The 55995-nt window shown below is 62.5% G+C and carries 59 protein-coding genes (2 of these 59 cut by a window edge); 31 read left to right on the top strand and 28 right to left on the bottom strand.

From position 1 onward, the window contains the following. A protein-coding gene (locus tag HY067_21065) for a HAMP domain-containing histidine kinase (GenBank protein MBI3530444.1) crosses the window boundary here: on the top strand, positions 1–939 show its 3' portion. The gene continues 315 nt to the left of window position 1, outside the view; 939 of the gene's 1254 nt are visible here — the last part of the coding sequence; its start codon lies off the left edge, out of view; the stop codon is at positions 937–939. Between the two features lie 127 nt (positions 940–1066). Here the strand turns inward: HY067_21065 and HY067_21070 are convergent, their stop codons facing one another. Further along, complete coding sequence (locus tag HY067_21070) at positions 1067–1366, bottom strand: HigA family addiction module antidote protein (GenBank protein MBI3530445.1); 300 nt, start codon at positions 1364–1366, stop codon at positions 1067–1069. A gap of 310 nt (positions 1367–1676) precedes the next feature. Here HY067_21070 and HY067_21075 point away from each other — a divergent pair, with 310 nt between their 5' ends. Beyond that, positions 1677–2357 carry a TetR/AcrR family transcriptional regulator gene (locus HY067_21075; protein MBI3530446.1) on the top strand — a complete coding sequence of 227 codons (681 nt, stop codon included), beginning with the start codon at positions 1677–1679 and terminating at the stop codon, positions 2355–2357. Positions 2358–2531: 174 nt separating this feature from the next. Here the strand turns inward: HY067_21075 and soxR are convergent, their stop codons facing one another. After that, complete coding sequence (soxR, locus tag HY067_21080) at positions 2532–2993, bottom strand: redox-sensitive transcriptional activator SoxR (protein ID MBI3530447.1); 462 nt, start codon at positions 2991–2993, stop codon at positions 2532–2534. Between the two features lie 132 nt (positions 2994–3125). Here soxR and HY067_21085 point away from each other — a divergent pair, with 132 nt between their 5' ends. The 15 genes from HY067_21085 (at position 3126) to HY067_21155 (ending at position 16509) form a co-directional block, all read left to right on the top strand. After that, positions 3126–3509, top strand: a complete 384-nt coding sequence (locus HY067_21085; GenBank protein MBI3530448.1) for a VOC family protein — start codon at positions 3126–3128, stop codon at positions 3507–3509. A gap of 50 nt (positions 3510–3559) precedes the next feature. Then, positions 3560–4120, top strand: coding sequence for an ester cyclase (locus HY067_21090; protein ID MBI3530449.1), 561 nt, complete (start codon positions 3560–3562; stop codon positions 4118–4120). Between the two features lie 331 nt (positions 4121–4451). Further along, positions 4452–5108, top strand: coding sequence for a hypothetical protein (locus HY067_21095; protein MBI3530450.1), 657 nt, complete (start codon positions 4452–4454; stop codon positions 5106–5108). Then, entirely contained in the window at positions 5105–5800 is a 696-nt protein-coding gene (locus HY067_21100) for an ABC transporter ATP-binding protein (GenBank protein MBI3530451.1), read from the top strand. The genes HY067_21095 and HY067_21100 overlap by 4 nt, the downstream gene beginning before the upstream one ends. Further along, positions 5797–7017, top strand: coding sequence for an ABC transporter permease (locus HY067_21105; GenBank protein ID MBI3530452.1), 1221 nt, complete (start codon positions 5797–5799; stop codon positions 7015–7017). The genes HY067_21100 and HY067_21105 overlap by 4 nt, the downstream gene beginning before the upstream one ends. Continuing rightward, positions 7010–7741 (top strand): outer membrane lipoprotein-sorting protein, encoded by a 732-nt coding sequence (locus HY067_21110; protein MBI3530453.1) that lies wholly within the window; start codon positions 7010–7012, stop codon positions 7739–7741. Before HY067_21105 ends, HY067_21110 begins: the two co-directional genes overlap by 8 nt. Then, positions 7738–8970 (top strand): hypothetical protein, encoded by a 1233-nt coding sequence (locus tag HY067_21115; GenBank protein ID MBI3530454.1) that lies wholly within the window; start codon positions 7738–7740, stop codon positions 8968–8970. Before HY067_21110 ends, HY067_21115 begins: the two co-directional genes overlap by 4 nt. 30 nt (positions 8971–9000) lie before the next feature. Next, on the top strand, positions 9001–10107 hold the full coding sequence (locus tag HY067_21120; protein ID MBI3530455.1) for a sensor histidine kinase: 1107 nt from the start codon (positions 9001–9003) through the stop codon (positions 10105–10107). A 3-nt stretch (positions 10108–10110) separates the two neighbouring features. Continuing rightward, a complete protein-coding gene (locus HY067_21125; protein MBI3530456.1) occupies positions 10111–10857 on the top strand; it encodes a response regulator transcription factor in 747 nt (248 codons plus the stop codon). Between the two features lie 200 nt (positions 10858–11057). Then, positions 11058–11624, top strand: coding sequence for an OsmC family protein (locus tag HY067_21130; protein ID MBI3530457.1), 567 nt, complete (start codon positions 11058–11060; stop codon positions 11622–11624). A 31-nt stretch (positions 11625–11655) separates the two neighbouring features. Beyond that, entirely contained in the window at positions 11656–12930 is a 1275-nt protein-coding gene (locus HY067_21135; GenBank protein MBI3530458.1) for an NAD(P)-binding domain-containing protein, read from the top strand. 395 nt (positions 12931–13325) lie between these two features. Continuing rightward, entirely contained in the window at positions 13326–13655 is a 330-nt protein-coding gene (locus HY067_21140) for a MerR family DNA-binding transcriptional regulator (protein ID MBI3530459.1), read from the top strand. Continuing rightward, the gene (locus HY067_21145; protein MBI3530460.1) at positions 13622–13807 is read left to right on the top strand and encodes a hypothetical protein; all 186 of its coding nucleotides are present in this window, start codon (positions 13622–13624) and stop codon (positions 13805–13807) included. Before HY067_21140 ends, HY067_21145 begins: the two co-directional genes overlap by 34 nt. A 98-nt stretch (positions 13808–13905) precedes the next feature. Continuing rightward, complete coding sequence (locus HY067_21150; GenBank protein MBI3530461.1) at positions 13906–14364, top strand: (2Fe-2S)-binding protein; 459 nt, start codon at positions 13906–13908, stop codon at positions 14362–14364. Positions 14365–14376: 12 nt separating this feature from the next. Continuing rightward, on the top strand, positions 14377–16509 hold the full coding sequence (locus HY067_21155; GenBank protein ID MBI3530462.1) for a xanthine dehydrogenase family protein molybdopterin-binding subunit: 2133 nt from the start codon (positions 14377–14379) through the stop codon (positions 16507–16509). Between the two features lie 149 nt (positions 16510–16658). Here the strand turns inward: HY067_21155 and HY067_21160 are convergent, their stop codons facing one another. Continuing rightward, positions 16659–17165, bottom strand: a complete 507-nt coding sequence (locus tag HY067_21160; protein ID MBI3530463.1) for an OmpA family protein — start codon at positions 17163–17165, stop codon at positions 16659–16661. 302 nt (positions 17166–17467) lie between these two features. Here HY067_21160 and HY067_21165 point away from each other — a divergent pair, with 302 nt between their 5' ends. Beyond that, positions 17468–18145, top strand: a complete 678-nt coding sequence (locus HY067_21165) for a protein-L-isoaspartate(D-aspartate) O-methyltransferase (protein ID MBI3530464.1) — start codon at positions 17468–17470, stop codon at positions 18143–18145. Positions 18146–18479: 334 nt separating this feature from the next. On the opposite strand, the gene HY067_21170 is transcribed toward HY067_21165, so the two are convergent. Next, a complete protein-coding gene (locus tag HY067_21170) occupies positions 18480–19094 on the bottom strand; it encodes an NAD(P)H-dependent oxidoreductase (GenBank protein ID MBI3530465.1) in 615 nt (204 codons plus the stop codon). A 139-nt stretch (positions 19095–19233) separates the two neighbouring features. Here HY067_21170 and HY067_21175 point away from each other — a divergent pair, with 139 nt between their 5' ends. Beyond that, entirely contained in the window at positions 19234–20163 is a 930-nt protein-coding gene (locus HY067_21175; GenBank protein ID MBI3530466.1) for a LysR family transcriptional regulator, read from the top strand. On the opposite strand, the gene HY067_21180 is transcribed toward HY067_21175, so the two are convergent. Continuing rightward, on the bottom strand, positions 20057–21076 hold the full coding sequence (locus HY067_21180; GenBank protein MBI3530467.1) for a tRNA-dihydrouridine synthase: 1020 nt from the start codon (positions 21074–21076) through the stop codon (positions 20057–20059). The two genes, HY067_21175 and HY067_21180, sit on opposite strands and share 107 nt — an antisense overlap. A 212-nt stretch (positions 21077–21288) precedes the next feature. Here HY067_21180 and HY067_21185 point away from each other — a divergent pair, with 212 nt between their 5' ends. Next, the gene (locus HY067_21185; GenBank protein MBI3530468.1) at positions 21289–22620 is read left to right on the top strand and encodes a HAMP domain-containing histidine kinase; all 1332 of its coding nucleotides are present in this window, start codon (positions 21289–21291) and stop codon (positions 22618–22620) included. Then, complete coding sequence (locus HY067_21190; GenBank protein ID MBI3530469.1) at positions 22617–23639, top strand: response regulator; 1023 nt, start codon at positions 22617–22619, stop codon at positions 23637–23639. Before HY067_21185 ends, HY067_21190 begins: the two co-directional genes overlap by 4 nt. A 45-nt stretch (positions 23640–23684) precedes the next feature. On the opposite strand, the gene cqsA is transcribed toward HY067_21190, so the two are convergent. After that, positions 23685–24962, bottom strand: a complete 1278-nt coding sequence (cqsA, locus tag HY067_21195) for a quorum-sensing autoinducer CAI-1 synthase (protein ID MBI3530470.1) — start codon at positions 24960–24962, stop codon at positions 23685–23687. A gap of 354 nt (positions 24963–25316) precedes the next feature. Continuing rightward, positions 25317–26564 (bottom strand): DNA polymerase IV, encoded by a 1248-nt coding sequence (gene dinB, locus HY067_21200; protein MBI3530471.1) that lies wholly within the window; start codon positions 26562–26564, stop codon positions 25317–25319. A gap of 96 nt (positions 26565–26660) precedes the next feature. Here dinB and HY067_21205 point away from each other — a divergent pair, with 96 nt between their 5' ends. After that, positions 26661–26909, top strand: a complete 249-nt coding sequence (locus tag HY067_21205; protein ID MBI3530472.1) for a hypothetical protein — start codon at positions 26661–26663, stop codon at positions 26907–26909. A gap of 135 nt (positions 26910–27044) precedes the next feature. On the opposite strand, the gene HY067_21210 is transcribed toward HY067_21205, so the two are convergent. The 8 genes from HY067_21210 to HY067_21245 all read right to left on the bottom strand — a co-directional run bounded on the left by HY067_21210 (position 27045) and on the right by HY067_21245 (position 34330). Then, on the bottom strand, positions 27045–27770 hold the full coding sequence (locus HY067_21210; protein MBI3530473.1) for an enoyl-CoA hydratase/isomerase family protein: 726 nt from the start codon (positions 27768–27770) through the stop codon (positions 27045–27047). A 28-nt stretch (positions 27771–27798) separates the two neighbouring features. Further along, entirely contained in the window at positions 27799–28668 is an 870-nt protein-coding gene (locus HY067_21215) for an isocitrate lyase/PEP mutase family protein (GenBank protein ID MBI3530474.1), read from the bottom strand. 271 nt (positions 28669–28939) lie between these two features. Beyond that, entirely contained in the window at positions 28940–29263 is a 324-nt protein-coding gene (locus tag HY067_21220; GenBank protein MBI3530475.1) for an NIPSNAP family protein, read from the bottom strand. A gap of 93 nt (positions 29264–29356) precedes the next feature. Continuing rightward, positions 29357–30589 carry an RNA polymerase sigma factor gene (locus HY067_21225; protein MBI3530476.1) on the bottom strand — a complete coding sequence of 411 codons (1233 nt, stop codon included), beginning with the start codon at positions 30587–30589 and terminating at the stop codon, positions 29357–29359. A gap of 6 nt (positions 30590–30595) precedes the next feature. Beyond that, on the bottom strand, positions 30596–30949 hold the full coding sequence (locus HY067_21230) for a YciI family protein (protein ID MBI3530477.1): 354 nt from the start codon (positions 30947–30949) through the stop codon (positions 30596–30598). Between the two features lie 114 nt (positions 30950–31063). Next, positions 31064–32071, bottom strand: coding sequence for a transketolase family protein (locus tag HY067_21235; GenBank protein ID MBI3530478.1), 1008 nt, complete (start codon positions 32069–32071; stop codon positions 31064–31066). Next, positions 32068–32916 carry a transketolase gene (locus HY067_21240; protein MBI3530479.1) on the bottom strand — a complete coding sequence of 283 codons (849 nt, stop codon included), beginning with the start codon at positions 32914–32916 and terminating at the stop codon, positions 32068–32070. Before HY067_21240 ends, HY067_21235 begins: the two co-directional genes overlap by 4 nt. 148 nt (positions 32917–33064) lie before the next feature. Beyond that, complete coding sequence (locus HY067_21245; GenBank protein MBI3530480.1) at positions 33065–34330, bottom strand: protein kinase; 1266 nt, start codon at positions 34328–34330, stop codon at positions 33065–33067. A gap of 183 nt (positions 34331–34513) precedes the next feature. Here HY067_21245 and HY067_21250 point away from each other — a divergent pair, with 183 nt between their 5' ends. Then, positions 34514–36103 carry a radical SAM protein gene (locus HY067_21250; protein MBI3530481.1) on the top strand — a complete coding sequence of 530 codons (1590 nt, stop codon included), beginning with the start codon at positions 34514–34516 and terminating at the stop codon, positions 36101–36103. A 120-nt stretch (positions 36104–36223) separates the two neighbouring features. Then, positions 36224–37333, top strand: coding sequence for a GNAT family N-acetyltransferase (locus tag HY067_21255; protein MBI3530482.1), 1110 nt, complete (start codon positions 36224–36226; stop codon positions 37331–37333). A gap of 123 nt (positions 37334–37456) precedes the next feature. Here the strand turns inward: HY067_21255 and HY067_21260 are convergent, their stop codons facing one another. After that, complete coding sequence (locus tag HY067_21260) at positions 37457–37732, bottom strand: hypothetical protein (GenBank protein MBI3530483.1); 276 nt, start codon at positions 37730–37732, stop codon at positions 37457–37459. Between the two features lie 230 nt (positions 37733–37962). Here HY067_21260 and HY067_21265 point away from each other — a divergent pair, with 230 nt between their 5' ends. Beyond that, positions 37963–38187: a dodecin domain-containing protein gene (locus HY067_21265; GenBank protein ID MBI3530484.1), complete on the top strand. Its 225-nt coding sequence runs from the start codon at positions 37963–37965 to the stop codon at positions 38185–38187. Positions 38188–38387: 200 nt separating this feature from the next. Here the strand turns inward: HY067_21265 and HY067_21270 are convergent, their stop codons facing one another. Further along, on the bottom strand, positions 38388–39758 hold the full coding sequence (locus HY067_21270) for a diguanylate cyclase (protein MBI3530485.1): 1371 nt from the start codon (positions 39756–39758) through the stop codon (positions 38388–38390). 123 nt (positions 39759–39881) lie between these two features. Between HY067_21270 and HY067_21275 the strand changes: the two genes are divergently transcribed. After that, positions 39882–41132, top strand: coding sequence for a hypothetical protein (locus tag HY067_21275; protein MBI3530486.1), 1251 nt, complete (start codon positions 39882–39884; stop codon positions 41130–41132). A gap of 83 nt (positions 41133–41215) precedes the next feature. Here the strand turns inward: HY067_21275 and HY067_21280 are convergent, their stop codons facing one another. After that, complete coding sequence (locus HY067_21280; GenBank protein MBI3530487.1) at positions 41216–41611, bottom strand: cytochrome c; 396 nt, start codon at positions 41609–41611, stop codon at positions 41216–41218. A gap of 262 nt (positions 41612–41873) precedes the next feature. On the opposite strand from HY067_21280, the gene HY067_21285 reads away from it, so the two are divergent. The 5 genes from HY067_21285 (at position 41874) to HY067_21305 (ending at position 45608) form a co-directional block, all read left to right on the top strand. Next, complete coding sequence (locus tag HY067_21285) at positions 41874–42617, top strand: trypsin-like peptidase domain-containing protein (protein ID MBI3530488.1); 744 nt, start codon at positions 41874–41876, stop codon at positions 42615–42617. A 57-nt stretch (positions 42618–42674) separates the two neighbouring features. Next, a complete protein-coding gene (locus HY067_21290; protein ID MBI3530489.1) occupies positions 42675–43508 on the top strand; it encodes an aldo/keto reductase in 834 nt (277 codons plus the stop codon). A 57-nt stretch (positions 43509–43565) separates the two neighbouring features. Beyond that, a complete protein-coding gene (locus HY067_21295) occupies positions 43566–44342 on the top strand; it encodes a MipA/OmpV family protein (GenBank protein ID MBI3530490.1) in 777 nt (258 codons plus the stop codon). Between the two features lie 113 nt (positions 44343–44455). After that, on the top strand, positions 44456–44971 hold the full coding sequence (locus tag HY067_21300; GenBank protein MBI3530491.1) for a phosphonopyruvate decarboxylase: 516 nt from the start codon (positions 44456–44458) through the stop codon (positions 44969–44971). A gap of 19 nt (positions 44972–44990) precedes the next feature. Further along, on the top strand, positions 44991–45608 hold the full coding sequence (locus tag HY067_21305) for an aldehyde dehydrogenase (GenBank protein ID MBI3530492.1): 618 nt from the start codon (positions 44991–44993) through the stop codon (positions 45606–45608). 191 nt (positions 45609–45799) lie between these two features. On the opposite strand, the gene HY067_21310 is transcribed toward HY067_21305, so the two are convergent. The 10 genes from HY067_21310 to dctP form a co-directional block, all read right to left on the bottom strand. Then, a complete protein-coding gene (locus HY067_21310) occupies positions 45800–46108 on the bottom strand; it encodes a hypothetical protein (protein MBI3530493.1) in 309 nt (102 codons plus the stop codon). A 119-nt stretch (positions 46109–46227) separates the two neighbouring features. Further along, on the bottom strand, positions 46228–46488 hold the full coding sequence (locus HY067_21315; protein MBI3530494.1) for a MoaD/ThiS family protein: 261 nt from the start codon (positions 46486–46488) through the stop codon (positions 46228–46230). After that, entirely contained in the window at positions 46488–47603 is a 1116-nt protein-coding gene (locus HY067_21320) for a glycosyl hydrolase (protein MBI3530495.1), read from the bottom strand. Before HY067_21320 ends, HY067_21315 begins: the two co-directional genes overlap by 1 nt. 40 nt (positions 47604–47643) lie before the next feature. Next, the gene (locus HY067_21325; GenBank protein ID MBI3530496.1) at positions 47644–48384 is read right to left on the bottom strand and encodes a protocatechuate 3,4-dioxygenase; all 741 of its coding nucleotides are present in this window, start codon (positions 48382–48384) and stop codon (positions 47644–47646) included. 59 nt (positions 48385–48443) lie between these two features. Next, positions 48444–49361, bottom strand: a complete 918-nt coding sequence (locus HY067_21330; protein MBI3530497.1) for a cupin domain-containing protein — start codon at positions 49359–49361, stop codon at positions 48444–48446. A gap of 142 nt (positions 49362–49503) precedes the next feature. Beyond that, entirely contained in the window at positions 49504–50235 is a 732-nt protein-coding gene (locus HY067_21335) for a hypothetical protein (GenBank protein ID MBI3530498.1), read from the bottom strand. Between the two features lie 339 nt (positions 50236–50574). Further along, positions 50575–52017, bottom strand: coding sequence for an amidase (locus HY067_21340; GenBank protein ID MBI3530499.1), 1443 nt, complete (start codon positions 52015–52017; stop codon positions 50575–50577). Positions 52018–52126: 109 nt separating this feature from the next. Next, positions 52127–54589, bottom strand: coding sequence for a xanthine dehydrogenase family protein molybdopterin-binding subunit (locus tag HY067_21345; GenBank protein ID MBI3530500.1), 2463 nt, complete (start codon positions 54587–54589; stop codon positions 52127–52129). Then, positions 54582–55055 carry a (2Fe-2S)-binding protein gene (locus HY067_21350; GenBank protein MBI3530501.1) on the bottom strand — a complete coding sequence of 158 codons (474 nt, stop codon included), beginning with the start codon at positions 55053–55055 and terminating at the stop codon, positions 54582–54584. The genes HY067_21345 and HY067_21350 overlap by 8 nt, the downstream gene beginning before the upstream one ends. Before the next feature lie 266 nt (positions 55056–55321). Next, positions 55322–55995, bottom strand: the 3' portion of a protein-coding gene (dctP, locus tag HY067_21355; protein ID MBI3530502.1) for a TRAP transporter substrate-binding protein DctP. It continues 424 nt past the right edge of the window; the window shows 674 of its 1098 coding nt (coding positions 425–1098); its start codon lies off the right edge, out of view; the stop codon is at positions 55322–55324.

The following is a 55995-nucleotide window of genomic DNA, read 5'->3' on the forward strand; positions in this document are numbered from 1 at the left end:
GCTCCGCACATGAGAGGCCACCCGGCGGGGACGGTTCGGCTTCCGGACGGGCGCTGGCTGGTCGCGCGCCGGGAAGCGACAGACCGCCCGTTCCGACATGGTCCGGGGCTGGCTCTTGTCGTCGCCCTGGTGCTGCTGTTCATCGTGGTCGCGATCGCCGCGCACCCGGTCGTGCGCCGCCTCACGCGCCGTCTGGAACGCCTGCAGGACGGGGTGGAAACGCTCGGGCGCGGCGATCTTTCGGCGCGCGTGAAAGTCGAGGGGCACGACGAAGTCGCGCGACTGGCCATGAGCTTCAACCGCGCCGCCGCGCGCATCGAAGAACTGCTCAGCGCGCACAGGATGCTGCTGGCCAATGCCTCGCACGAGCTGCGCACCCCGCTCACGCGCATTCGCCTGGGCGTGGAGCTGCTCAAGGAGGACGCCAACCCCAGGCGCAAAGCCGAGCTGGAGCGCGACATTGCGGAGATCGACGAGTTGATCGAAGGCATCCTGCTCAGCAGCCGGCTCGACGCGCTCAGCGAGCCGGAATTAAAAGAAGAGGTGGACCTGCTCGCGCTCGCCGCGGAGGAAGGTGCGCGCTACGAAGGCTGCAGCGTGGGCGGCGAGCCGGTGATCGTGAGCGGCAACCCCGCGCTGCTGCGGCGCCTGCTGCGCAACCTGGTGGAGAATGCGCTGCGCCACGGCAAGCCACCGGTGAGCGTATCGGTGAGCCGGGAAGGCGGGCGCGCCGCGCTGCGCGTGAGCGACCAGGGCCCAGGCATCGCGGCGACAGAGATCGAAACGGTGTTCGAACCCTTCCGCCGCGCGCGGCACGCGGACGCGACCGGCACCGGCCTGGGGTTGTCGCTGGTGCGTAAGATTGCGCGGCACCATGGCGGCGATGCGCGAATCGAGCAGAACAGGCCCGGGGGGCTGACCGTTCTCGTGATGCTGTAGCGACGGCGCGCCAGCGCTACAACGCGCCTGTCCGGAACGAATGAGAGCGGCGAATTTTCCGGCGAACTGATATGCCCGCACGAAGCCGGAGAGTCAGGCCCATACCTTCGAGTCGGCCGCCGAGACCTCACGCATGAGCAAGAGGCCGCACCCCACGCAACCGGCCTTTCATGCCGCGCTCGGCAGTCTTGAGATCGTAGGCCGCCTGGAGATTCAGCCAGTACTGCGGCGACTGCCCGAATGCCCTGCCGAACAGCAGGGCGAGTTCCGCAGTGACCGGCCGTGTGCCCTTGACGACATGAGAGATTCGCATTGACGAGACCCCGATTGTGCGGGCGAACTTCGCCTGCGAGGTGCCGAGTTCTTCCAGCATCTCCTTGAGAAACTCCCCCGGATGCACCGCGGGCAAGCCGTTTTTGATAGCCATAACTCTTCCACCTCAGTGGTAATCGACGATTTCGACGTCGAAGGCGTCACCGCTTTCGAATCGAAAACAGACTCGCCGCCGCGACTTTCCAGTTGCGAAGAAGCGTTCGGCCTCCGAAGATGCAAACGAACGAATCACGAACGTAATCGTAAACATATAGTTTACGATCGTCAAGAGACGAAAGCGGGTCTCGATGGGGCCCGTTTGCTTTCCGTTGCATATTGCATAAAGGGTGACCCACCTGGTTCCCGCAAGCCCGCCCCCCCTGATTCCCCGAATTGGGGGAAAATCATCCCAATGGAGGTGTGCCATGGCAACCAAAGTCAACGTGCGGGACCGGATCGTGGACACCGCAATCGAGCTGGCCGAACGCAACTCATGGGAAGCGGTGCGGCTGCACGATGTCGCGGCGCAGTTGGAAATCACCCTCGACGAAGTGCGCCACCACTTCCGCGAAAAGGAAGACGTGGTCGACGCCTGGTTTGACCGCGCCGACAGCGCCATGCTTAAGGCGGCCGAAGCGGCCGACTTCCTCGAGCTGACGCCCCGCCGTCGCCTGCACCGGCTGATCATGGCCTGGCTGGGCGCGCTTGCGCCGCACCGCAAAGCGACCCGGCAGATGATCTACGGCAAGCTGGAACCGGGTCACATCCAAATCCAGATACCCGGGCTGATGCGAGTCAGCCGTACGGTGCAGTGGATGCGCGAAGCCGCTCGCCGCGACGCCACTTACCTGCGGCGTGCGCTGGAAGAGACCGGACTGACCACGATTTACCTGACGACAGTCTTTTGCTGGATGCGGGACGACTCGCCGGAATCCGCCCGTACCAGCCGGCTTCTCGACAACTGTCTTGCCGCCGCCGAGAGGCTGGACCACGCGGTTTTTTCCCGCCGGACCGGCACGCGAAAGAAAACGAACGAGAAAAGTTCGCCGCAAGGCGCTGCCGCCCGGAGCACCCCGGAGCGGAGCGCCGACGCATCCGCCGGCTAGCCTGTCGGAAGTTTAGATCGCGACCGCCTCGTTCGAATCAACAATGTCCGCAGTGTCGGCAAATGTCGTTGAAGTCCGTACACCGGGATCAACGGCCATGATCGACTACCTCGGGCGCTTGCCGGCCGCGCGATCCGCGATGAGGGCTGCATGTTGTTCCATCCGGGCCATACGCTAGTCCGGATCAAGCAACCTCGGTCCGGGTCCTTGTTCGGAAAGCTTGTCCCAGGGGTTGCGTAACCGGCAGATTTCTATCGACAGGCAACCGCAGCCGATGCATTCGTTGAGCTGATCGCGCAGTTGCGTCAGCTTGGTGATTCGATCGTCCAACTCCGCTTTCCATCTGACCGACAGCTTGCTCCAGTCCGCGGCCGTGGGCGTGCGCCTCTCCGGCAGCGTCATCAGGGCTTCGCGAATCGACGCCAGCGGAATGCCGACGCGTTGCGCCACCTTGATGACGGCCACGCGGCGCAGCACTTCACGTCGATAGCGGCGCTGATTGCCTTGATTGCGCGAGCTCTTGATCAGACCTTTGGATTCGTAGAAGTGGAGCGCGGAGACGGCCACGCCACTGCGTGCTGCGACCTCGCCCACGGTGAGTTCCTTGCCGTAGTCACTCGGATCGATGTTGCCCATGTTCGCCTCTTTTTCTTCATGTGCTTTTCGTGCTTGACCTCAACTTAAGTTAAGGTTTTACACTGGCACAGGTCCAATGACAACTACCTTCATTCCGATGGGAATGGCGGGAACAACCGAGAGGAACGCTCCATGACCGTGCAGCTCAACCATACCATCGTGTCCGTTCACGACAGCCAGGCGTCGGCGACTTTCCTGGCCGAGATCCTCGACCTCCCCGCCCCGACTCGCTTCGGGCCGTTCCGGATAGTGGAAACCGACAATGGTGTGAGCCTCGACTTCATGGATGCCGACGGCGAGATCGCCTCCCAGCACTACGCCTTCCTGATCAGCGAGCCCGAGTTCGACGAGATCTTCGGCCGGATCCGCAAGCGCGACCTCCCCTACTGGGCCGATCCTGGACAGACCCGGCCCGGCGAGATCAACCACGGTGATGGCGGCCGCGGGGTGTACTTCGAGGACCCGGACGGTCATCTCCTCGAGATCCTCACCCGCCCCTACGGCAGCGGCAACTGACGGGAATCCCAAGTATTCTTCAATTCACAACTCTTGATGGAGCGAACGCGATGTCGGCAATTCAAACCCCGGAGAAAAATAAACGGCTGGTTCGGAGACTTTACGAAGATTGCATCAATCCAGGAAAAGTGGAATTACTTGCGCAGCTCATTGCCGACGATTTTGTCGGCGGCCGCGGTGAGAAGGGTCCATCTGAATTTGCCAACACGATTGTCGCGCTTCGAAACGGGTTTCCCGATATCCAATTTGATCTTGAAGATCTGATTGCCGAGGGAGATCGGGTCGCGGTCAGATGGAAGTTTCAGGCTACTCACATGGGCCCGTTTGCAGGGTTTCCGCCGAGCCAGAAGCAGGTGACTCAAACTGCCATCGTCATCTATCAAGTCAGAGACGGCAAAATTATTCGAGCCTGGCTCCAGCCTGACCGCTTGGGACTCCTGCAACAGATAGGCGCTCTCCCTTCTTTGGCGACAGGGTCGGTCTCGGCAGAGCAAGTTAAGGAAAAAATAGCGCATATCAACCCTAGCAGGGCCAGCCCAGACCGCAAACAAGCTGCGCTCGTCGGTTCCCTCCGCGCTTCGCAATCCGGCGGCCGGTTACCTCAACGATGAAAGTCTGCTTCGGAGAAGAACGACCGCCTTCGGCATGCTCTGGGTATCGGCCGCCTTGGTGAAGTTGCCGGCCTCGACGACGCGCGCGAGCACTTGCATGGCAAGGAATCTCCATGCTTCGATCCTATCCGAACTGAACCGTCGAACCAACCGGGGCGGGCTGAGCCGTTCCGGCTTCCCGGACGGCGGAATCCCGTCCTTGCGTTTCCGTTCGTCCGCTGCCCAAGCGGTTTATCCCGCCCTTTCCCCGGTTCGTCGCATCGCTGCTGCACCCGGCAGGCAATCCGACTAATTTTCCGGACCGTGTCAATCACGGAAAAGGAGTCGGGTCATGAAAATTGCACTGGCGGCAGCACTGATAGGTCTTTCGTTGAGTACTCCCTGGTCGGCGGCGATGGCCGCCCAAGAGAAGCCGGAACAGTTTCTCGAAGCACAGTCCCTCTTCGAACGCGGATTGCGGGGTTCCGAAAAGGACAACGAACAGGCCGCCGAGAAATTCCACGCGCTCACCGAACAGGAGCCGGACAACCCCCTTTATCTCGCCTACTACGGCAGTACCTTCGCGATCAAGGCGCGCGACGCGTACCTGCCGTGGAACAAGCTCAGGCTGGGGGAACAGGGCCTGGATCTGATCGACAAGTCGCTGGCGAAACTCGGTCCCGAGCATGACCGGCAACTGCTGCGCTCGGTTCCGCTCTCCATCGAGACCCGTCTGGTCGCGGCCAACACCTTCCTCAAGGCGCCGGATCAGTTCTTCCACCGCTACGACCGCGGTCGGTCGCTACTGACGCGCACCATGAACAGCGAAGTCTTCGCCGCCTCTCCCGCTGCCATCCAGGCCCGCTTCTACTTCCAGGCCGCCTTGGTCGCCCAGAAGGAAGGCAGGAAGCAGGAGGAGGTCAGTCTCCTGAAGCGCGTCGCCGAGCTCGACCCGAAGAGCCTGGACATGCCCGCCGCCGCCGCGCGCCTGAAGGAGCTCGGCCAATGAATGCGCCCGCACGGATAACGACCGGCGAATTGATCCGGGTTGAGGGAGTCGGCAAGACCTACCAGTTGGGAAAGACGGAAGTCGACGCCCTGCAGGACGTTTCGCTGACGATCCATGGCGGCGAATTCACCGCCCTGATGGGACCCTCTGGCAGCGGCAAGAGCACCTTGCTCAACATCTGCGGATTGATCGACCGCCCGACCCGCGGCGGGTGCCGCATCGATGGCCTGGATACGTCTTCGCTGTCCGAGGATGAACTGACGTTGATGAGGAGAGAGAAGATCGGCTTCGTGTTCCAGGGTTTCAACCTGGTCCCGGTGATGTCGGTGCGCGACAACGTGGAATTTCCGCTTATGGTCGCCGGCGTGCCGGCCAAGCGCAGCAAGGCGGCCGTCGAATCCGTTCTCGATCAGGTCGGATTGCGCGACATGGCCAAGCGCCTTCCCGACGAATTGTCGGGAGGCCAGCGCCAGCGCGTGGCCATCGCCCGCGCCCTGGTGGGAACGCCGCGCCTGGTGATCGCCGACGAACCCACCGCCAATCTCGACGGCGACACCGCCGCCCACATCATCGACATGATGCAGGCGCTGGGCCGCAGCCGCGGCGTCACCTTCCTCATCGCCACCCACGATTCGCGCATGGTCAATCGCTGCGACCGCGTCGTGGCGCTCAGCGACGGGAGGCTGCAATGAAATGGCTCGTCTTCGCTTTCAAGAATGTCCTGCGCAACCGGCGCCGCTCGTTCATCACCGTGGCCATCGCGGCCGTCGGAACGGCGGGCGTGCTGATCGGCGGTGGATTCGCGCTGTTCACCTACGAGTCGCTGCGCGAACTGGCTGCGCGCGAGAGCGGCCATGTCATCATCGCCCACAAGGATTTCTTCGATCGCGATGAAGACACCCCGATGCAATATGGGCTCGACGACTACGCCGCGATCAAGAAGAAAGTCGAGGAGGATCCGCGCGTGCGCATGGCCTTGCCGCGCGTGCAACTGTCCGGGTTGCTCAGCAACGGCGACAAGTCGACGGTGTTCGTCGGCATCGGGGTCGATCCCGACGGGGAGTTCAGCGTCAAAGGGCCGTCGATGAAAGTCCTGGCCGGCAGCCTGCTCGATTCGATCCCGTCGCCCGCTTCGCCGCCCGAGATCCTGCTCGGCTCCGAACTGGCGCGCCTGATGAAAGCCGAACCGGGAACCGGGCTGACGCTGCTGTCCACCACGACCTCGGGCAGCCTCAATGCCATCGACGTCAAGGTACGCGGCATCGTCACCATGGGCGTGCCGGAAGTGGACAAGCGACTGGTCTTTACCGACCTCGCCACCGCGCAACATCTGCTGCTGACGGACCGGGTGAGTACGTTGTCGGTGTATCTGCGCGATACGGAGCAGACGGATTCGGTGCGGGACACTATGGCCCGCCTCTATCCCGACCGCGCGTTGCAGACCTGGCGCGACCAGGCCTTCTATTACGTCGCCGTCAGGGAGCTCTACAACCGCATCTTCGGTTTGCTCGGCATCGTCATCGTCACCATGGTGTTGTTCGCGGTTTCCAACACGCTGGCGATGGCGGTGATCGAGCGCACCCGGGAAATCGGCACCCTGCGCGCGCTCGGGACGCTGCCGAAACAGATCGTCCGCGTGTTCGCCCTCGAGGGTTTCCTGCTCGGGATCGCGGGGACGGTCGCCGGGACGCTGTTCGCCCTCGGCACCTCGCTTTTCTTTTTGCTCGCCGACTTCCAGATGCCCCCGCCCCCGGGACGCTCGGTCGGCTACCCCTTGCACGTAAACATGTCGCCGCCGCTGTACGCGATCACCGCCGCGACGATCGTGCTGTTGTCCATCGCCGCCGCCTGGATCGTCAGCCGGAAGGCATCCCGCAAACCCATCGTCGAGGCCCTCGCCCATGTCTAAATTCTTGTCGTTCGTCGCTGCAACGTTGTTCGCAAGCACCGCCGCTGCGGCAGATGTACCGGCACTCCTGAAAGCCGCCGACGAATTCCGCCTTCCCGCCGACGCGCTCAAGGTGGATACGGAGATACGGCTCTACAAGTCGAATTCCCTCGACAAGGAACGCCGCTATACCGTCTACCTCAAGCCCGGCCGGCGCTCGCTGGTGCTGATGCAGTCGCCGAGCGAAAAAGGTCAGAAGCTGCTGATGCTCGCCGATGATTTTTGGCAGATCATGCCGCAGAGTCAGCGACCGATCCGCATCACGCCGCTGCAGAAGCTGCTGGGCGACGCTTCGGCCGGCGACATCGCGACCATGACGTGGAGCGAGGATTACACGGGCGCGGTGGTCGGCGAGCAGAACGTGAACGGCACGCCCTGCCTTCATCTCGCGCTGAGCGCGCAACGCAAGGGGGTGAGCTACCAGCGCGTGGAATTGTATTTGGCCAAAGCCGATTCGCGCCCGGTGAAGGCAGATCTCTACGTGGCTTCCGACAAGCTGGCGAAGCAGGCCAGGTTCACGGTCGAGGATGTCGACGGCCGCCCGCAGGTCAGCGCGATGACCCTCACCGATGAAATCCAGACCGGACGGCAAACAGTGATCCGCTATCTCAAGCGGGAATCCCGTTCGATCGCCGACGAGTTCTACAACCCCATGTTCCTGACCCGCAACGATCTCAGGGAATGAACGCGTGGCCTCGATTTCTGTTCGTCGTGGCCCTGTTGCCCGTCCCGGGTTACGGGGACGATGTCGCGGTCACGCTGAGAGCGATACCGGAATTCCACGGCGAGCGCGCGGACAGTCCTTTTGCCGTCGCCAACGACCGGACCGGCCTCGGACGCGACCGGGCCATCGGTGAAGCCGAACTGCGCGCGAAGCCGTTCGATGTGAACCTGGTATCGACGGTACGCACCACAGCACGCGAAGCATCGGAGCCGGACAACGAGATCGTCCTCAACGAGCTGTATTACGACACCCAGGTCGCGGGACAGCGCATCGGGCTGGGCAAAAAGATCATGAGCTGGGACGTGGGCTTCGCCTTCCGCCCCCTCGACGTGATCCAGCAGGAGAACCGCCGCGCCCTCTTCACCACCACGCTGGAAGGTATTCCCTATGTTTCCTGGGAGCGCTTCGGCGCCGAGGACGCCTGGATGGTCGTGCTCGCCAATCCCGGCCGCAGCCGCGAAGTCGAGGCGCGCGACGACCAGTCTCTGGCGATCAAATACTACCTGCGCTCGGATCGCACCGACTGGCATGCCGTGGCCCGCATTTCGGAACGCTACCGCGGGGAAACCGGCGCGGCCTTTTCCCGGGTGACCGGCGACGGCACCGAATTGCATGCCTCGGTTCTTTATCAGCGCCGCTACGAAAAACAGATCAATCGCCTCGCCGGGCAGAACTCCGTCTTGCTGGCAAGCGCGGATCCTGTCGAAACGCTCACGTATGAAAATGGCGTCAAGGCACTGCTGGGATTCACCTGGACCGGAGAAGCCGGATGGTCGCTGCTGGGCGAAGCCTGGTACGACGGCAGCGCCTTCACGCATTCGGAGTGGAAGGCGTTGGCCGACCTCACCCGCTCGCAATCCGGTCTGCAGGGCATGCCGGGTGTGCCGGCCGGCGCGATTGCGGGAAACATCGCGTGGAGCGCGCAGTTCTTCAATCATCCCAACCTGTTGCGGGAGAACCTCCTGCTTCGGCTCTCCCATCGCGGCGAAAGCCGGTCCATCGATCCCGCCCTCGACGTTCTGGTCACTCCTGAAGACGGCGGCTGGGTCGTTACCGCTTCCGCCGGTTACGAGGGAGACCGCTTCCGGCTCGACGCCGGTTACCGGGCCTACGGCGGTCCGAAAGACGCGGCTTATCGTTTGCTGCCGGAAGACCGCGTGGCCTTCGTCGCCCTGCAAATCTCGTTTTGAACAAAAGAGCGGGTCCGGGACGCATAATTGATGCAAAGACACCCACCGACCCCGCCGATTGCGGCCAAGCCTGCATTCCGACTGATGCGCATCAATCCGTTCCTGCCGCTCGGCGAGTTCTTCAAGCAATTGGGCCTGCTCTGGCTGAGCATGGTGGTCCTCGCTGTCGGGCTCACCCAGATCAAGGACTATCCGTTCTGGAAGAACCTGGTCTATTCGCTTTCCATCAGCACCTCGATCTTCCTGCTGTCGCGCCTGCTGGGCGGTTTGCGCGGCAGCACCCGAATGGACTGGAAAATCGCCGTCATCGCCATTCCGGCGGGAACCGCGGTCGGGGTATATCTTGCCGCCATTGCCACCGGCACCGATCTCCTGCGCTTGTTCGCCGAGCATCCCAATCATCTGGTGCTGACGCTGGTCATTTCGCTCATATTCGGCACGGGGTTTTGCTACTATTTCTATTCCCGCGAAGCGATCGCGGAGGCGACAGCGGCAATGCGCGAGGATGCGCTCGCGCGCGCGGCCTATGAAAAGCAGCTCGCCGAGGCCAACCTCCGATTGCTGCAAGCGCAGATCGAACCGCATTTCCTGTTCAATACGCTCTCCAACATTCTCAGCCTGATCCGGAACGAACCGCAAAAGGCCGAGCACATGCTCGAAGACCTGACGGACTACCTGCGCGTCTCGCTGCAGCGCACGCGCACCGACCAGGTCACCCTCGGCGACGAAATCATGCTGCTGCGGGCCTACCTCGGCATTCAGCAGGTCCGCATGGGAGCGCGGCTCAGCTATTCGATCGACGTGCCCGCGGAGCTGAACAAGCTGCGCCTGCCCCCGCTGATCATCCAACCCCTTGCCGAGAACGCCGTGCACCACGGGCTCGAACCGCAGGCGCAGGGTGGCCGGATCACGGTGAAGGCGTGCCGTTCGGGCGACAAGCTCGACATCGAAATTGCCGACACCGGTTCGGGCCTGTCCGAAGATTCGGTGCCGGGCGTCGGACTCTCCAACGTGCGCGCGAGACTGCAGGCGCTCTACGCGGACCGAGCGCAATTCCTGTTGCAGCCGAATCAGCCTCGCGGGCTGAAGATCAGATTGGAGATCCCGATCGATCCGCCGGCGCAACCTGCTGCGTAGCTCATGCCCACCGCCATCATCGCGGACGATGAAGCCCCGCTGCGCCAGTTTCTGCGCCGGCAGCTCGCAACGGCCTGGCCCGAACTGGAGATCGTCGCCGAGGCCGCCAACGGCGGCGAAGCCCTCGATGCGATCGACGCGCACCGGCCCGACATCGCCTTCCTCGACATCCGGATGCCAGTCATGTCGGGGCTCGAAGTCGCGCGCCGCGCCGCGAAACCGTGTCATATCGTCTTCGTCACCGCCCACGACGAGTACGCGATACAGGCATTCGAGGCGGCGGCGCTGGACTATCTGCTCAAGCCGGTGAACGCGGAACGTCTCGCGCGCGCCGTCGAGCGGCTGAAGTCCGCCTCGGCAACCCCGCCGCCCGATTTGACGGACTTGCTGGCAAAGCTGTCCGACGCGCTGCGGGCCCGGCCGGGTTTCCTGCAGTGGTTGCAGGTTTCCCAGAACAACGAACTGGTCCTGCTCTCCGTCGAAGAAGTCGATTGCTTTTTCGCCTCGGACAAATACACGCTCGCGCTGTGCGCGGACAAGGAATGGGTGCTGCGCAAGCCGCTGAAGGAACTCGAGACCTCGCTCGACCCCGAGCGGTTCTGGCGCATTCACCGCAATGCCATCGTGAGAGTGGCCGCCATCGCCCGGGTGAAGAACGACATCCGCGGCAACCATGTTCTCGAACTGCGCCAAGGCGGCCGCACCGTGGCGGTGGGAAGGAGCTACGCGCATCGTTTCCGGCAGATGTGATCGTCCACGCCGCGGAAGACGGAATCCGGGGCAGGCCGAGGTCGAGATCGATGCCGTCTTTTGACGAACACTCTCGGGCGGGCTGCAAATAACCGGATCGAATATCCAAACCCGAATAAATCATATGGCGGGAATAACTTTCGCGCGGGACCCGCTGCTATTCTCTCCGGCTCCATTATCAACCCCACGAGGAGCCAGTCATGACCACGGCCACGACCGAAAAACCCGTCAACAACGGCGTGAACGTCGAAGCATTGTTCGGCGCGCGCGAAGCTCTGACCAAGGCGCCGGAAGCCGCCCAGTTCAAGTGGCGCGCGTCCTGCGAATGGGTGAAAGGCACGCAGAGCCGCTCCACCGTAGACAGTTTCTACGGGCTCGGCGCCGAGCAGAAGCACAAGACCAAGTTCACCTTCGATTCCGACCATCCGGAAGTCTTCGCGTCCGAAGATGCGGCCGCCACGCCGGTCGAGATCGTGCTGGCCGGGCTGGCCGGTTGCCTGACCGCGGGCATCGCCGCTGTCGCGCAGGCGCGTGATATCCAGTTGCGTTCCGTAAAAGCGACGCTCGAAGCCGGGATGGACATCCGCGGCATCCTCGGCGCCGACCCGGACGTGCGCAACGGTTTCGACGGCATCAAAGTGACCTACAAGATCGACGCCGATGCGTCGCTCGACGACATCAAGGCTGTCGTCGCGCAATCGCAGAAGCGCTCGGCCGTGTACGACATCATCACGAACCCGACCAATGTCACCGTCGAGGTAAAGTAACGCTGCACCGCGACCCGCAGGGCAACACCGCGTGCGCACGACGACCGTTGTAATCGGCGCCGGACAGGCCGGGCTGGCCATGAGCTGGTGGCTCGCCAAGCGTTCGATCGACCATGTGGTCCTCGAGCGCGGCGAGGTCGCCAACTCGTGGAAAACCGAGCGCTGGGATTCGCTCACGCTGCTGACGCCCAACTGGCAGAGCCGGCTGCCCGGCTACGGCTACCAGGGCGGCGATCCCGACGGCTTCCGCACGATGCCGGAGACCATCGGGTTCATCGAGCAGTACGCCGAAGTGATCTCCGCTCCGGTGCGGACCCACACCAAAGTTATTTCGGTACGAAGCCGGGGTGAGGGTTACGAAGTCGTGACCGACCAGGGCAACTGGCAATGCGAGACGGTCGTGCTGGCAACCGGGGCGTGCAACATCCCCGTCGTGCCAGCGGTTGCCGAGGCGGTGCCGCCGGCGATGAAAACGCTCACGCCGATCCAGTACCGCAATCCGGATCAACTCGAGGAAGGGGGCGTGTTCGTGGTCGGCGCCTCGGCTTCCGGCGTCCAGATCGCGGACGAGATCCAGCGCTCAGGCCGGCCCGTGACGCTGGCGGTGGGCGAGCACGTGCGGGTGCCCCGCGTCTATCGCGGGAAAGACATCAAGCGGTGGATGGACGCGAGCGGCGTGCTCGACCAGCGTTACGACGAGGTCGACGATATCGTCAGGGCACGCAACGTGCCGTCGCTGCAACTCGCCGGCTACACCGACCGCCGGACGATCGATCTCAATTCGCTCACGAGAATCGGCGTGAAACTTGTGGGCCGTCTTGCCGGCATCAACCAGGGCAAGGCGCAGTTCTCGGGATCGCTGCGCAACGTGTGCGCGCTGGCCGACCTCAAGATGATCAGGCTGCTCGACACGATCGACGAATGGGCGAGGGAAAACGGCTGCGACGGCGAGGTCGGTCCGCCGCACCGTTTCGAACCCACCGAAGTCGAAGAATCACCGCCGCTCCTGCTCGATCTCACCAGCGGCCGAATCAAGACCCTCATCTGGGCAACCGGATTTCGCCCGGACTACTCCTGGCTCGACCTGCCCGTCCTCGACCGCAAGGGTACTATCCGACACGACGGTGGCGTTGTCGAAGCACCCGGCCTGTACCTGCTGGGCATGCCGTTCCTGCGTCGCCGAAAGTCGAGCCTCATCGACGGCGTCGGCGACGATGCCCACGATCTGAGTGCTCATCTCGCGTCCTACGTCCGCGGGAAAGCCGTGAAAACGCGCGAGGTTCATGCGCGTTTCAGTGCAGGCTAACTTTCAAGTTATGCCGGAACTAAAACGACGAAGGCGTTTCAGTGCAGGCTAACTTTCAAGTTCACACATTCACGCCTTCATTCTGAAAGGCTCCGCCTTCCCGCTCGCGCAAATTCGGTGCGTCCATAGTTGGATGCACCGCCTCATGCACATCCTTGGAGCGCAAAGACTATCAACGCGTCGATGAGCCGGCAGTGGCCGCGCAAACAACGAGCGATTGCGAACCGATCGGCGTTCCACGTGTCCGACCGACAGCGCCTTGCATTGTCGGGCTGGCGCGGCTGGCGTTGCCTGCGGGGTCCGCGCGAATGCCTGTTCTGCCGATCGGTTTTCAGGACGGACAACAAAAGCTCTTGACTTGGAGTTAACTCGAAGTTCTATGCTCTACCCGAACCATGGATGACAAGTTCTACACCATCAAGCAGACCGCACTGATTACCGGTCTCACCGAGGACACGCTGCGCTACTACGAGCGCATCGGCCTGGTCGGACCGATCGCGAGGGCCGCCAGCGGTCATCGCCGTTATAACGCAGTCGACCATACGTGGATCGACTTCCTCACCAAGATGCTGTCGACCGGCATGACGCGGAGTCGCTGGGCCGCTACATCGAGCTGTTCAGGCGGGGCGACGCAACGGCGGGAGAACGACGCGCAATGCTCGAGGCCCACGCGCGGCAGCTCGAGGACCAGATGTCGCAGTTGCAGGAAACGCTGTCGATCCTGAACTGGAAGATCAATCATTACGACGAGCTGCTCGCCCAGCAGAGCGACCTGGCCGCCGGTAGAGTCGGCGCGGTGTGCGGTGGCGAGACCGTCGGAAAGTCGCTGCGCATGAACGGTAACAGAGCGCCACCGAAGTCGCGGCAACCGGTCTGATCGCGCTTCGCAATCCGCGCTGAATCCCCGCAAGAAAAGTTCCGCGTGCCCGCCTCGGCGCGCGCGGTGATGGTTTTGTCCTCGAAAGGAGAAGTTGCATGCTTGCTTTGAACGTAAACGGTAAAACGAAAAAAGTCGACGTCGACGAAAGCACCCCCTTGCTCTGGGTATTGCGCGACCACCTCGATATGACAGGAACGAAATTCGGCTGCGGCATGGCGCTATGCGGCGCCTGTACGGTGCACCTCGACGGTCAGCCGATCCGATCCTGTGTGACGCCGGCCTCGATGGCGGTGGGCAAGAAGATCACCACGATCGAGGCGATCGGCAGCACGCCGGCGGGCAGGAAGATCCAGGCCGCCTGGGTAGCGCTCGATGTTCCGCAGTGCGGGTACTGCCAGTCCGGTCAGATCATGTCCGCGACCGCTCTGCTGAAATCCAATCCAAAGCCGAGCGATGCGGACATCGATTCCGCCATGAGCGGCAACATCTGCCGCTGCGGCACCTACGGCCGCATCCGCGCCGCGATCAAGCAGGCCGCCGGCGTTTCAGCGTAAGGAGACCAACACATGGCTATCAATCGAAGAGAATTCATCAAAGTCTCCGCGCTCGCCGGCGGAGGATTTGCTATCGGCTTCGCGCTGCCTGCAACCCAGGTGCTCGCCGCGGAGGCGAAAGCATTCGCGCCGAATCAGTGGATCCGCATCACCCCCGACAATCTGGTCACGGTCGTCGTCGACAAGTCGGAGATGGGGCAGGGCGTTTACACCGGGCTGCCGATGCTGGTCGCCGAAGAGCTCGATGTGGACTGGTCGAAGATCCGCATCGAAGCGGCACCGGCGGCGAAGGAGTATGCGCACCCCTGGTTCGGCGTGCAGGGCACCGGCGGATCCAGTTCGATGCGGGCGATGTGGCAGCCGCTGCGCCAGGCTGGCGCCACCGCGCGCGCGATGCTAGTCGCTGCTGCGGCGCAGACCTGGAAGGTGGACCCCGCGCAGCTCTCCACCGAGTATGGCGCGGTGATCGGGCCGGATGGGAAGAGGGCCACTTTTGGACAGCTCGCCGCCAGGGCGGCGAGCATCGCGCCGCCGAAGGAGGTGCCGCTCAAGGACTCTTCCGCTTTCAAGATCATCGGCAAGCCGCTCAAGCGCCTCGATACGCCGTCGAAGACCAACGGCACCGCGAAGTTCGGCATGGACGCGAAGCTTCCCGGCCTGCTCACCGCGGTCGTGGCGCGCTCGCCGGTGGTCGGCGGCAAACTCGTGCGTTTCAATGCCGACAAGGCGAAAGCGATCAAAGGCGTGAAGATGGTGCTGCCGGTGACAAGCCCGACCTCCGAAGGCGTTGCCGTGCTGGCGCAGAACTATTGGGCCGCAAAGCTCGGCCGCGATGCGCTCGAGATCGAGTGGGACGCCGGCCCGAACGCGACGCTTTCGACTGCCGGTCTGCGCGAGCAGATGTCGAAGTTCGCCGAGTCCGGAGAGGGTGCGCTCATGGCACGCAAGGAAGGCGATGTCGCGGCGGCCTCGGCGGCGAAGATGGTGGAGGCGGTGTACGAAGTGCCCTACCTGGTGCACGCACCGATGGAACCGATGAACTGCACTGCGTGGGTGAAGCCGGACGGCGTGGAGCTCTGGGTCGGCAGCCAGGCACAGGGGCCCAACCAGATGACTGCCGCGAAAATCGCCGGCTGCAAGCCCGAGCAGGTGAAGATCCACACCCTGCTGCTCGGCGGCGGCTTCGGTCGGCGCTTTGCACCCGACTTCCTGGTCGAGGCCGTGTCGCTGTCGAAGGACGCGAAGCTGCCCGTGAAGGTGGTCTACTCCAGAGAAGACGACACCAAAGCCTACTACTATCGGCCGATGGCCATCGCGACGCTGAAAGGTGGGCTGGATGCCGAAGGCAAAGCGGTGTCGTTCGAAGCGACGACGGTGTGCGATTCGCTCGCCGAAGGCACCGGGTTCGAGGCCATGATCATCAAGGACCGCATCGACGGCACCTCGGTCGAGGGCCTGGCGGACATTCCCTACTCGATCGCCAACGTCAAGGTCGACTGGGTGAAGTTCAGTCCGGGTGTGCGCACCTGGTTCCTGCGCTCGGTCGGCAGTACGCAGAACATCTTCTTCAGCGAGAGCTTTATCGACGAGATGGCCCACGCCGCGGGCAAGGACCCGTTCGAGTTCCGGCGCGTGTTGCTCGAAAAGCATCCGCGCCACCAGGCGGTGCTCGAGTTGGCCGCTCAGAAGGCCGGTTGGGGGTCACCGCTGCCGGAGGGACGCGCGCGCGGCATCGCGGTGGCCGAGTCCTTCGGCAGCTTCGTCGCGCAGGTCGCCGAAGTCTCGCTGGAGAACGATCGGCCGCGCGTGCACCGGGTCGTCATCGCAGCCGACGTCGGCACCGCAGTGAACCCGAACCAAGTCGTCGCGCAGATGGAAGGCGCAATGGTGTACGGTCTCTCGGCGGCGCTCTACGGCGAGATCACGCTGAAGGATGGCAAGGTCGAGCAGAGCAACTTCAACGACTACCCCGTGCTGCGCATGAGCGAGATGCCGCTGGTCGAAGTGCATCTGGTGAAGTCCGCCGAGAACCCCGGCGGAGTGGGTGAGCCTGGCACGCCGCCGATCGCGCCGGCAGTGGCCAATGCCCTCTTCGCGCTGATCGGTAAACGCCATCGCAAGCTGCCGCTCGCGAAGCAAGCCTGAGACTGCGGATCGGGGTTCCGCGTGGCAGCGGAACCTCCGATAACTGGGGGTTCAGAACTGCAGTGTGCATAGAGAACCAAACAGGACGGGCATCGCTTGATGCCTGTCCTGGTTTTGGCCGGCGCAGGTGTCGGCCCCGTGGAGCAGCGTTACTTTGCCAATTGCACCAGCACGCGGCGGTTTTTCTGTTTGTCGGCGGCGCTCTTCTCCGGGGAGACAAGCGCCTTTAAAGACCCTACCCCACTGGGCACGCACGGCAGTTTCATTCCCTTGGCCTTGAGTGCCGCGCAAACGGTTTTTGCGCGCGCGACAGACAGCTTCTGATTGGCTGCCGCCGTCCCGTCGGCATCGGTATGACCTTCGGCGGTAACCTTGAGTTTGGGGAAGGCCGTCTTCAGCGTCTTCGAGCTTTCGGTCAATATCTTCAGCAGTCCGCTGATCCTCTTTTCGTTGCCGGCGGCGAACTCCGCCTTTCCGGTCTTGAACTCGAACTGCCCGTCCTTGATCTGCTGGTCGGCCAGGGACTTGTTGACGTTGTCGAGGAACGGCTTGTTGGTCAGCTCCCCCAGATTCGGCAAGTTGTTCAAGTCCACCGCCCCGGCCGGGGCACAGGTCAGCACCAGCAGGCTGGCGGCAAAACCGATCGTCGAACGCATGTCACTCTCTCCGCAATTTGAACGGCATGCAGTATAAGAGAATATCGAGGCGATGCCGCGACGGCCGGTGCGGCTCCCCGGGGTTCAGATCCTGTTTATGGAGACGCCGCCGTCCACGAGCAGCGCACTGGCGGTGGTAAACGCCGAAGCGTAACCGATTCCGGAGCTCGCGCCAGTGACGATGGCAACCTTGTTGGCAAGTGCGGTCATGTCCGATTTCCCTTTCTAGAACTCCTCTGCGGTAAGGTGTGCTTCGCGCTTTTTTCGATGAGGGGTACCATGTATGCAGCCAGAGGCCGCCGATGGATGAAAAGCAGTTTGCCGAGTTGCGCCAGCACATGATCATGGAGATCGCCGCGATCACCGTGATGGTGGGCGAGCGAATCGGCAAGTACAACCTGGATTCGCGCGTGATGGAAGTCATGGGCAAGGTCGAGCGGCACGAATTCGTGCCGCTCGAACTGCAACCCCACGCGTATCTCGACCGCCCGCTGCCGATCGGCTACGACAAGACCATCTCCCAGCCTTTCATCGTCGCGCTGATGACCGATCTCCTGCAGATCGGCGCACAGGACGTCGTCCTCGAGATCGGCACCGGGCTGGGTTATCAGTCGGCGATTCTCGCCGGGCTGGCGCACAAGGTGTACAGCGTCGAGATCATCGAGCCGCTCGCCGGGCAAGCGGTGAAGCGGCTTGCCCGCGCGGGCTGCGCCAATGTGGAAGTCCGCGTGGGCAACGGCTACAACGGCTGGCCCGAGCACGCACCCTTCGACCGGATCATCGCCACCGCCGCACCAGACCTGATTCCGGCGCCGCTGATCCACCAGCTCAAGCCCGGCGGCCGGATGGTCCTCCCCGCCGGCCTGCCGGACAGCCAGCAACTGATCCTCGTCGAGAAAAGCGCCACCGACGGAAGGTTAACAACGCGGGAGATTCTGCCGGTGCGCTTCTCCGAACTCGAAGGCGCCGAACCGGGCTGAGGACTGGGAAGACCGTGACGAACGTGACACCCCTGTATAGCTCGGTCCGGGTGTAAACACCCCTGTATAGCTCGGTACGGGTGTAAACACCCCTGTGAAGCTCGGTCCGGGTGTAAACGATTGTGAAAACGCGCAAGGTTCATGCGCGTCTCAGTGCAGGCTAGCTTTTCAGTTATGCCGGAACTGCAATTCAATCGACTGCGGACTTGTTCCGCATATTCGTGACGGGTTAAGAGCAGAGAGTAGATAACAGAAGAGAAACGCCCCGACCGCTTTCACGATCAGGGCGCTTTTACAGCAGGCATCGCTATTGGGTTGCCAGTCCAGTTTGGATTCAGGCGGCCTGCGGGACAAACATCTCGCGGATCTGCCCGCGCGCTTTCGCGAGCGAATGGGCACGAACCTCGGCGCCGATGGCGAGACCGTGGGCACGGACGACTTCGATGTCGGTGATGCCGATGAAGGTGAGCATCTGCTTCAGGTAGCCGACGTGCATCGTGTCCACCGGCGAATCGGCGTAGGTGCCGCCGCTGGTGGCGACGATGATCGCCCTGGTGTTTTTCACCAGGCCTTCGGGCCCCTTCTCGCCGTACTTGAAGGTCTTCCCCGCCACCGCGATGCGGTCGATCCAGGCTTTCAGGCCGGTCGGGATGGTGAAGTTGTAGAGCGGCGCGCCGATCACGAGCACGTCTGCCGATTTCAGTTCGGCGATCAGTTCTTCATCAAGCTGCGCTTCGCGATTCTGCAGTTCGCTCAACAACTCCGCCGCCATGCCGCGGGTGGCGAGAATCTCCGGCGTCAAATGCGCGAGCGGTTCCCTGCCGAGATCGCGACGCACGACTTCGAAACCAGGCTCGCTTTCACGCAGGCGTTCGACCACCGATTGGGTAAGCTGGCGGGACACCGAGGCCTCGCCGAGGATGCTGGAATCCAGTTGCAGGACTTTCATGTTGCCTCCTTGTGTTGAGTTAGCTGACCGGGAAAATCCGGCCTGAGCACACGGGATTGATACTAAGACTGGCAACAACTCTGGAATAGCCGGCGAAACCGGGTTAGATTGTCCTGTCTATAGGACAATCGAGCCCGCCATGCAAGATCTCAATGACCTCTACTACTTTGCCAAGGTGGTGGAAAAAGGCAGCTTCGCGGCGGCCGCGCGCACGCTCGACCTGCCCAAATCGCGGCTGTCCCGGCGGGTGGCGACCCTGGAATCCGCGCTCGGCGTACGCCTGCTGCAGCGGACCACGCGCCGGCTCGCGCTGACCGAAGTCGGCAAGCTCTACTACCAGCACGCCCAGAACGTCATGGCCGAGGCCGAGGCCGCGGTCGAAGCCGTCGAACGTGTGCGCGAGGTACCGAGCGGATCGCTGCGGGTCAGTTGCGCGATCCCCGTTGCGCAGACCGATCTCGCGCGCATCCTGCCGCGGTTCCTCGCCGCTTATCCGCAGATACGCCTCGACCTGATCGTGACCAACCGCCGCATCGAACTGATCGAGGAAGGGGTCGACATCGCGCTGCGCGTGCGCACAATCAGCGACGAGGAAGCGCATCTGGTCACGCGCCGATTCCGCCCGGCGCACGGACTCATCGTCGTGCATTCCGAGTTGCTCGAAGCGCATGGACCGATCGCCGAGCCGGAAGACCTCGCCCGAATTCCCGTCATGGGTTTCGGCTCGGCGGACCGCAAGCTGCGCTGGTCCCTGGTCGGCGCAAACGGCGAGAAGCGCGATGTGACGCTAACTGCGCGGCTGACGACCGACGACTTCAACGTGCTGCGCAACGCCGCGCTCGCCGGCCTCGGCGCGACTCTGCTGCCGAGCGCGTATTGCATGGAGGATGTTCAGGCCGGCCGGCTGACGCCGCTGCTGACGAAGTGGTCGATACCGGCCGCGACGCTGCAGGCCGTATACGTCAGCCGCCGCGGCATGGTGCCCGCGGTGCGCGCCTTCCTCGATTTTCTGGAAGAAAATCTCGGCAGTGCGCAAACAGTTGCTGACTCACCAACGCCGGATCATTGATCGTGCGCACGGCTGCATAGGCGGCTTGCGCTTGCGGATAGCGGCAGCGCAGGAAGTTGAGCCACCGCTTGAGCCGGCCGGAGCGGTGATGCGGCGCTACGTGCGTGCCAACGATCCGCCAGAAGTCGGCCATCAGCGGCAGCAGCGCTTGCCAGCCCACGCCCGGTTCATCAGTACGCTGCGGTGTCGCCAAGTCTTGCCGCTTGATCGCCAGCGCCAGGCCCGGGTCGGCCACGATGCCGCGGCCTAGCATCAGTGCATTGCATCCGGACAGGGTGCGACACCGGGATGCGTCTTCGACATTCCAGATTTCGCCATTGGCAATCACCGGGATGGTGACCGCGGCGCGGATATCCTGAATGCGTTCCCAATAGGCGGGCGGCCGGTAGCCATCGGTTTTGGTGCGGGCGTGCACCACCAGCTCGTCGGCGCCGCCGTCCGCAATGGCCAGCGCGCATTCGAGTGCGCGTGAACCGTCGTTGTAGCCCAGCCGCATCTTCGCCGAGACGGGCATGTGTCGCGGCACCGCGCGGCGCACCGCGGCGACGATTTCCGCGATGAGTTCGGGCTCGTCCAGCAGGACCGCACCGCCGCGATGGCGGTTCACGCCCTTGGCCGGGCAACCGAAGTTCAGGTCGATGCCCGCCGGACCCAGGGCCGCGAGCTTCGCCGCGTTTTCGGCCAGGCACACCGGGTCCGAGCCCAACAGTTGCGCCCGCACGGGCACACCGGCGGGGGTGCGCCCGCCATGGTCGAGCTCGGGCACGACGCGCAGGAACACGCGATCGGGCAACAGCGTGCCGGTGACCCGGATGAACTCCGACACGCAACGATCGATCCCGCCCACGCGCGTCAGGATGTCGCGCAAGACGAAATCGAGCAACCCTTCCATGGGCGCGAGCAGGATGGTCATGGCGCCATTTTCCTCTTTCATCTTTCCTCTCGCTTCTTCGCATCACATCGGCAGCGGCAATTGATGATCCCGCCAGTCTCCCGGAAAAGCGGTTTTCAACCCTGAATTGTGCATAATCGCAGGTTCAGGGAGCGACGGCGGATAGGATCGGCCCGATGCAGGAGAGCCTGCACAGCGATAAACCGCACCAACCGGCGCCATTTTTATTGGCAATGACCTACCTGCGCACACGCCTTGAACGGCTTTGGATCGCGGCAAGCGAGGCCTTCAAGCGGGACACCGCCCACTTCTCGGCCCGCCATTTCTACTTTGGCCTGGTGGCCGGAGTAGGATTCCCCTTGTACTACGTCATCTGGCACGTCCTGTTTCCCCAGCCCTATGAAACCCTGCTGTTGAGGCTGGTCGGCTCCGCGATTTTCGTGCCGATCATTCTCGCGAAGCTGTGGCCTCAGTCGCTGAAGCGCTTCTTTCCCCTGTATTGGTACCTGGCGTTGCTGTTTGCCCTGCCGTTCTTTTTCACGTTCATGCTGTTGAGAAACGACGGCTCGACCGTCTGGCTGCTGTCGACCCTGGTCGCCTTGTTCGTCATGATCCTCCTGCTCGACTGGATCAATCTCCTGATCCACATAACGGTCGGCGTGGCGAGTGCCGTCCTGGCCTACCACGTGACGACAGGCTTTTCCGTCACGTTTGCCTTCAAATCGCTCGAGTATGTACCCATCTTCCTGTTCGCAATCGTCATGGGTATCGTCGTCAACTATACGGCCGAGAAAATGCGGGCCGAGCGCCGCCAGGCGATGCTCGCCACCGCGGGAATGGTCGCTCACGAGCTTCGAACCCCGCTGCTCAGCGTCAAGACCGGGGCAGCCGGGCTGCGTCATTACCTTCCGGTTCTGATGGACGCCTACCGGCTGGCCGTCGAGCGCAGGTTGATCGCCGGTTCCATACGAGGGACCCATCTCGATTCGATGGCCGGCGTGCTCGATCGCATCGAGACGGAGGCCGACCGGTCCAACACGGTCATCGACATGCTGCTATACACTGTTCGCGGCCTCGGCATGGAGCCCGCCAGGGAACTCGTCCCCTGCTCGATGTCGCGCTGCGTGGACACCGCGTTGCGACGTTACCCTTTCGCTTCGGAAAAGGAGCGCACCTTGATGCAGTTGGACATGAAGGCGGACTTTTCTTTCATGGGTTCGGAATTGCTCATGGTGCACGTGATCTTCAACCTGTTGAAAAACGCGCTGCGGCATATCGCCATCGCCGGAAAAGGCACGATCTCGATCAGGATCGAGACCGACCCGCTGGAAAGCCGCCTGGTTTTTCTCGACACCGGTACCGGCATTCCCGCCGAGGTGCTGCCGCATATCTTCACGCGCTACTACGCCTGGCCGAAGCACGGGGAGGGGGTCGTCGAGACCACGGGCATCGGACTTTCCTTCTGCCGGGAGGTGGTCCATGCTTTCCACGGCAGCATCGAATGCCGTTCGCGGCTGAACGAGTACACGGAGTTCCTGATCAAGTTTCCGGGGAGTACAAAATGAGCCGGGGAATTCGACCTTTCTACTTTCCCACGACCGTGGCGATCGTCGACGACAGTCCGGATTTTCTCGCCAACCTGAGCCTGAACCTGGATCCGATGCTGGCATTTCGCGTGTTCGATTCCCCGGCGGAGACGCTCGCCGCATTGAACCGCGAGCAGGCGAGCACGCCGGGACCCGAACGGTTTTTCTCGGTCTACCAGCACCGCGAGGAACATTCCTTCGACCATCATGTAATCGATCTCAACATGGCCCGGATTCATCGCGAGGTCTTCAACGACAAGCGCTTCGAGCGCTACTCGGTCGTGGTGGTGGATTACGACATGCCGGAGATAGACGGGCTGGAGTTCTGCCGGCGGCTCGCGCACTCCCCGGTGCGCAAGGTGCTGCTTACCGGCAAGGCGGACGAAAAGGTGGCGGTACAGGCGTTCAACGAGGGGATCATCGACCGCTTCGTCCTGAAGCAGGACCCCAACGCCATGACATTGCTCCAGCAGACAATCCGCGAGATGCAGGAGGACTATTTCCAGGACATCGAGCGGATGATGGAAGACGCGCTCAATATCGGGCCGCTGCACTTTTTGCGCGATCCTTTTTTTTCCGAACTTTTCCGCAAGATCTGCGCGGAGCTCAATATCGTCGAGTTCTACCTGTGCAGCAGCCCGGACGGTATCCTGCTGTTCGATGGCACCGGTGCGGTCACGCTGCTGCTGGTTTGCAACGACGAGGCGATGCGTGTGCATTACGACGTCGCTTTCGACAACGCCGCGCCGGCTGCGCTGCTGGATGAATTGATCAAAGGCAATATCGTGCCGTATTTCTGGCGAAGCCGCGGACTGTACTCGCGCCAGTACTTCGACTGGCGCAGCTATGTCTATCCGGCGCTGGAGTGCAATGGCTTGCAGCGCTACCGCTACGCGCTGGTGAAAGACACCCGCGGTTTGTTGCTCTCCCCCGTTTTCAGCTACCACGATTACCTGAGGCAGCTCGACGAGGCGGGCCGGGACCGTTCCCGCGCCTGAGCGCAACCGTCCGGGCGGTGACGCCGCGCGAAGCGTCAGCCGGCTTTACGCATGCGCGGGTTCCGCGATCGCGCTGCCGGTCCGTTCTTCGTTGCGCCTGCGCCGGGTCGAGGGCCACTGATCAAATCCGGTCTTGGAACGGATTTCGCCGCACGCGCCGAGGATCCGGTCAAGTTCATCCTGATTGAGCGCGCAGTGAAGGGACAGGCGCACCATCGAGCGGTTCTTCGGCGTCGCGGGAGCGCAGAACACCGAGCCGAAGATGCCGCGCTCTTCCAGGGCATCGCGCAATATGATCGTCTGCGATTCCGTGCCGGCCTCGAGCGCGATGATTTGCGACTGGCTGCCGTTCAGGTTGTAGCCGAGGCAATCCAGGCCTTCGCGCAGGTAGGTGGAATTGGCGCGGAGTTTCTCGCGGCGCCAGCCTTCGGTGCGGATCACGTCCATCGTCGCCGCCAGGCCCGCGACTTCGTGCGGCAGCAGGGTCGAGCTGAAAATTGCCGGCAACGATTCGAACTTGAAATATTCGGTGAAGTGCGCGGCGCAGGCGATGAACCCGGCTCGGGCGGCAAAAGCCTTGGCCAGGCTGACGGTGCGGAAATGCACGCGGTCCGCCAGCCCGAGTTCGACCACCAGGCCCTCTCCGTTCGGTCCGTGGGTTCCCAGCGAATGGGATTCGTCGGCGACCAGCACGCAGCCGCGCACCGCGGCAATATCGGCGATCTCGCGCAGCGGGCAGACACTGCCGTTGGTGCTGTAGACGGTATCGACCAGGATGACGCCCGGGCCGTGCCGCAAGATCTGTCGTTCGAGGTGCTCCGGATCGTTGTGGTGGAACATCACCCCGGGCGCCCCCGCGCTGCGGATGCCCTCCCAGAGCGACATGTGCGCCAGCATATCGGCATAGACGGGAACCTGGTCGTTGGCGATCGATTGGATCAATCCGGTGTTGGCGCAATATCCGGACTGACAAAGGACGCCGGCTTCCGCCTGCATGTAGCGCGCAAGATTCGTCTCGAATTCGAGCTGCGGGCTCTCGCCGTGCAGAAAAATGCCCGACATCAGCATGCCGTTGCCGTCGCGCGCCAGCGTGCCCGCCGTTGCCGCCAGGATGCGCGGATGTCGCGACAAGGCCAGATAGTCGTTGCTGCTCAGATGCAAGGCGTTCGGGCCGGGCTGCCGGCCGTGCAGGATGTGGCGTCCCCCCCAGGTGTTTCGAACCCGCTCTCGGTAGTAGCGCTCCACGCGAACGGTCAGGAAGTCTGGTAACTCGGGTGGGGGGGATAGCTGCGTGCCCGTCGGCCGGACGGCAGTGCTGTTCATGGCAGGGCTCCTTGGTTGGTTGTAAACCTGTCGTCGAGCCTGCCCCGCGATTGCCGCCACGGCATGGAGTTTGCGCAGTCCTATTGCCGTCGAAACCCTCCTGGAACGGGTTCCGACAAGGTCCGCGCAGCCCCAGCCAGATGGCATAACGCCTCACGAATCATCCGTGTTGGAAATGACGCAGGCTATTTACAGTTTACCGCGTGCCAGGCGTGCGCTTGGCCCGGATCGCCCCGGAATTCTTCCGGCTCCAGCGGCAGCGTGCGGTGCGACCGGAAGAGGACGCATGCATCGATGACGAACTACGCAGGTTGCCTGCAATGCTTGCGGTGGGAAAGAGACCGGCGGACGCAGCTAGAGTCCCGGCGTTGCGGGCGCGGGCCCTTCGAACATCGGCAACAGTAGTTGATCCCGCTCGCCGACGTCTGCGTTCGCCAGCGCCGACGGGGGCAATGCGTCCGACCTGCACAAGCTGCCCGCGCGCACGCCGAGCAACCGAAGCCGCTGCTCGAACATGGCCTTCTTGAGGCATCGGCCGGCGGTCTGGCGAATCGTGTGCGCATCGCTGGTGTACGCGTCCAGGGTCAGTTCACGCGTGACGATCCTGAAGTCGTCGTAACGCAGCTTCACGCCGATGGTTTTCGCGAGATATCCCTTCTTCTCCAGGTCTGCGGCCAGTTGCTCGCACAGGCGCGTGAAGATCGCGCCCAGCGCGGCGCGATCCTCGCGCGCATGCAGATCCCGTTCGAACGTCGTTTCACGGCTTATTGATTTTGGCTCGCTGAAGGTCACGACCGGGCGCTCGTCACGGCCATGTGCCGCTGCGTGCAGCCATGCGCCGTAGTTGGAACCGAATTGTTCGACCAGCGACTGTGGATGCGCAGCCGCGAGCTCGCCGATGGTGCGAATCCCGAGGGCTTCGAGTTTCGCGCTGGATTTCGGGCCGATGCCATTGATGCGTTTGGCGGGAAGCGGCCAGATCCGCGAGGGAATATCCGCGTGGGTCAGGATGGTCAGTCCGTTCGGTTTGTCCAGTTCCGAACTGATCTTGGACAGAAGCTTGTTGGGCGTAATGCCGATCGAGCAGCCGAGCCCGGTGGCGAGATACACCCGCGCCTTGATGCGCTCTGCGATTGCCTGGATGCCGGCGAGCGAGCCGGATTGCTGTGAATCGGCGCCGACGACATCCTGCGCGCCCGGAACTTCCGTGAGGTCGATGTAGATTTCGTCGATGCCCCGGTCTTCGATGAGCGGGGCCACTTCGACGACGGCGGCCTTGAACAGCCGCGAGTACTTGCGGTATTCGTCGAAATCGGCCGGCAGCAGCACGGCATCCGGCGCCAGGACGGCCGCTTTCATCAGTCCCATGCCGGAATGAACGCCGAGCGCGCGCGCCTCGTAAGTCGCGGTCGTAACTACACCCCTGCCGGCATAACTGCGCAGCACCGCGAAGCGATGGCAGCCATCCGGCTGCAGGTTAGGTTGGTGCGCCCGCCGGCCGCCGACCACGACGGCGCGGCCGCGCAATTCCGGGTAGCGCAGCAATTCCACGGACGCGTAGAAGGCATCCATGTCCAGGTGGGCGATCCATCGGCAAGGCATTGGTACTCCATCACACAGACGCTACGATCGTGGCACCGCGCCCGCCATTCTACCGCCGGCTATGCGCCGCCTTTAGAAGGATGCGAGAATATCGCCATGAATACACCGGAACCCGTTTCTCCCCGCCGTCGTCTGCAGGAACTCCTCGCGATACCGGAGCGCCAGCGCACCGACGCCCAGTGGGATGAGATCAATGAACTCGAAATCAAGCTCGCATCCGCCAACCGGGAGGACGCTCCGGAGCAAGGCATCCGGCGGGAAACCCCTGCCAACAATCAGCCCAGGCGCAACAGGCCGGGCGGAGGACAGCCGGGGAAAAAGCCGTCCCGAAAATTCCACAAGTAAGCCGGGGTCCGGCCTTCCGGATCGGCCAATAAAAAACGGGCGCCATCGGCGCCCGTTTTCTTCGCTTGAGATTCTGCTGTGGGCAGCGCGGGGTCCGGGCCGCGCGCGCGACGCGGCCGCGATTCGGCATTTTTTTCAGCGATCGGCCTTGGTCTGGACCTCGAGCGCGGTGGCGAGCGCGATACGCGCTTGTTCGAGCGCATCGGCGGGGGCGGCGCCGCGCATGCCGTAGTACAGGTCGCGGCCCAGCTTCAGGATCTCCGGGTCGTAGCCCGACGCTTTTTCGGCCACCACGACCGCCTTGTCGAGAACGGTGCCGCGCGCGCCGACTTCATTGACGAGGTGCAGCGCGCGCGCTTCCTCTGCATTCATCAGCCGCGCATTGTAAATGATGTCGAACAGCAGCTTCTTCGGCAGCGCTTCCCTGACGATGGCCAGCGCGATGAAAGGGAAGAGGCCCTTCGCCGCTTCCGGCAAGCCGAGCGTGGCATCCTCGGCCATCACAGCCAGATCGCAGCCGACGACCACGCTGAACCCGCCCGCATGCGCGTCGCCGTTCACCGCGGCAACGAGCGGTTTGCCGAGCCGGAACATGGCTTCATCCATGCCGATCAGCGCCTTGGCGTAAGCGGTGCGGCCGGCGCTGGTCGGCCCGGCGCCCTGATAGTCGCCGCCGAGGCAGAAGATGTCGCCGTGGCCCGTCATGACGCAGGCGCCGATGCCGGGATCGCGGCGCGCCGTATCCAGCGCGGCCGTGACTTCCTCCGCCATCTGCGTATTGATCCGGTTGCCGCTGCCGGGCCGCTTCAAGGTCAGCACCGCGACTCGTCCGCGGCGGATAACGTCCACCAGTTTCGGCATGGGCCTGTTCACCCTCCCGGATACGCCGTCAGGATCCGAACCGCTTCTCGCGCGCGACGACTTCAGGCAGCCCGACGAAACGGTTGAATTCGTCGAAGGGTGTCAGGCGGTCGGCAATCGCGTTGGTGGAACCTTCGCGCATGAAGATTTCCATCATCTCCTTGACGGCCTTATGCATGGCGAATAGGGGTTCGATCGGGCACAGCGCGTAATCGAAGCCGAGTTCGTGGACCTCCTTCAAAGAAAGGTAGGGGCTTTTGCCGGAACGAGCCATGTTGAACAACAACGGCTTGCCGAGCGGCTTGAGCCGGCGGCTGATTTCGCGGAGCTGCTCGACGCTCTCCGGCGCGTCGACGTAGAGCCCATCCGCGCCCACCTCGGCATACGACTTCAGCCGCTGGATGGCGTCGTCCAGGCCGGTGACCGCAACCGCGTCGGTCCGCGCCACAATGAAAAAATCGGGATCGCGACGCGCCTCCAGCATGGCCTGCAACTTCTGTCGCATTTCCTCGGCAGAGACCAATTGCTTGCCGGCGAAGTGCCCGCACTTTTTGGGCATGGCCTGATCCTCCAGATGCAGCACGGAGGCGCCCGCCTCTTCCCACAGGGCTATCGTGCGCTGTGCATCGAGCACGCCGCCGTAGCCGGTATCGGCATCGGCAAAAACCGGTACCGAGGTGACGCGACAGATGCGGCGGATGTGCTCGAACATCTCGGTCTGCGTCAGCACGCCGAAATCGGGCTGACCGGCGATGATCGCGGAGGCGGCGAATCCGCTCACGTAAATTGCCGGCGCTCCGGCCTGTTCCGCCAGTTTCGCGGTGACGGCGTCGTGAGCGCCCAGGCAGACGAACGGCGGCTTCTTTAACAACTCCCGGAATCGGGCGGATCGGCTCAAGTCGTTCTCCTGCGTTGGAGGGCGTGGATGCATGCGAGGACGTTTCTGCGCCGGGGGCGGCGACGATGCGTCTCTTTCCTTTTTTTACTTTTCCCCTTTTACGGTCGAATACCCGTGCGAATACCCTGGCGAAGCCCGGAGTACCCTTTTAGCTAGGAGTACCCTTCTAGACCGGTTATTGCGCAGCCGGTTATGGTTGAAGACCGGTATCCACTGGAATCCCTGGAACCCCGCGGGCGGCTTTTACCTTTTACCTGCGCGAACGTCGCACCTAGCGCTTGATCGGAAAAAACGACACCGGCGTCATCAGGCGATTCTCCTGATGCTCCAGCGCGCCGAGCTTGGCGCTTTCTTCCATGAACGCGATCCAGTCCGGGTCGGCCATCATTGCGGCACGGCGCTTCGCGCGATCCGCAGCATCTTCATAAGCCCAGATGTGGATGTACTGGTTGACATTGCCGGTCTCGGTGACGAGGTAGGCGAAAGGCTGACCGAGGTGTTTGGTCTGCGGCCCCTTGCCGAGTTTCTCGTACAGTGCCAGGTGCTTCTTGATGGTTCCCGGGCGGCAGGTGTAGGTGCGTACGTCGAGCAGCATGATTTCTCCTCAGGTGGAAATTGTTATGAGCAGGGCGGAGTGTAGCGGGATTTCTCCGGGCTGAGGGCCGGGCGGCCATGATCGCCTCCGCGTTCAGCCGGCCACTTCGCGCAGCCGGCGCTCGAGATACAACCGCTCGGCAGGATTTCGCGCGAGTTCGATGGCCCGGCGATAGTGCGTCGCAGCCGCGCCGCCTTGGCCCGCACGTCGCAGCAGATCCGCGCGCGCCGCGGGCAGCAGGTGGTAGTCGCCGAGTTCGCCGTGCGCTTCCACGCGATCGATCCACTCCAGCCCTTTTTCCGGCCCCTCCACCATCGCGACTGCCGCAGCGGCATTCAGCTCGACGATCGCGGTGGGCATCATCGCGTACAGCGCACCGTAAAGCGCCGCGATCTGCACCCAGTCCGTGGACGACGCATCCCCGGCCTTCGCGTGCAGCGCCGCGATCGCGGCCTGCACCTGATACGGCCCGCGACGGCGCATCGCGATCGCGCGGTCGAGCGCGGCTAGCCCTTCGGTTATTTTCGCCCGCTCCCAGCGCGATCGATCCTGCTCCTCGAGCGGAACCAGCGCATTATCGGCGCCGACGCGGGTATCGCGCCGTGCGTCGTGCAGCAGCATCAGCGCAAGCAGGCCGAACGCCTCGGGCTGGTCCGGCAGGAGTTGCGCGAGCAAACGCGCGAGACGGATCGCCTCGCCGCTCAGGTCCGGGCGCACGAGCGACGCGCCTTCGGTCGCCGAATAGCCTTCGTTGAAGACGAGATAGATGGCCCCGAGCACGGCGGCAAGCCGCTCGGGAAGCTCCTCGTGCGAGGGCACGACATAGGGAATGCGCGCTGCGGAGATTTTTTTCTTGGCACGCACAAGGCGTTGTGCCGTCGTTGCCTCGGGCTCGAGGAATGCACGCGCGATCGCGCGCGTGGAAAGTCCGCACAGTGTGCGCAGTGCAAGTGCCATTTGTGCCGGCTCGGCGATCGCCGGATGGCAGCAGGTGAAGATCAGTCGCAGGCGGTCATCTGGCAACCCGCTCGTGTCGACCGGTTCCGGCTCTTCGACGGCAAGCTGATCGAGAATGAGGTCACCATCGTCTACGTTTCGCCGCGAGCGCCGCAGCCGGTCTATTGCACACCGCTTTGCAACGGTCGTGAGCCAGGCCGCGGGATGTTCCGGAATGCCCGCCGAGGGCCAGGCATCGAGCGCGCGCTCGTAAGCATCCTGCAGGCAATCTTCGGCAAGGTCGAAGTTGCCGCCCAGGCGCCCGATGAGGCCCGCGAGAATACGCGGGCCTTCGCGGCGTGCGAGCTCGTCGACGATACGGCCGAGCACGCGAAGCTACTTGGGCGAAGGAGCGAGCGGCCTCACTTCGCATGATCCCGTTTTCGCGCCGGGACATTTGCCCGCCCACTTGACCGCCACGTCGAGATCCGGGACGTCGATGAGGTAGTAGCCGCCTAGCTGCTCCTTGGTTTCGGCAAAGGGGCCGTCGGTGTTGAGCACTTTGCCGCCGCGAAGGCGCACGGTCGTCGCGGTGGCCACGGGTTTCAGTGCTGAGCCGGCGCGCATCACGCCGGCCTTGATGAGCTCCTGCGTGTAAACGCCGTATTCCGCGTACATGGCCTTGAGCTGAGCCTCGCTGAGGTCGGGCCAGGCACTTTCGTCGCCGTAGATAAGGATCATGAACTCCATTGCCGTTCTCCTTGGATGATGGCCCCGGATCGGAGCACCCCTACGACGAACGGCCGTCCCCGGAATCGACAGTTCGCGCCAGTTTCTTTGCGATTGCCTTGCCTTAAACCCGGTTTATCCGCCCTCGGCGGCCGGGGAACTGCACATGGCCTGACCGAGCAACGCGCGACAGGCGTCCACGATCGCCTCCGCGCTCATGCCGTACTTCGCACGCAATGGGCCCGTCGGCCCGACCATCGCAAAGACGTCGGGCATGCCGACCATGCGCATGCGCGTCGGATGTTCGACGGCGAGCAGTTCGGCGACCGCACCGCCCAGTCCGCCGGCGAGGTGATGCTCTTCGGCCGTGACGATGCCGCGGGTCTCGGCCGCCGCGGCGAGAATCGCATCGCGATCCAGAGGTTTGATCGTGTGCATGTTCAGCACGCGAACGCCAATGCCTTCCTTTTTCAGCAGATCCGATGCCCGCACCGCCATATCGACCAGTGCGCCGCAGGCGATCACGGCAACGTCCTTGCCGGAGCGCAGTTGCACTGCACGGCCAAGGCGAAACGCAGCCTCGGGGTCGCCGACCGGCGGCTCTTCCGCGCGGCCGCCGAGCCGGAGATAGACGGGGCCATCGATATCGAGCGTCGCCAGCGCGGCCTTGTAGGCTTCGTTCACGTCGGCGGGGACGATGACGGTCATGTTAGGCAGGCTGCGCATCAGCGCGATATCCTCCAGCGCGTGATGCGTGCCGCCGGCAACGCCCAGCGAGATGCCGCTCGCCGCCGCGCCGATCACCACACGCTGGTTGGCGTAGGCCACATCGTTTCGCACCTGCTCCATGCTGCGCGCGGTGATGAACGGCGCGTAGGCGCACACGTAAGGATGCAGGCCCGTGGTCGCGAGGCCGGATGCAGCACCGATTGCGTTCTGTTCGGCGATGCCCAGTTCGATGAAGCGGTCGCGAAAGCGTTCGATATAAGGACGGATGCCGAGCAGATCCTGGGTGTCGGCGGACAACACCACCGCGCGCGGCTCGCGCGCGCCGATCTCGATCAAGGCCTGGCCGAACGCGAGACGCGTCTGATTGGCCGATCTGGTGCGCCACTCGGCGGGAACAGGTTCGGGAGCGTTCATGGTGCCGCCTCTTTAGTCGGTTCGCCTAATTCCAGAAGAGCCTTTGCGTAGATCTCGTCGTTGACCGAATTGCTGTGCCAGAGGTAAGTGTTCTCGGCGAAGCTCACGCCCTTGCCCTTGACGGTATGCGCAATAAGGGCTGTCGGGCGATCCGGGTTCAGGGGTAGCGCGTCGAGCGTATCGACCACCTCCCCCATGTCGTGACCGTCGATCTCGCGCACTTCCCAGCCGAAAGCGCGCCATTTGTCGGCGAGAGGATCGACGCCGATGACTTCGTTGACCCGACCGCTCTGGCAGATCTTGTTGCAGTCAATGATGGCGGTGAGGGTCGAAAGCTTGTAATGCGCGGCCGCCATCGCTGCTTCCCAGTTCGAGCCTTCGTGCAATTCGCCATCGCCGATCATGACGAAGGTGTGGAATGCCTTCTTCTGGATGCGCGCGCCCAGCGCCATGCCCACCGCCACCGGCAGCCCGTGTCCGAGCGCGCCGGTGCACATCTCCACGCCGGCGACCTTGATGTCGGGGTGCATACCGAAGGGAGATTCGAAAGCATAGAACTTGTCGAGGACTGCGTCGTCGATGAAGCCCGCCTGCACCAGCACGGCGCCAAGCGCGGCGTTGGCGTGTCCCTTGGAGAGTACGAACCGGTCGCGCTCCGGCCAGTCGGGTTCGCTTGATCGTATGTTGAGGCGATGGAAATAGAGCGCCGCGAGGATGTCGGCCGCCGAGGAAGATCCGCCTATGTGTCCGCCACCGCCGGCGCGAACCGCACGCCAGATGTTACGCCGCACTTGGCGGGCTTGTTTTTCTAACCGATTGATAAGGGCTCCCCTTGTATCGCTCATGATTTTCGCGTGCGGCTTTGCGCCGGACGCCCTCCTGCAGTCATCGTTATCGGTGGATGGTAGCGGAACATGCTGGGGGGACGCAAAGAGACAGTCAACCAGGAAACTGCGGACCACGGACGACGTAAATAGGGTGTTGCTGACACCCTTATCCCATTCTTGAAATGCGAACATTCGACAGCGTCAGCCGATCGGCTAGCGTTCGCAGCAGCGCCTTCACGAAGCGTCGCTGGCAGCGATCGCCGAGCGCCTCCAGCTTATCGAGCGGGAATTCAACGAGCACCGAGTCGACGGTGGTTTCGACCGTCGCCTGGCGAGGGACCGCATGGCCGTGGATGAAGGGCTGTTCGCCGAACCATTCCCCCGTCGCGAGCACATTGAGTAGCCGGCCTTGCAGCGTGACCTTCGCTTCGCCGCTCGCGAGCAGGAACAGGCTGTCCCCGGGTTCGCCTTCGCGCACCACCGCCGCATAGGACGGCAGTCTCGACCAGGTTCCTGCCCCGACGAACTCCCAGATCTCCGCATCGTCCAGTTCCGCCAGCATCGGCCGGCTTTTGAGCGCGGTGAATTTTTCGCTGTCGGGAATGGTTTTGTCGTACTTGCTCAACCGGCCCGCCTTGGCGAGGTCGAGCGCGAATTCCGCCCAATTCTCGTAGCGGTCGCCCGGTCTCTTTTGCAGCGCGCGCATGACGATATCACCGAGCGCGCCCGGCAAGTCGGGGCAAACGCGCGAAAGGGGCTCGGGGTCGGCGGTTACGAGCCTGTGCAGGACCTGGCCATTGCTTTCGCCGGTGAACGGACGTTGTCCGGCCAGCATCTCGTAGAGCACGACACCGAGCGAAAACATGTCGCTGTGGTGGGACAGGTCCGCGCCGGTGGCCTGCTCGGGAGAAGCATAGTAAGGCGACCCGGCATCCATGATCTGGGTATGGCTCGCATTGCGGATGAAGGCAACACCGAAGTCCGAGATTTTCACCTGCATTTCTGCCGTGCGCAGGATGTTTGCGGGCTTGATGTCGCGGTGGATGACATTGTTGCGAAACGCGTAATCGAGTGCACCGGAACACTTGAAGCCGATCTCGACCACTTCCGGCACCGACAGAAGGCCGCGCGGGCCGGTGAACTGCGACAGGCTGCCGCCCGGGACGAATTCCGTGACGACGTAGCTCATGGTGTCGTCCGAGCAGGCATCCATGATCAGAGCGATATGCGGGTGCCACAAGCGCCCGGCCAGCGCCGCTTCGGTCAGGAATTGCGAGCGTGCGAAGTTCGAGGCGCCCGCCGACTTTCCCGCTTCATAGAATTTCAGCGCGACATTCCGCCCGGAAAATTCGTCGAGCGCCAGATAAACGGTGCCGCTGGCGCCGGCGCCGAGTTTTTTCTTGAGAACATATTTGCCGATTCGCGTTTGCATGCCGCCTGCTTCCGCGGAAGATAAGCCATTGTAGCGCCGCTCCGAGGCGGGCGTGGGCAGGGCAGGTACGCCGGCATGGGCCATCGGATTGTTCGACCCGTGAAGGCGGAACCCCTGTCACACCCACGCAACGATGCAACTGTAGGGTGCGCGCGGATTACTCGCAGTGAAAGGTCCCGCCTGATGCGCCTGCTCCTGATCAACCCGAAGTTCCCGGAAAGCTTCTGGAGCTTTACCTGGGCGATCGATGAAGTTCTTCCCCGCAAGCGCACGACCTGCCCGCCGCTCGGGCTGGCCACGCTCGCGGCGCTATGCCCGCCCGACTGGGATGTACGTATCGTCGACGAGAACGTGGAGGCGGTGCCGCCCGATCCCGACGCCGACATCGTCGGCGTGTGCGGCATGGGCGTGCAATTCCAGCGCCAACGCGAGTTGCTCGCGCATTACCGCAGCCGCGGCTATTACACCGTCGCCGGCGGCAGCTTTACCTCCCTTTGCAACGAAAAGTACGCGACCCTGGCCGATACCGTCGTGGCGGGCGAGGCCGAGTACATCTGGAAAGAGTTCTGCGTGGACTTCCTGTGCGGCGAGCCGAAACCGCTCTATCACGAGACCGGAACCGTCGCGCTTACCGATTCGCCTACGCCGCGCTTCGACCTGCTGCGGCTCGATCGCTACTCGAACGCGACGCTCCAGTATTCGCGCGGCTGCCCGTTCCGCTGCGAGTTCTGCGACATCATCGTGATGTTCGGGCGCAAGCCGCGCGTGAAGAGCCACGAGCAGATCGGACGCGAGCTGGACGCATTGCGCGCCGCCGGCATGCGCAGCGTGTTCTTTGTCGACGACAACCTGATTGGCAACGTTCCCCAGGCGAAGTCGCTGCTGCGCTTCCTCGCCGGCTACCAGAAAGAGCATGACTACGACTTCAGCTTCGGTACGGAGGCTTCGCTCAACCTGGCGCAGAACCGCGAACTGCTCGAGCTGTTCCGCGAAGCGAACTTCGGCTGGGTGTTCATCGGCATCGAATCGACCGACCCGGAAAGCCTGAAGGAAACGCTGAAGACGCAGAACCTGGCCGAAGACATCCTCACCTCGATCCGGCGCGTCTACGCCCACGACATCGACGTGCTCGCCGGTTTCATCATCGGCTTCGACAACGACACGCTGAAAACCTTCGAGCGCCAATACCAGTTCATCACCGATGCCGGCATCCAGTCGGCCATGATCGGCATGCTGACCGCGATGCCGCGCACGCCGCTCTACGAGCGGCTGCGGAAAGAGGGCCGCATCGACGACAGTGAAGACTCCGCCGAAAACACGCGCGGGAGGACCAATGTCGTGCCGAAGAACATGACGCTGGACGCGATGACCGAGGGCTACCGCGCGCTCTACGTCCGCCTGCTCACCGACGCCGGGATCGCGCACCGGATCCGCAACAAGGTTCGTTATCTGCGCACGCCAAGCTACCGCAGCGGCTATTGCGCCGCGGATCGGCTGCGCATCGTCGCGCGGCTTGTCTTCAAGGGTATCCTGCCCGGCGGCCTATCGCGCACGCTGCACTTCCTGCGCACGCTGCCGGTTTTCGCGCCCGCGCGCATTCCGCTGGTGATTTCAGACTGGATCATCGGCCTGTCGATGCGGGACTATGCCGAACGTAACCTGTCGACGGCGCCTCGTATGCCGCACACACTCGCGGCGCCGGAATTCGCGATCGGCGCAACCAACCTGCCCCCCGTACCGCTGGATGTCCGCGCCAACGCTCGCGTGCCCTGAAACAAATCCGCAATGCAGTATTCATAGCCCCGTAAAAGGCCGCGTCTAGTCTTGCGCCGTAGCGGTGGCGCGGGCGCGCACTCCCGCCCGCGCATCGCATAACTGCATGAGGGTGCATTGATGCTGCACAGACGCTCCTGGCCGTCGTACGTTCCGGATGACCCATTTTCCCTGCACCCGCTTGCCCGCCTGTCGCAACTTTTCGAAGACCGCCTCAAGACTGTGTTCACCGGACTCGGGCCGGTGCGCTTTTTCGCCGACCCTGCGCCGGGAGCCGACCCGGCGGAAATCCGCCCGGGGATTCCGGCGTCCCTGCTCAAGGCCGAGGTGGAGGCATTGCCCGCGGACCAGCATCTTGTCACGAGCGGACAGTTCTCGGTGCACTGCGCACGCGCCGAGCAGTTTCCCTGGTGCCTCCAGGAAATCGGACGGTTGCGCGAGCAGACGTTCCGCGCAGTGGGCGAAGGTACGGGCAAGGCCTCGGACGTCGATCTGTTCGATGCCTGCTATCTGCATCTGTTCGTATGGGACACGAAGGCGGAGGCAATCGTAGGCGCCTACCGCATGGGGCTCGCCGACGAAATCGTCGCCCGCTACGGCAAACGCGGCTTGTACACGCAGTCGCTGTTCAAGTACGGCGACCGCGTCCTGCAGGCGATGAACCCGGCGATCGAACTGGGGCGATCGTTCGTGCGCGTGGAATACCAGCGCAGCTTCGCCCCCCTCATGCTCCTGTGGCGCGGCATCGGGCAGTTCATCGTGCAGCATCCCCAATACGCAATGCTGTTCGGAGCGGTCAGCATCAGCAATGACTACGAGCCGGCATCGCGCCGGCTGATCGTCGATTACCTGAGTGCGAATAACATCGAAGAGAACCTCGCGCGCCATGTGAAGCCACGGCGGCCCTTCCGCAGCCGCAGAGCGGCGGCCTGCGATAGTGCCGAGTTCGCAGCGCTCACCGACATCGAGGACGTATCGCGCATGGTCAGGCAGATCGAGCGCGACAGCAAGGGCGTGCCGATTCTGCTCAAGCAATACCTCAAGCTCGGCGGCCGGTTGCTCGCGTTCAGCGCCGACAAGCAGTTCAACGATGCTCTGGATGGGTTGATCATGGTCGATCTGCGCGCCTCCGATCCGCGCGGCCTCGCCCGCTACATGGGCGAGGAAGGTGCAGCCGCCTTCCTTTCCCACAACGGTATCGGATCGGGCACCCTGCGCCAGGCTTCCTAGAAGGCGCCCGGATCGGGCCCGCCGTCGCGACCCGATTGTCCGGCTGTCGCAAAACAGAACGGGCACCGAAAGGTGCCCGTTGGTCATTTTGCGTGGGAGGACCCGCATCCCCCGTGCGGTCAATTACTTGCCGTGCCCTCGCTCGACCAGCGACGCCGCCTCGCTGCCCGTGAGCATGAAAGAAGTCGCACCCAGGGCGAAGGGGCGGGACAGAATCTGGCCAATCTGCCTGCGAAGCAGGTCTTTTGCCGGCGATTTGATCATCACCGAATACATCGGCGGCTTGCCGTGGAGAGGAATGACATCCACCCGAAACGGTACGTTGGTGGTGTCGCCGGCCACGTTTGCGATGCTCGTCAGGCAGCTCAGAAGTTCGGATTGAGTCGGATATTCGTTCATGGGTCGAGGTTCGAGTAAATGTAACAGCAGCCAGACGCTCGACGCGGATGCAGACGATCGTGAGAGGGCTACTACGGTTGCTTGGACATGATACGCCGAGTTTAGTGCGGCGCAGTCAGCGTAGTAGTTGGCCGGATTCCGGGATGGAAAACCGGGCCGGTTCGGGTGTAGGATGATTCGGGGCTGTTGTCCATGTCCACCAAGCGCCTTTTCCGACGGAGGAGAGTTTCATGGCCAAGAAAAACGCGGCAGAACCCATTTACAAGATTGTCGAAGTGATCGGCACAAGCACAAAATCCTGGGAAGACGCTGCGATGAACGCGGTGGGGGCTGCGGCAAAGTCCCTGCGCGACCTGCGCATCGCGGAGGTCGTAAAGATGGACATGAAAGTCGACAAGGGCAAAGTGGTCGCGTATCGCACGCGGGTGCTGCTGTCGTTCAAGTATGAGAATTGAATGATTCCGTATCGCCGGGCGGCAGGACTTCGACGAGCCGGTCGGCGAGCGTGCGGGTGGAATGGCGATCCTGCAATTGCCGTGAACCCTGATGGTACATCGGAATGCCGGCCATGCGTCTCTCCGATAGGATGAGGACGATGGAGACAGCTTAACCGGTGCCCTGCTCCGGCTGCCATACGCATGTTGGCGTAGAGTGCTTACTGAACGCCCCCGGTACGGGGAACCCGAACCTCGGGCATGAAGAAGCGATAGCCGTTGCGTCCGGCCTTCTTCACCTGATACATGGCTGTATCGGCATTGGCCACCAGCGTCTGGACATCCATGCCGTCGCGGGGACAGATACTGATGCCGATACTGCACGAAATTTCCAGATCCTTGCCCTCGATGCGAAATGGCCGCGACAGCTCGCCGAGAATCTTGTCGCCGGTCACAGCCGCATCTTCGGCCCTGGAGATCTCGTGCAAGACGATCAGGAACTCGTCGCCCCCGGTACGTCCGACGGTGTCTTCCTTCCTGATGCTCCTCATGAGCCGCCGGGCCACCGCCCTCAGCAACTCGTCCCCGATCTGGTGTCCGTAGGAATCGTTGACGGGTTTGAACCTGTCGAGATCCACGAAGAGCAGCCCGAAAGCCCGGCCGGTGCGCCCGACGTGGGCCAGCGCCTGTTGTATGCGATCTTCCAGCAGCAGGCGGTTGGGTAATCCGGTCAGGTTGTCGTAAAGGGCAATGTTGCGTAGTTGCTCGTTCGCGATCTGCAGCGACACCGCGAGCCTTGCGTTCTTCGCCGCAAAATGCGCGTCCAGCGAAGAGATGACCAGGGTGACGCTCATGATGCTGACCGTGATGACGCCGATGCCGAGCGCGAGTGCGGAACTGCCGATGCCCTCGCCCGAACCCGCACCGAGGCAGATGCTGTCGGGCGCGAACTGCGCCGCTGCCATGCCGGTGTAGTGCATGCCCGCGATAGCCAGTCCCATCACGACCGCGCTGCCGAGCTTGGCCAGGATGGCCAGCGCGGAATATTTCTTTCGCAGCCGGTATGCCATCCACAATGCCACCAGGGAAGCCCCGATCGCGATCAGCACGGAAGCGACGAAGAGCAGCGGATCGTAGCGAATGGGCGGAGACATCCGCATGGCGATCATGCCGGTGTAGTGCATGGCACAGATGCCGATGCCCATCAGCGTCGCGCCCGTCGTCAGATTCGGCGTACTCAGCACCGGCCGGCGCAGGATGAACAGCGCGCCCCCCGAGACGACGATTCCGAAGATCATCGAAATCAGGGTGACGGGCAGGTCGTAGACGATCTGGATGGGAAGGTGGAATGCCAGCATGGCGATGAAGTGCATCGACCATATGCCGGTTCCCATGGAAAGCGCGCCGCCGACAAGCCAGACCCAGGATTTTCTCTGGCTGGAGGTGCTGACCCGGCCGGCGAGGTCGAGAGCGGTGTACGAGGCGAGGATGGCCACCGCCACGGACAACACCACAAGCTTCAGATCGTAGAAGCCCTCCATCATTCCGACCCCCGGGAAACGCCGGCTGGCATGCAGAAACTGCCAGCGCAATGACGCGTTCCTGCTAACTCGCCTTCAGGTCACCCGAACTTGACCGATGTTCGATATTGACATGAAATGGCATGCGATGATGCGCTACGCAGTAAAACACCAGAGCTTGTCAGGAACGGAGCCATGAAACGCGGTAGCTGGATTAACGCCTTTGCAGCCAACGAAAACAGCGCCCAGGGTCTGGCGCCGCAGGCGCGCGAGGAGATCTCCAAGCTCGACGACGCACTCTATACGCTCTGGAACCTTGGCGACAATGTCGTGATCGCCTGGACGTTCAAGGGCCAGGAGTTGCGCTTTCTTTCGGTCCGCCACTACGCCATTCCCGAAGCCATTCACGCCGACACGCCACACCGGGAAGGCATGACGGATACCGTGAAGTTCATCAACGGCGTGCTGTCCGGGCCGAAGTTCCTGGTCCCGGAGATGTTCGACCGGGTGTGCAGCGTCTTCGACGCCAGGCCGGAAATCATCAACGTGAATTTCCGCATCGAGTACGACCTGGACATCGAGCTGATCAACAGCCTGGTCCGCCGTTACAGCGTGTCCCTGGTACGCGGCCGGGCCGTGGTGCTGCTCGATGCCGTGGAGTTCACGCTGCGATCGCCACTGGACCAGATGGCCATGCTCAACAGCCTGGCTTACTCGGTGAATTCCGCCTACGGACAGCTCCTGCAAAAAGATATCAAGATCAATTTCGCCCGAACCACCACCGGCGACGGTTTTTACATATGGAACCGGGCGACGACGCCCGAAGCGAACATCGAGTTGTACAAGCTGATGATGATGGTGCTGGCCGACAATGCCGTTGCGCAACGCAAGGCCCGTAGCTCCTGGGTGCCGAAACTGCGTGCCGCATTCCACATCGGCGAACACTACGAGTTCCATCAGGTCGAGGGCCTGAACCCGACCACCTTCAGTTACATCGTCGGCCAGGTCACCATCGACCTGTCGCGCATGATCGAGCGTGCATTACCCGGCCAGATTCTGCTCGGTGACTTCCGGATCGAGATAATCGAAGAAAAGACCTGGCGGAAAATTCGTTACGACACCCTGGACTTCGTCGAGAACACGGCCGCGACCCTCGATCAGTTGCATGGCATGAACATTTCGGGCGGAAGTATCGATAACATCCGCTGCTACCTCACGGGAACGAGCCTCGGCGCCGGCCGCTACCTGGTCAATCGCTATCACATCGTCGACAAACACGGCACGACCCGCACCGTCTACAACGCCAAGATCAACATCCATCGCGAAAATGCCGAACCGATTTTCCTCGGCATCCAGAGCGAAGATCTGCAGGCCTTCTCGACCGCCAGGGTGGAATCGCTGAGCCGCGATGGAGAGCAGACTGGATCGTTCTTCGTAAGGCCGTGACTGAAAATCGGTGATTGGCGACAGGCGATTGGTGATTGGTTAAACCGGAAGCTTCAAGCCAGTCACCAATCATTAGTCACCAGTCACCGCTTCGCGAGCGAGCGAATGAAATTGAGCAGGTCCCAGATTTCGTTTTCGCTCAGCGTAGCTTTGAAAGCGGGCATCATCTTCACGCCGTTGATGATCCGGTAGGCGACCACGCCATCCGGAAATACCGGCGGCGGCGCAAGCCTGCTCAGATCGTCGGGTCGTTGCGGCAGAGCCGCGGCCGCTACGCCATCGCCCCGTCCTTCGGCGCCGTGACACACGGCGCAATCCTTCACGAAAAGCTGCCGCCCCCTGGCAATCGACTCCGCCGACCGTGGGATCGGGTTGCGCAGGAAGGCAGATCTCAGCAGATCGGCGTAGTAAACGCCCGATCCGATGCACACGACGGCCGCCACGGCGAGCAGCCATTGGATTTTCAGTCGGTTCTGCATGTCGGCGGTCTGGAATACAGGCGGATGAAAATTATCACACGGCTGCGGCAGCGACAACGGGAATCCGGAACCATTGTTCACGGTCCGCGGAGCCCCCGGGGGAACTTTGCCCGGCGAGCGGGCATCGCAGAAGATGCGCATCGACGCAATCAACGGTACCGATCAAGCGACATGACCGGCGCTTTTGAGAGATTATATCGGACCCCGCCGATCATCCTGACCGGACTCGGCGGCGCACTTGGCGCCATTTTGGGAGGATAACTTGATCGAGTCGCTGTTGCTGGCCGTAACGCGCGTCACAACCGTACTGAACAAGAAAGAGAAAACCAATGCCACCGGTTTCTTTTTCGAACGCGATGCTCGGTTGTACCTGGTGACCGCCCGGCATGTGCTGAAGGACGAGGCCGGCGATCATCATCCGGACAGTCTTCTGATCGAGCTGCATGTGGACCCCGACAACGCCGTCCAGGTCAAGCGGTTCATGATTCCGCTGTTCAGGGACGGAAAATCGGTGTGGCGCGAGGGCATCGATTCGGCAGGCGAAGTCGATGTCGCGGTCGTGGAGCTGGACCGTCCGGCGCTTCCCGCGACACTTTCACTGAAGGCGTTTACCCCCGATCACCTGGTCAGACAGCTCGACGAGATCGAGGTGGGGACGTCGGTCCTCATTGTCGGCTTTCCGCTTGGATTCCAGGACACGCTGCATCACCTGCCCGTGGCACGACAGGCGATCATCGCGACCTCGTTCGGCCTGCGCTTCCAGGGCGAGGGATATTTCCTGACGGATGCGCGAATGCATCGAGGCGCGAGCGGGGCGCCGGTCGTCGCCCGGGCGGCGTCGCGGCATTCCGGCCGTGGAGACCTGTCGTGGCTGCTGCTCGGGGTTCACACGTCGCGGATGGACGTGAACAACCGCGATGTCACGGAAGACGAACGGCTGAACCTGAATTGCGCCTGGTACGCCGACATCATCATGAAGTTGACGGAGGCCCCTCCGGGCGGCTGATTCCCAGCCAGAGCAATGCTTCCGACTTGTTCGGGAAGAGGAGTGCAAGAAAAAAAGATGAAGATCCTTACGCTGCCGTCCGGGGAAAAACTCCCGGCGCTCGGCCAGGGCACCTGGTACATGGGCGAAAAACGCGAGACCCGCGCGGAAGAGATTTCCACGCTGCAGCTCGGTCTCGATCTCGGCTTCAAACTGATCGATACGGCCGAGATGTACGGCGAAGGCAAAGCCGAAGAACTGGTCGGCGAGGCGATAGCCGGCCGGCGCGACCAGGCTTTCCTCGTCAGCAAGGTCTACCCGCACAACGCCTCGCGCAAAGGCACCATCGCCGCATGCGAACGCAGTCTCACACGCATGCGCACCAACCGTATCGATCTCTATCTGCTCCACTGGCGCGGAAACATCCCTTTCAGCGAAACCATCGAAGGCTTCATGGCCCTGCAAAAAGCCGGCAAGATCCGTTATTACGGCGTCAGCAACATGGATCTCGACGACATGCAGGAATTATTCTCGTTACCCGGCGGCGAAGCCGTAGCCACGAACCAGCTGCTCTACAACCTAACACGGCGCGGCATCGAGTGGGATTTGCTGCCGTGGCTTCGCGAGAAACGCATCCCGGTCATGGCGTATTCGCCGATAGAACAGTCGCGACTGCTGAGCAATCCGAAGCTCACCGATTTCAGCAAACGCCACGGCATGACCCCGGTGCAGGCAGCCCTCGCCTGGTTGATGGCGAAAGGCGACATTATCGCGATTCCGAAAACCGGCCGCCGCGAGCGCGTGAAGGAAAACCTCGGCGCGCTGGATCACGATCTGTCCGTTGAACAACTTGCCGAACTCGATCGGTTGTTTCCGCCGCCGAAAGCGCCAGTACCGTTAGAGATGCTCTAACGGAACTTTGCGAGCCGTCGGCTAGTCTCTCGTCATAGCCCATCTGCGAAGTCGACCATGCGCAAACTTCTGCTTCTTTCCGCCGGCATCGCCACTTGCCTCGCTTCCCAGGCCTCTGCGCAGACGGCCGACGACGAAAAATATATCGGCATCGGTGTACGCGTCCGGCCGGCCTATGAAGGGGCGGACAGCAGTCGCGGGGAACTCATTCCCTATCTTCGGCTGTACGGCGATCATCTGTTCGCGCGCACTACCCAGGGCATGCTTGAAGGCGGATGGCGCACCGGGCCATATGGCGCGTGGGTGTTCGGTGCGCAAGTGGCGTACGAGGATGGGCGTGTCACCGATGATTCCGCTTTTCTGAAAGACCATCGCTTCGACGATCTCGATCCCGGTGCGTCGGTCGGCGTGCACGCCGAAGCCGACTGGAAGATCGGTGCAGTGCCGCTGAATGCGCTCGTTCGCTACCGGCAGAGCATCGACTCGGATCAGGGTGCACAGGCGGACCTGCGCGTGACCGCCGGCATTTTCTCGCGCTGGGGTGTCGAAGCCGGCGTGTTCTGCCAGCTCACCTGGGCCAACGGCAAATCCACGCAGAGTTACTTCGGCATCACGCCGCAGCAATCGACCGTCACCGGCCTGCCGGCATACAACGCGGGTTCCGGTCTGCGCTACATGCAACTCGGGTTGCTCGGCTCGGTGAACCTGTCCGAGCATTGGCTGATTCCCTGGGGTGCCAGCGTGCGGCGGCTGCAGGGCGACGCCGGCGATTCGCCGATCGTGCAGGATCGCGCCAACTGGGCCATCAACGCCGGCATTGCCTATCGTTTCTGAACGGGAAATCCAGCCCTGCATTTCATAATCGGTGATCGCAATCCTTGCCGCAGCCAGCCGGCTGTGGCCAAATCGCGTTTGTCCTCCGACCCTACCTACCCTCCATCGGGATCATGGCCGCGAACTGGAGCCAGGAACTGCACCGCCTGCTCAAGCAGCAGAATATCCACCAAGTCAGTTTCGTACCTGATGCCGGCCATACGGCGCTCATCAAACTGTGCGAAGCGGACAACGAGTTGCGCGCAGTCCGGCTTACCACCGAAGAAGAAGGCATAGCACTCGCGGTCGGTGCGTGGCTCGGCGGCGACAAAAGCGTGTTGCTGATGCAGTCGAGCGGCGTGGGCAATTGCATCAACATGCTGTCGATGCTGTCCGTGTGCCAGATACCGCTGACGATGCTGGTGACCATGCGTGGCGACTGGGCGGAATTCAACCCCTGGCAGGTGCCCATGGGACAGGCCACCCAGCCGGTGCTCGAAGAAATGGGCGTGCTGGTGAATCGCGCCGATCGGGAAGAAGACATCGTGCCGCTCGCGGAAGGCGCGCTGCGCATCGCCTACAACACGTTGCGCCCGACCGCCGTGCTGATAGGACAACGGCTGCTGGGCGCAAAAACCTTCGATAACTGATCACTGTCGACTACGGATCATGCCCGCAACCGGATCATCGGACAAGGCACCGAAGCTGGAACGACGTACCGTCGTGAGGACGCTGCTCGCCGATCGCGGCGACTTGCTGGTCGTCGCGGGACTGGGCGCGCCGGCATGGGACGCGACCGATGCAGGCGATCATCCACTGACATTTCCGCTGTGGGGCGGCATGGGTGGCGCCGCGGCAATCGGACTTGGACTGGCTCTGGCACAGCCGGATCGGCGCGTTCTCGTGCTCACGGGAGACGGGGAATTGCTGATGGGAATGGGATCGCTGGCCACCGTCGGCGTGCGACGCCCGCGCAATCTTGCGGTCGTCGTGCTCGACAACGAACGCTATGGCGAAACCGGCATGCAGCCCACGCATACGGCGTTCGGCGTCGATCTCGCCGCCGCCGCGAAGGCCTGTGGTTTCCCGTCGTCGGCGATGATTACCACGATGGATCAGATTGCCGCGTTACGCGAAGACATCCATCGCGCTCAAGGCCCGCTGTTCGCACAGATCAAGATCGCCGCCGACAAGCTTCCGCTGGTATTGCCGCCGCGCGACGGCACTCATCTCAAGAACCGGTTTCGCGAAGCCTTGCTCGGACCGAAAGCGCATGTGCAGCGCTAGGCCGATCCTGGGTCAACGCCGCCGCGTTGTCTTGTGCGAACGATTGTGGGGCGCGCGCAGGACCGCACGATTTACGGCCCCTGCGACAGACCTGACAAAACGCGAACCGCGATCGGTATCCGTGTAGCGGCTCGCCCAGATTCTTGGCCAGCCCGCGAGCGCGCACCGACGACGCCTTTCCAAACCTGAATTCAAAGCCGATTCATCTTCGCGCTTACGGCATCACGCGGCTCATCATTGCCTTTCTGCGCGGCCCGGATGATCTCGTCGACCAGATCCGGCAACAGCGCAACGCAACTCGTGTAAGGCTCTTTCGGAAACCCGGCTACGGCATATGCGATCTTTTCGCAGATCAGCCTGCCTTCGGGCCACGTCGTCTGCATGATGAATACGCCGGCCGAATCCTGCGACACCGACGTAAGGTGAAATACCGGCCGTTCGACGCCGGCGCGTTGCGCGATCGTTCTGATCGCGTTTTTCAGAAATTCCTGCTTGTTCATTCTGTCCTCCGATTTGCCGGTGTGACAGGACGAACGTTAGCTAAGTTCCAAGACAGTATTGCGACACCAACGGCTGTCGCTTGAGGACGACGCCGGCGTGCGCGTAACGGGGGAACCGCTTAGCCGCCGCTGAGCGCGGCGACGATCATCACTTCGTCTCCGGAACCAAGGGCCCGGTCAAGTCGCTCGGCCATTTCGCCGTTGACGAAAAAGCGGATGTGCTTGCGGATGCGGTCCTGCTCGTCCACGATGCGGTGACGCAGGCCGGGGTAGCGCGCTTCCAGCATTTCCAGCAGCCTGGCCAGCGATTCGCCTTCGGCTTCGACTTGCCGCTGACCGCCAGTATAGGAAAAAAGCGGGCTTGGAATCAGGACGCGGATCAAGCGACGGTAACCGAGTAGATGTGCGGCAGGTGCTCCGCGACGCGCAACCAGCTTTCTCCCTCGTCGGCGCTGGCCCAGATCTCTCCGCTCGTTGTGCCGAAATAGATTCCGGCCGGATCGGCCCGATCGGCACACATTGCCTGCCGCTTCACCGTCCACCATGCATGCTGCTTCGGCATCCCGTTGTCGAGGCGCTGCCAGGAAGCGCCGCCGTCGCGCGTGCGGAAAACCGCGGGACGACCATCCGGGCTGGTACGCGGCCAGACTTCGGTGCCGTCCATCGGGAATACCAAGACGCAGTCCGGATCGCGCGGATGCAGGACGATCGGAAAGCCGATGTCGCCGACCTCCTTCGGCATGTTCAGACCAATTCTTTTCCACTCCGTGCCCGGGCGATCCAGACGATAGATGCCGCAATGGTTTTGCTGATAGAGCCGTTGCGGATTGCGCGGGTGCAGCGCAAACGTGTGCGGGTCGTGGCCGTATTCGACATTCGGATCCGGCAGGAAATCCGCCGCGACGCCCTTGTTCAGCGGACGCCACGCGTCTCCCCCATCCATGCTCTCGAAAACACCGCCTATCGATATCCCGATATAGAGGTGCCGCGCATCAGTGGGGTCGACACAGATCGAATGCACCTGCGCGCCATCCGGCCCCGGGACGATGGCGTGTTTTATCTGCAGAACCAGGCCGTCGTTGAACCCGGAGATTTCCTGCCAGGTGACGCCGCCGTCGACAGACCGGAACAGGCCCGGCGGCGAAGTCCCCGCATACCAGACGCCGGGTTCGGAAGCATGCGCGGGCGAAAGCCAGAACACGCTTTCCACCGCGCGCCCTTCTTCTCCGCTCGGGGCCTTTCTGAACGAGGGGGGTTGCTTCGCCTCGGTCCAGGTTTTGCCGCCGTCCTGCGAACGAAACACCGTCGGTCCGAGATGGCCGGTCTTCGCGGCCATCAGCAGCGTGCGCCCGTCGCGCGGATCCGCCATCAGGTGATTGACGATGTTGCCGAGGAAATGCGGGCCTTCGAGATGCCACTTCGTTCGCGCCACATTCGCGCGGAAAATGAATGCGCCTTTGCGCGTTCCAACCAGCAGCGTAACCGGGTCAGCCATGTTCTTTACCTCCTCCCTGACTGTGGCTTCCGATTTCCGATCATCCCTGTATCAGAACGATGTTCCAGATGACGAGTGTTGAATCTGGCTCTTCGTTCGCCGTCGGCGGCAGGACCTGGGCGATCAGACTGTTCTTCGCCCAGGATTGTTGCAGCAGCGGATCCTTCTGGTTCAGCGGCTCATCCGGGAAGTACATTTGCGTGATCAGCCGGTTGACCTTGCCGGTTACGTCGTAGTGGATGTGCGGCGGCCTCCAGTAGTCGGCCACGACCGGATAAGCGCCGGGCTTGACCGTTCTGTAGCGATAGCGTCCTTCGGAGTCGGTGATCACGTTCGCGTAACCATCGAAGTTCGGATCGAGCGCTGCAGGATTGCGATCGTGCGGATGCGTGTAGCGGCCGGCGCCGTTGGCTTGCCAAATCTCCAGTTTCACGCCCGGACACGGCTCGCCGCGCAAGCTCAATACCCTTCCGGTGACGTAGATCACCTGCCCTTGCGCCTGTCCCGCCCGGCCCTTGAGCCGCGTGAGATCGGCGCCGCCATCGGCGGGTTTTTGCACCGGATAAAACGGACCGAGAATCTGATCGGGCGTGGGCATCGGTCCATTCGGATCGAATCCCGGGCTGTCCTTCTCGGCCGCAAGCAAGGGCGTGGCGAGACCGACCGCTCCCATCGCCAGGGACATTTTCAATACTTCGCGCCGTGAAACCCTGTGTTCCGGACAGGTGGGCAGCATCGCGAACGGCATTGTCGGAATGAGCACTCGCCTTCCTTCGGTCATGACCATTTCTCCTCAAGCCGGGCTATGGGACTTCATTACTTCATCACGCCGTTACGGTTTTACTCAAAACTGAATCCCGGCGTGCGCGTGTAATGATGCAGGCCTTCGTCCTGGACGACGAAGGAGCGCATGCGCTGGGTGCCGCGGCCGTGATGGGAGTGCAGCAGCGTGGCCGGCGTGATCTGCGCCGCGCCGGTGGACCAGTCCACGCGCTTGCCGTCGATCATCGAGTGAATGCCTTCTCCCTGGATCGCCAGCGTCACGGCGGCGCCGTTGTGGCGATGCGGGCGTTGATCGCAACCCGGCGCCAGCGTATTGATGGCGGTGTTGATGGTGGGGATGGTGTTGGAGCTCGGCTCCAGCGCAGCGGTGGAAAATTGCACCGAGTCACCCGTGGTATTTGCGCTCGCAAGACGGCACCAGACTTCCTGGAAGCGGCGCTCGATTTCCGCGGCGGGCCAGTGCGTGGTCTCGACCACCGCTTGTCCCGGCAGCGGCGCACGCAGCCGCTCGAAGGCCAGCAGCGGCTCGTTGGTTACCGCGAACAGCAGACAGTTTCCGCCGCCTGCGCGATGCAAAGTTTCCCCGCCTCCCGGGAAACAGAATACGTCGCCACTCGTCCAGTCGATGACGTCATTGCCGTTGCGGCTTTCTCCGCTGCCCGACATGACGTAGTAAATTTCACCCGACGCGGCAAAGGCCGTGCGCAATTGCTCCGTGGCGCGGATCTTCACATAGCGGCACAGCAGCGTCGGCGTGGTAGCGGGATATTTCGTGCAAAGGTCGGCGGAGATGTCCAGCGCGATCAGCCCGGTCGGCGACCCGGCATCGATAGCGCGATCGCGCTCGGCGAGAAACTGGTGAATCGGCACCGCGGGCCAGGAGAAGGCGAAGCCGTTTTCGTTGGTGAGGTAACGGGCGCGGCGGGCGTAAGGCGTTTCCCGATCGACTTCGGCGCGAACGGCACTGGCGGTCATGATGGCTCTCCCCATGTTTTGCCGCCTAATATACTGCTAACAGCACAACCGCGTCCGTCGCCGATTCCCTGCGTTGGAACTCAGGGTTCTCTTTTCGGGCCAAAGCTACTTTGAGCGATTATTCCTTACTTGACTTTCTCTTTTAGCCATGTCGAAGCTCTCCAAGATGTTGATCGCCTGGATAGACAAACATCGGGTCTATTGCAGGGAGAGTTCCCTTAAATAATTTTGGCACGATGTTTAATTGGCCCCCAATTGTTGGGTTGCCTTGCATAATTAACCGCAGAATTCCATTAGGCAGCCCCATATCTATCCACCATATACCTTGAAGCTGAATGCGATCAGGCATTACCTTAACTTGGAGCACGACGGCGCCGGAAGAATCTTTGACCTCAAGAGCATCATCGGTGTAATTTCGATCCCATGTTTTAGGTTGGGGTGCTATTTTCCATTCGTTTCTAATCAATTCTGCGATTATGTTGCCACTATCGTCAGCAATTTGAACGGACACTTTCATTTTCCCATCTATGGATTCGATTTTGAATTGTCTCTCGCCTAGAACTGGAAATAGAATAGTCCCCATTGGGCTCTCTCTTCCTATTTCTTTAGAGCCGTATATGGCATTAGATGTGCCGATTTGCAATTTAGGTATTGCGGAAGCATCAGTATTCCCAGCCGAAAATATCAGCGTGGATTTTGGTGTTAAGACGCCCGAATACGCTGGAATAACGTCCGGTCTAAAATAAAATGCGAGAAGGACTAACGCTCCTGCCAACATGGCTCCGATAACAATAATGACGGGAGTTGGTTTGTGTCGTAGCCCAAATATTGCTACTAACCATGCCGCGAGCAGAAGCAATTGGGTAGCAGTCACACTGAACCTCCCGCTAATTGCGAGAGCGCCCAGAAATGAGGGTGATAACGAGCATGGTGTAGATGCTCTCAAAGAGCCGTTTGAGTAAGGACATGAGGCGAGATTCCCGGCTAGGGGCGCCCACCAGTGGGAGCGGCGGGGCGGGAGAAATAGGGACTGAGATCGGCTTTGGCGACCTTGGCGGCTTACCTCTGTTTCTGCGCTTGCCCATCCAAAGAATCTCCCAACTGAGAATTTTATCTCAGAAAGGAACCGTGAAAGAGTACAGATAAGAAAACCGGCCTCTCGCGTCCGACTTTGTACCCCTGAAGGGCAAAAATCAAATAGGGAATAATCGCCCTACTTTGATGTCCGACCCGCCGCCATTTGTCTGGACAGAACGGCCGCAGCGGCCTTGGGCATGATGAACGGCTGCGTCTGTTCGTAGGCGCGCGCCACACGCAGAACCAGTGCGTCGGCGAATTTATTGCCTACCAGTTGCAGGGCGACCGGCAATCCGTCGTCGGTAAATCCGCAGGGCACGGCCGCCGCCGGCTGCTGCGACAGATTGAACGGATAAGTGAACGGTGACCATTCCCACCAGTGGGTGCGATCGGAACCCGGCGGCACTTCGTGCCCGGCCTCGAACGCGGTCACGGCGAGTTGCGGAGTAAGCAGCAGATCGTAAGTCTGGTGCAGCAGACACATTCGCCTGGCGAATGCTTCGCGCGCGCGCTCGAGCTTGCGATAGGCGAGCGCATCGAGGCTGAATCCCGATTCGGCCAGCGCGAGCAGCGGCGGATCGAGCAACGACCGCTGGTCCGCGCTCATCGGCGCGATCGCCAGCGCAAGCGCCACCGCCCATAGCGGTTGCATGATCTCGATGGGGTCGTCCAGTCTGAGATCGACGTCCTCGACCCTGGCGCCCAGCGATTCGAACAATCGTGCGCCGCGTTCCACCCTCTCGGCAACATCCGGATCGACCCGGGCATAACCCAGCGTGCGGCTGTATGCGATGCGCAACCCTTTGACGCCGTCATCGAGTCCCTCGCGGTAATCGATGTCAAGCGACGGCGCCTGGTACCAGTCGCGCGCGTCCGGTCGCGCGATCACGCCCAGCATCAGCGCCGCATCCTCCACCGTCCGTGCGATCGGCCCCTGATGCCAGAGCGTGCCGGCCGGCGAATGCGGATGAACGGGCACGATGCCGAAAGTCGGCTTGAACCCGAACAATCCGCAAAAACCTGCGGGGATGCGAATCGAGCCGCCGCCGTCGGTGGCGATGTGCAGACACCCCATGCCCAACGCGGCGGCCACCGCAGCGCCGCCGCTGCTGCCGCCGGGAGTCAGGCTTCTATTCCACGGATTGACGGTGACGCCCGTGAGCGGACTGTCGGTCACGCCCTTCCAGCCGAATTCCGGCGTGGTGGTCTTGCCGAGAAACACCGCGCCCTGTTCCTTCATGCGCGCCACCGGCGGCCCGTCTTCGGTCCACGGCTGATTCGGATCGATGGTGCGCGAGCCGCGCAGCGTCGGCCAACCCTCGGTCACGATAAGGTCCTTCACCGTGGCGGGAACGCCGTCCACGCTGCCGGCCGGTGCGCCGCGCTGCCAGCGCGCTTCGGAAGCACGCGCATCTTTCATCGCGCGCGCCTCGTCCACCATCACGAAAGCGTTGTAAACCGGATTCAGCCTGGCGATGCGATCGAGCGCCGCCCGTGTCGTTTCGACGGGCGACAGTTTTTTGCTGCGATAGTGCTCCGTCAGTTCGACGGCGGTGAAAGAAAGAATGTCGTCGGACATCTTGCTCCGGCTCCTGCTTGTGCGGGTCCAAAGAGCGGCCGTCTGCAGCCAAAGAAATCACGGGTCCCGCGACGAAGAACGCAGCGGAACCCGGACACGTTTCAACGCATCAAGCCTTGCTCTTCATCGCCGCAAGCACTGCTTCAGGTGAAATCGGCATATGCCTCACGCGCGCACCCACCGCATTGGCGATTGCGTTTGCCACCGCCGGCGCCACGATCGTGGATGCCGGTTCGCCCACACCGCTCGGATGATGGTTCGACTGGATGATTGTGACATCGATCTCCGGAACCTGTGCCAGCCGGATCGGCACGTACTCGTGAAAATTGCTCTGCTCGAAGCTGCCGTTCTTCAGCGTCAACTTTTCGGACATGATCTGGCTCGCACCCCAGAGCGCCGATCCGCGGATCTGCGCCTCGATGTTCCTCGGATTGACCGCGATGCCGGGATCCATGGCGATGGTAATTTTGTTGATGCTGAACTTGCCGGTCACCGGATCGACGGTGACTTCCGCCACGCCTGCCACCCAGGTCGGGCTCTGGCGTTCCTCCGCGGCAGTGACCGCGATGCCCATGCCGGTATTGGGTGGAAGCTTCTTGGTGCCGTAACCCGACTTGCCGGCCGCCACCCGCAGACAATTGGCGAGCCGTAGCGCGCCGCCGACCGTGCCCGACTCATAGACCGGCCAGGACCCTTCCTTCGTCCAGGGCAGGGAAATCCAGAGCTGGTCCATGTAGTAATCGGAACCGGTTCCAGCCGGATAGCCGGTGTTGGGAATGCCGCGATTGCCGCCTTTGCCGTTCAACATCGACAGCCGGAACTCGAGCGGATCGCGCCCCGCCGCCAACGCCACCTCGTCCATGAAGGACTCGACGACGAAAATGTTGTAGGAATTGGACACCGTGCGCAGCGCGCTGGCCTGCACCGCCCAGGTGGTCGCCTCGTGGTTCCAGGCGCGCACGCGGTGGTTCTTCACGTAATACCAGTGATCGCTGCCGCCGATGGACCACTGGTCGATGTCCTGCTTCTTTGCATCCCAGGAATCGAGTTGCAGCCAGTCGGACCCATACTTCTTACCGACGCCGAAGCGCGCGCCCATCCAGCCGCATACGATGTCCTGGTTCATCGCCACCAGTTCGCCGTTCTTGATGCCCGCCTTGACCTTGTGATACGTCGGCGTGCGCGCGAAGCTGGTTGCGAAATTGGTTTCGCGCGTATGGATCAGCTTGACCGGGCGGCCGGTTTCCTTGACGCAATAGGCCGCCGCCAGGATGTCGTCGTAGTCCTGCTTGCCGCCGAAACCGCCGCCCACCAGATACTGGTGCACGAATACCTTGAGATCCTCCGGTTTCTTCTTCAGCACTTTGGCAAGGTAGGCCGTCAAGGTCATGCGCGCAAAAGACGTGCTCTGCGTACCGATGTGGACATGCCATTCGCCGTTGGTCTGCTGCACCGTGGCGTTCAGCGGCTCCATGGTGGCGTGGCATACCATGTCGGTGGTGTATTCCACCTCCATCACTTTCTCAGCATTGCCGAAACCCTGGTCGACATCGCCTTCCAGCACCCACGCTGCGCTCTGCTTCTCGTCCTTCGAAAGCTGCTTGTATTGTTCGAGCAGTTCCGCCGAGCCGAGGCTCGCGTAAGGACCCGCGTCCCATTTCACTTTCAGCGCCTTGGCTGCCTTCATCGCGGTCGGAAACTTGTCGGCAACGGCAACCACCCAGCCCGTGCATTTTCCCATCGAGTCGTCGATCCTGACCGCCTTGATGAAGCCCGGAATCTTTTTCGCTTCCGAATCGTCGACGCTCAACACCTTTGCCGCATAACGGCTGCGTGGCATGACCAGCGCGCCGTAGGCCATGTTCGGCAGGAAGACGTCGATGCCGTACTTGGCCTGGCCATTGGTCTTCGGCGGAATGTCCAGCGCGGCAAACGACTTGCCGATGATCTTGTACTGGCTGGGATCCTTGAGCGTGATGCCCTTGAGATCGTCCGGGTAGGCAAACTTGCGGTCGATCTTCACCTTCTGCAGGATCTCGCCGTAGCCCGCCGATCGGCCGGAGGCTTTGTCGATCACGCGGCCCGATTCCGCAAAGCAGTCGGCAAGCTTGGCGTTGAGCACGCTGGCGCCCGCTTCCACCAGCGCGATGCGACCCGCGGCGCCTGCGCGCGCGATGCGATCGAACTCGGTGGTCACGCTGCCGCTGTTGACGGTGTACGCGAGGCCGTAGATCGAGAAATTCTCCACGCTCTCTAGCGGCGCGTCGAGGCGCACGTCCTCCCATCTGACTTCCAGCTCCTCGGCAATCACCTGTGCCAGGCCCGTGCCGATATGCTGGCCCATCTCGGCCTTGACGATGTGCATTGTGGTCTTGCCGTCCGGCGTGATGGTGAACCAGATCGCCGGCGTGTAGGCCGGTGTGGCCATCGCCGCTTCGGCATTCTTGCCGGCAAGCAGTCCCGGCATGCCGATGCTGAAAAAGCCGCTGCCGGCGATTACCGTGGAGCGGACCAGGAATTCGCGCCGCGTCATGGCCTGCTGTTTTGTCTCAGCCGTGATTGGTTTAAACATGATTGGCGCCCTCCTTCATCATCTCGGCGGCGCGATGCACGGCGCCGACGATCCGCGAGTACGTGGCGCAGCGGCACAGGTTGCCGTTCATGTGCGACACGATTTCCTCGCGGGTGGGATTGGGATTGACGGCAAGCAGCGCGGCCGCCTGCATGATCTGGCCGGACTGACAGTAGCCGCATTGCGGAACCTGCGCTTCGATCCAGGCTTTCTGCACCGGATGCGCATCCGCCGGATCGAGCCCCTCGATGGTGGTGACGAGCGCGTTTTCCACATCACCGACCTTGACCTGGCACGAGCGCACGGGCTGCCCGTCGACATGCACGGTACAGGAACCGCACAGTCCCATTCCGCATCCGAACTTGGTGCCCGTGAGTCTCAAATCCTCGCGGATGACCCACAGGAGCGGCGTATCGGGCGGCGAATCGGTGAAATAACTTTGACCGTTGATGCTGAGTTTCGGCATGGCTGCGAGACCTCCCTTGCAAGTTACGATGACAAAATGGCCCCTTCGAATGCTGCAGGCCAATCCAGAGCGGAGCGGTTGCGATCCGCAACGCCGGGCTTTCCCCGGGCTGTCGCGACGTCGCGCCGTTCACCCTTACCCGTGAGCGGAGCACTCACTCGCTTCGTCTCCGCCGCATTGCCCGGGCGCGAACATGAGCGCGCGCCCCTGCATGAATTCCCATCGATCGAAATCATTTGTAGGGCAGGCGCTGGCCCGCCGTGAAATCATTTATAGGGCAGGCGTTGGCCTGCCATGAAATTGCTGAACGGCGCCTCTGCGATGCGGAACCACTGATACTGCGCATAGCGAAACGCCTTCCACGATTGGTAAAAGCGGCGAAACACCGGATTCGCCGCCGCCTCTTCGTCGTAAATGTCATGCGCGGCCTTGATCGCGGCGACCATGACGTCCTTCGGAAAGGGGTGCAGCTTTACGCCTTGCTGCACGAGGCGCGCGAGCGCCGGCGGATTCTTTGCATCGTAGGCGGCAACCATGCGCACGTTGGCCTCGGCGGCCGCCATCTCGAAGGCTTCGCGGTAGGACTGCGGCAGCTTTTCCCATTCCTTCAGATTGACGATGAACGACAGGCCGGAACAGCCTTCCCACCAGCCTGGAAAATAGTAGTGCGGCGCCACGCGGTAAAAGCCGAGTTTTTCGTCGTCGTAGGGGCCGACCCATTCGGCGGCATCGATGGTGCCCTTCTCCAGCGCCGGATAGATATCGCTGCCGGGAATGGCCTGTGGCACCGCGCCGAGCCGCGCCATGATCTCGCTCGCAATGCCCGGTATGCGCACTTTCCTGCCCTTGAGATCGGCCACGCTGCCGAACTCGCTGCGCCACCAGCCGCCCATCTGCGCGCCGGTGTTGCCGGCCGGAAAAAGAATCGTGTTGTGCTCGC

This window comes from Betaproteobacteria bacterium, assembly GCA_016194905.1.
Classification (GTDB): Bacteria; Pseudomonadota; Gammaproteobacteria; order Burkholderiales; family JACQAP01; genus JACQAP01.

Bases quoted from the DNA above. Each gene is read 5' to 3' on its own strand.
- HY067_21330 (MBI3530497.1), bottom strand. From the start codon at position 49,361: ATGACCGCCAGTGCCGTTCGCGCCGAAGTCGATCGGGAAACGCCTTAC.
- HY067_21110 (MBI3530453.1), top strand. From the start codon at position 7,010: ATGTCTAAATTCTTGTCGTTCGTCGCTGCAACGTTGTTCGCAAGCACC.
- HY067_21165 (MBI3530464.1), top strand. From the start codon at position 17,468: ATGGATGAAAAGCAGTTTGCCGAGTTGCGCCAGCACATGATCATGGAG.
- HY067_21185 (MBI3530468.1), top strand. From the start codon at position 21,289: ATGACCTACCTGCGCACACGCCTTGAACGGCTTTGGATCGCGGCAAGC.
- HY067_21190 (MBI3530469.1), top strand. From the start codon at position 22,617: ATGAGCCGGGGAATTCGACCTTTCTACTTTCCCACGACCGTGGCGATC.
- HY067_21325 (MBI3530496.1), bottom strand. From the start codon at position 48,384: ATGACCGAAGGAAGGCGAGTGCTCATTCCGACAATGCCGTTCGCGATG.
- HY067_21140 (MBI3530459.1), top strand. From the start codon at position 13,326: ATGGATGACAAGTTCTACACCATCAAGCAGACCGCACTGATTACCGGT.
- HY067_21115 (MBI3530454.1), top strand. From the start codon at position 7,738: ATGAACGCGTGGCCTCGATTTCTGTTCGTCGTGGCCCTGTTGCCCGTC.
- HY067_21310 (MBI3530493.1), bottom strand. From the start codon at position 46,108: ATGAACAAGCAGGAATTTCTGAAAAACGCGATCAGAACGATCGCGCAA.
- HY067_21300 (MBI3530491.1), top strand. From the start codon at position 44,456: ATGGCCGCGAACTGGAGCCAGGAACTGCACCGCCTGCTCAAGCAGCAG.
- HY067_21120 (MBI3530455.1), top strand. From the start codon at position 9,001: ATGCAAAGACACCCACCGACCCCGCCGATTGCGGCCAAGCCTGCATTC.
- HY067_21295 (MBI3530490.1), top strand. From the start codon at position 43,566: ATGCGCAAACTTCTGCTTCTTTCCGCCGGCATCGCCACTTGCCTCGCT.
- dinB (MBI3530471.1), bottom strand. From the start codon at position 26,564: ATGCCTTGCCGATGGATCGCCCACCTGGACATGGATGCCTTCTACGCG.
- HY067_21175 (MBI3530466.1), top strand. From the start codon at position 19,234: ATGCAAGATCTCAATGACCTCTACTACTTTGCCAAGGTGGTGGAAAAA.
- HY067_21145 (MBI3530460.1), top strand. From the start codon at position 13,622: ATGTCGCAGTTGCAGGAAACGCTGTCGATCCTGAACTGGAAGATCAAT.
- HY067_21210 (MBI3530473.1), bottom strand. From the start codon at position 27,770: ATGCCGAAACTGGTGGACGTTATCCGCCGCGGACGAGTCGCGGTGCTG.
- HY067_21130 (MBI3530457.1), top strand. From the start codon at position 11,058: ATGACCACGGCCACGACCGAAAAACCCGTCAACAACGGCGTGAACGTC.
- HY067_21155 (MBI3530462.1), top strand. From the start codon at position 14,377: ATGGCTATCAATCGAAGAGAATTCATCAAAGTCTCCGCGCTCGCCGGC.
- HY067_21095 (MBI3530450.1), top strand. From the start codon at position 4,452: ATGAAAATTGCACTGGCGGCAGCACTGATAGGTCTTTCGTTGAGTACT.
- HY067_21260 (MBI3530483.1), bottom strand. From the start codon at position 37,732: ATGAACGAATATCCGACTCAATCCGAACTTCTGAGCTGCCTGACGAGC.
- HY067_21265 (MBI3530484.1), top strand. From the start codon at position 37,963: ATGGCCAAGAAAAACGCGGCAGAACCCATTTACAAGATTGTCGAAGTG.
- soxR (MBI3530447.1), bottom strand. From the start codon at position 2,993: ATGGGCAACATCGATCCGAGTGACTACGGCAAGGAACTCACCGTGGGC.
- cqsA (MBI3530470.1), bottom strand. From the start codon at position 24,962: ATGAACAGCACTGCCGTCCGGCCGACGGGCACGCAGCTATCCCCCCCA.
- HY067_21250 (MBI3530481.1), top strand. From the start codon at position 34,514: ATGCGCCTGCTCCTGATCAACCCGAAGTTCCCGGAAAGCTTCTGGAGC.
- HY067_21240 (MBI3530479.1), bottom strand. From the start codon at position 32,916: ATGAGCGATACAAGGGGAGCCCTTATCAATCGGTTAGAAAAACAAGCC.
- HY067_21230 (MBI3530477.1), bottom strand. From the start codon at position 30,949: ATGGAGTTCATGATCCTTATCTACGGCGACGAAAGTGCCTGGCCCGAC.
- HY067_21125 (MBI3530456.1), top strand. From the start codon at position 10,111: ATGCCCACCGCCATCATCGCGGACGATGAAGCCCCGCTGCGCCAGTTT.
- HY067_21160 (MBI3530463.1), bottom strand. From the start codon at position 17,165: ATGCGTTCGACGATCGGTTTTGCCGCCAGCCTGCTGGTGCTGACCTGT.
- HY067_21350 (MBI3530501.1), bottom strand. From the start codon at position 55,055: ATGCCGAAACTCAGCATCAACGGTCAAAGTTATTTCACCGATTCGCCG.
- HY067_21205 (MBI3530472.1), top strand. From the start codon at position 26,661: ATGAATACACCGGAACCCGTTTCTCCCCGCCGTCGTCTGCAGGAACTC.
- HY067_21180 (MBI3530467.1), bottom strand. From the start codon at position 21,076: ATGACCATCCTGCTCGCGCCCATGGAAGGGTTGCTCGATTTCGTCTTG.
- HY067_21105 (MBI3530452.1), top strand. From the start codon at position 5,797: ATGAAATGGCTCGTCTTCGCTTTCAAGAATGTCCTGCGCAACCGGCGC.
- HY067_21235 (MBI3530478.1), bottom strand. From the start codon at position 32,071: ATGAACGCTCCCGAACCTGTTCCCGCCGAGTGGCGCACCAGATCGGCC.
- HY067_21150 (MBI3530461.1), top strand. From the start codon at position 13,906: ATGCTTGCTTTGAACGTAAACGGTAAAACGAAAAAAGTCGACGTCGAC.
- HY067_21345 (MBI3530500.1), bottom strand. From the start codon at position 54,589: ATGTTTAAACCAATCACGGCTGAGACAAAACAGCAGGCCATGACGCGG.
- HY067_21220 (MBI3530475.1), bottom strand. From the start codon at position 29,263: ATGCTGCTCGACGTACGCACCTACACCTGCCGCCCGGGAACCATCAAG.
- HY067_21070 (MBI3530445.1), bottom strand. From the start codon at position 1,366: ATGGCTATCAAAAACGGCTTGCCCGCGGTGCATCCGGGGGAGTTTCTC.
- HY067_21340 (MBI3530499.1), bottom strand. From the start codon at position 52,017: ATGTCCGACGACATTCTTTCTTTCACCGCCGTCGAACTGACGGAGCAC.
- HY067_21290 (MBI3530489.1), top strand. From the start codon at position 42,675: ATGAAGATCCTTACGCTGCCGTCCGGGGAAAAACTCCCGGCGCTCGGC.
- HY067_21100 (MBI3530451.1), top strand. From the start codon at position 5,105: ATGAATGCGCCCGCACGGATAACGACCGGCGAATTGATCCGGGTTGAG.
- HY067_21275 (MBI3530486.1), top strand. From the start codon at position 39,882: ATGAAACGCGGTAGCTGGATTAACGCCTTTGCAGCCAACGAAAACAGC.
- HY067_21075 (MBI3530446.1), top strand. From the start codon at position 1,677: ATGGCAACCAAAGTCAACGTGCGGGACCGGATCGTGGACACCGCAATC.
- HY067_21170 (MBI3530465.1), bottom strand. From the start codon at position 19,094: ATGAAAGTCCTGCAACTGGATTCCAGCATCCTCGGCGAGGCCTCGGTG.
- HY067_21320 (MBI3530495.1), bottom strand. From the start codon at position 47,603: ATGGCTGACCCGGTTACGCTGCTGGTTGGAACGCGCAAAGGCGCATTC.
- HY067_21255 (MBI3530482.1), top strand. From the start codon at position 36,224: ATGCTGCACAGACGCTCCTGGCCGTCGTACGTTCCGGATGACCCATTT.
- HY067_21245 (MBI3530480.1), bottom strand. From the start codon at position 34,330: ATGCAAACGCGAATCGGCAAATATGTTCTCAAGAAAAAACTCGGCGCC.
- HY067_21305 (MBI3530492.1), top strand. From the start codon at position 44,991: ATGCCCGCAACCGGATCATCGGACAAGGCACCGAAGCTGGAACGACGT.
- HY067_21085 (MBI3530448.1), top strand. From the start codon at position 3,126: ATGACCGTGCAGCTCAACCATACCATCGTGTCCGTTCACGACAGCCAG.
- HY067_21280 (MBI3530487.1), bottom strand. From the start codon at position 41,611: ATGCAGAACCGACTGAAAATCCAATGGCTGCTCGCCGTGGCGGCCGTC.
- HY067_21090 (MBI3530449.1), top strand. From the start codon at position 3,560: ATGTCGGCAATTCAAACCCCGGAGAAAAATAAACGGCTGGTTCGGAGA.